Raw genomic sequence first — 56497 nt, forward strand, 5'->3', positions numbered from 1 at the left:
AAGAGGCCCTGCGCACGATCTTCACACTGCCCACCGACCACGCCGCCGACGCCCTCGACCGCTGGATCTCATGGGCGCGGCGCTGTCGCATCGAATCGTTCGTCCTACTGCAACAACGCGTTACCCGTCACCGCACCCAGATACTGGCCGCCATCGAACATGGTCTGTCCAACGGACTCATCGAATCGGTCAACACCAAGATCCGGCTCATCACCCGCGTCGCCTACGGCTTCGCCACACCCGAGCCCCTGATCGCCCTGGCCATGCTCACCCTCGGAGGACACCGACCAGCGCTCCCCGGCCGACAATGACCCACACATACGTCAACAGAGCCACTTTCCTTGACGGTCAAGGAAAGTTGACGCCTCCCAACCGAACATGCCAAGGGAGAGCCCCCACGGCCGCCGGATATTCTGGCCCCTCACCTGAGTTCGAGGAGATGTGTTGTTCAAGGTCAATGAGTACTTCGATGGCAAAGTCGCATCGATCGCGTTCGCGCCCGCCGAGGGCCCCGCGACCGTCGGCGTCATGGCCGTCGGCGAATACGAATTCGGCACCTCGAGCCTCGAGATCATGCACGTGGTGTCCGGCGCCCTGACCGTCAAACTGCCCGGCAGCGACGAATGGGAAACCTTCGCCGCCGGAACGCAATTCACCGTGCCCGCCGACAGCAAGTTCGGCGTCCGGGTCGAGGTCGAGACCGCCTACCTCTGCGAATACCGGTAACTTTCCGCCCACGTTGAACTTGGTCGCGACTTTTTTCGGAAAGTCGCGACCAAGTTCACTTTGTGCACCAAGATGAGGCCATGCCCTATGGACGCCTCGCTGACCTTGACTGCACCATCGGCACCGACCGGCGCTCTGACCCCCGCATGGTCAAGGCCCTCGCCGCGTTCGGCATGGACGGCGTACTGCCGGCACCGCCGCTGACGGTCGACGCGCCACTGGCGCAGCTCGTGGAGTTCTCCAACTTCGCCGAACAAGGGACCGGCGCCGTCCTGAAGATTTTGGGAGAGCAGGTCCCGGCGCCCGAGGGCGTCACCACCACGACGACGACCATCACCGGCGTCGACGGCAACGAGATCACCCTGTTCATCAGCCGGCCGACCGAGGCGACCGGCCCACTGCCTGCGCTCGTGCACCTGCACGGCGGCGGGATGGCGATCCTCAGCGCCGCGGACATCCAGTACGTCCGGTTGCGCGAAAGCCTCGCGGCGGCAGGCCTTGTCGTCATCGGCGTCGAGTTCCGCAACTCCGGCGGCGCCCTCGGCCCGTACCCCTTCCCGGCCGGCCTCAACGACTGCGCCGCGGCCGTGCGGTGGACGGCGGCCAACAAGGCCGAGCTCGGGATCAGCCACCTCATCGTGTCGGGAGAGTCCGGTGGCGGGAACCTGACGCTGACGGTCGCGCTGAAAGCCAAGCGGGAAGGCTGGATCGGCGAGATCGCCGGCGTCTACGCCCAGTGCCCGTACATCTCCAACCGGTGGCTCGAGGAGGCCGACGACCTGCCATCGCTGCGGGAGAACGACGGGTACTTCATCAGCTGCCTGCAACTGGCTCTGCTGGGTTCGATCTACGACCCGGACCAGGAGCACGCGCAGGACGGCACCTGCTGGGCCGGGGTGGCCACCGATGTGGAGCTGGAAGGCCTTCCGCCGCATGTCATTTCGGTCAACGAGCTCGACCCGCTGCGCGACGAGGGCCTGATCTACTACCGCAGGCTGGCCGCCGCCGGCGTCAGCGTCGTCGGGCGCATCGTCGCGGGCACCTGCCACGCCGGTGACATCCTGCTCGCCGGGGCCATGCCCGACGTCTTCGCCGCCACCGTCCGCGACATCGTCGGGTTCGCGCGGTCGGTCAGCTGAACGGCTTGCGCTGATCCAAGCGGCGCGAACCGCGCCCGGCGCGGCGCCAGAGGCGGGCAACCATGTCGGTGTCCTCCTCGGTCACCAGGTTGCCCATGGCCCGCACCGCGACCGTCATCAGGTACTGCGACCGCATCGCGACCGGCCCCGTCAGCGGCAGGAACTTCGGCACGGTCAGCAGGATCGCCAAGCGGCGGGCCACCGAGAACCCGGCGGCGTAGTGCTGCTGCAGCAGTGCGGGCCAGGCCGCGCTCAGGTCACCCGAGCCGAGTAGGTCGGCGGCCAGCCGGCCGGTCTCCAGGCCGTAGTCGATGCCCTCGCCGTTGAGCGGGTTGACGCATGCCGCCGCGTCACCGACGAGCATCCAGTTCGGTCCCGCGACCCCGGACACGGCGCCGCCCATCGGCAGCAGGGCCGACTTGGCCAGCCGCGGCTGGCCCTCGAAGCCCCATTCGTCACGGCGCAGGTTGGTGTAGTGGGCGAGCAGCGGGCGTAGCGCGGCGTCGGCCGGACGTTTCTCGGTCGCCAGCGCACCCACGCCGATGTTCACATCGCCGTTGCCCAGCGGGAAGATCCAGCCGTACCCGGGCAGCACCTCGCCTTCGGGGGAGCGCAGCTCAAGGTGCGACGTGATCCAGGGCTCGGCGTGCCGCGGCGTCTCGATGTAAGCGCGGATCGCCACCCCGTACACGGTTTCCTGATGCCACTCACGCCCCAGGACACGGCCCAGCGTCGAGCGGGCGCCGTCGGCGACGATGAGTTCGGTGCAGCTCACCTCTTGGCCGTCGTCGAGCGTCAGCGTGCGGACGCGGCCGGTGGCGTCGTGCGTCACGCCGACGGCCTTGACGCCCAACAGCATCTTCGCGCCGGAATCGGCCGCGACCTGACGGATCCGATCGTCGAGCTCGGTGCGCGGCACGGCGCTGCTGGTGGCGGGGAACGACGGCCCGGGCCAGCGCACCTCGCGCTGCGCACCGAACCCGGCCAGCCGCAGCCCGTGATGGCTGACGCGGCCCTCGAGCCACTCGCCGAGCCCCAGCTCACGCAGCTCCGCGATGGCCCGCGGTGTCAGCCCGTCACCGCAGGCCTTGTCCCGGGGAAACTGCGCGGAGTCGATCACCAGGACGTCGCGGCCCCGGCGCGCTGCCCAGGCGGCAGCGGCGGAACCTGCCGGCCCGGCTCCGACCACGACCACATCTGCGTGCACGACCATGCCGCCCAGTATGTTGGACCCATGAAGACACCAGCGACAGTGGTCGCGGGCGTGGACTTTGGTGACGCCGCCTTCGCCGCGCAGGTTCGTGACGCGGTCGCGCGTATCGAAGACCTGATGTCGACCGAGCTGGGCAAAGCCGACGAGCTGATGGCCGAGGCGGTCCAGCACCTGTTCCAGGCCGGTGGCAAGCGGTTCCGCCCGCTGTTCACCGTGCTGTCGGCGTCGCTGGGGCCGGACCCCGACAACAACGACGTCGCGATCGCCGGCGCCGTGATCGAGCTGGTGCACCTGGCGACGCTGTATCACGACGACGTCATGGACGAGGCCCAGGTGCGGCGCGGCGCGGACAGCGCCAATGCCCGCTGGGGCAACAACATCGCGATCCTGGCCGGCGACTACCTGTTCGCCACTGCGTCGCGGCTGGTGTCCCGGCTGGGGCCGGACGCGGTGCGCGTCATCGCCGACACCTTCGCCCAGTTGGTGACGGGCCAGATGCGCGAGACCCGCGGCGCCCTCGAAGGTGCCGACCCCGTCGAGCACTACCTGAAGGTCGTGTACGAGAAGACGTCATGCCTGATCGAGGCGTCCGGCCGGTTCGGTGCGACCTTCTCGGGCTCCGACGAAGAGCAGATCGAGCGGCTGAGCCGGCTCGGCGGCATCGTCGGCACCATCTTCCAGATCTCGGACGACATCATCGACATCGACAGCGATCCCGATGAGTCGGGCAAGGTGCCGGGCACCGACCTGCGCGAAGGCGTGCACACCCTGCCGGTGCTGTACGCGCTGCAGGAGACCGGGCCCGACGCCGACCGGCTGCGGGTGTTGCTGGCCAAGCCCATCGACAACGACGACGATCTCGCCGAGGCGCTGGCGTTGCTGCGCGCGTCGCAGGGCATGGTCGAGGCCAAGCGCACCGTGCAGCGCTTCGCTGCGGACGCGCGCGCCGAACTGGACAATCTGCCGGATCTGCCCGGCCGGGTGGCGCTGCTCAACCTGGTCGAGTACACCGCTGACCGCCACGGCTGACCTCCCGCCGGGACACCCTGGAACCAGGCACCAGTTGCCGAGCGTTCAATTCAGTGAGTTTGACTGCGCTGGAGGAGGTAGCCGATGACGTGGAATTCCCATGCGAACACCGCGAAGACGTTCGCGCTGCTCGTGGGCTTCTCGACGCTCATCGTGCTGATCGGCTCGCTGTTCGGCAAGAACATCATGTACCTGGCGGTGTTGTTCGCCATCGGCATGAACGCCTACGTCTACTTCAACAGCGCCAAGATGGCGCTGCGGGCCATGCACGCGCAGCCCGTCAGCGAGATGCAGGCGCCGGCCATGTACCGCATCGTCCGCGAGCTGGCCACGACGGCGCGGCAGCCCATGCCGCAGCTGTACATCAGCGACACCGCCGCCCCCAACGCCTTCGCCACGGGGCGTAATCCCCGCAACGCCGCGGTGTGCTGCACCACGGGCATTCTGAACCTGCTCACCGAGCGCGAGCTGCGCGCCGTGCTGGGCCATGAGCTCTCGCATGTCTACAACCGCGACATTCTGATCTCCTGCGTGGCGGGCGCCATGGCGTCGGTGGTTACGGCGTTGGTCAACGTCGCCTATTTCATCGGCATGTTCGGTGGCGACCGCGACGACCGGCCCAATCCTTTTGTCCTGCTGGTGCTTTCGATCGTCGGACCGCTGGCCGCGACGATCATCCGGCTGGCGGTGTCGCGGTCGCGCGAGTACCAGGCCGACCAGTCGGGCGCCGAGCTGACGGGCGACCCGCTGGCGCTGGCGAGCGCGCTGCGCAAGATCAGCGCCGGCGTCCAGCAGGCCCCGCTGCCCCCTGAGCCGCAGCTGGCCGACCAGGCCCACCTGATGATCGCCAACCCGTTCCGGGCCGGCGAGAAGATCGGCAAGCTGTTCTCGACCCATCCGCCCATCGAGGACCGCATCGCGCGCCTGGAGCGCATGGCGGGGCGGTAGTTCCGCGGAGTTGCCCGCGCTTCTGCGTTGACCCTGCGTTGAGGGTCTCGGCTACTCGCACTTTTGCGCCCTGGTTGCAGGCTCAACGGCATCCGCGGCTGATTCCCCATTGACCCTGCGGTGAGGGTCTTGGTTACTCGCACTTTCGCGCCCTGGCCGGAGGGTCGACGCAGGAGCGCCGGGGCAGGCTCGCGAAACTCATAGAAATATACCCCCCAGGGGTACTTGACGGACGCTCGCTGGGCTGCGTAACGTCGTCCACGTCAGGTACCCCCAGGGGGTATGCAAAAGAGAAGGGATTCAGCGATGACGGTGGCGGCAACTCCGAAGGTCGATTGGCATCTACGCGGCGAGTGGTTCGATGTGTGCAGCTGCAAACTGCCCTGCCCGTGCAGCTTCGCGCAGGAGCCCACGCACGGCGACTGCCTGTTCACCCTCGTCTGGCAGGTGCACGAAGGGCATTACGGCACAACCGATCTCAGTGGCCTCGGGGTCGTGGCCCTGGGCGAGTTCGCCGGCAACATGTGGATCGGCGACCCGGACGCCACCATGAAGCTGATGTTCTACATCGACGAGAAGGCCGACGCCGATCAGCGCGCGGCGCTCGAGCGGATTTTCCGCGGCGACGAGGGTGGTTGGCCGGGGGAGTTCGGCAGCCTGATCAGCGAGCTGCGTGGCATCGAGTACGCGCCGATCAACTTCGCCGCGGCTGACGACCTCGCCTACTGGCGGGCGGAGATTCCGGGCAAGGTCGACGTTCGCGTCGACGCGCTGACGGGGCCGACGGCCGATCCGAACCGTCGCGTCACGACCGTCAACGCCCCGGGTGCGGAAGTCGGGCCGGGGCAGGTGGCGACGTGGGGCGTGGTCAAGCAGGCCGACGCCGTGGGCTTCGACTTCTCGCACGAGTACCTCGGCGCCTCCAGCAAGCACTTCCCGTTCGACTGGCGGCCCGACGGCGAACTGCCGAACGTCGAGCTCCCCTCCGGCGCGCAGGCGTCGGGCGGATGCTGCTGCAACTGACCGCGACGGCCCGGGTGTGCGCTGCACACCCGGGCCGTCATCGGCAAGGCTACTCAGCCCACCCCTTCGAGGGTCTCCACCTCGCTGGTGCCGATGGCCGAGATCACCTCGGGTGAGCGGCGGCTCAGAAACCAGTACCACGCCAACGCGGCGGCCACCGTCGCGATGAACAGCCACGGGATGACGTTGAGCGGGTACGCCGGAACCGGATACACGTTGGCGTAGAACACATATGCCATCGACACGATGGCCACGGCAGCAGCCGGCCACACCAGCGGAACCCGGGCACCGATCCTGCGCAGGAACACCACGGCGGCGAGCGCTGCCGCCGCGTACGCGACCATGTAGCCATAGGTCCCATAGGTGTCGACCCATGTCACGACGTTCATCGGGTCCACGCCGACCAGATACATCACCACCGGCACGGCGATCACGAGCGGACCGACCGAGATCAGTGCTCGGTGTGGCGTCAGGTGCGTGGGATGGGTCCGCCCGATCGCCGAGCCGACGACGCCCTCCTTGCCCATCACGTACAGGATTCGGCCGACGACGTTCATGGGTGCGACCACGACGGCGAAAAACGATGCGGCGACGCCGAAGTTGAGGATCGGATTGAACCACGTCGGCATGCCGACCAGGGTGGCGATGTCGTCGAGCGGCTGTGCGGATTTGCCCAGCGCCGGTCCGAGGGCCGCCACCTGCGTGTAGGCCGCGAACACGTACAGCACGCCGACGCCGGCCGCGCTCCACATGATCGCGCGCGGCACCGCGCGGTAGGGGTCCTTGGCCTCGCGGGCCAGGGCGTCCGAGCTGGAGAAGCCGACGAAACCGAGGATCGCCAGCACCATGCCCACCACGATGCCCGACGGCTGCACGCCGGTGAGCTCGAACTGAGCGGCGTCAAAGGCGCGGCCGCCCAGGTGCACCAGGGTGACGACCAGCAGCAACGTGATGATGGATACCGAAACCAGTTCCAGCACAAGGGAAACCCGCGCCGATAGGCGAATGCCGCGAATGGTGAACAGGGTCGCCAGCGCGCCGAGCACCACTGCCAGCACGATCTGTGCCGCAGTGCCGTGTACCGGGATACCGATCTGGTTGAGCAGAGTCGCGGTGTAGGCGACCGACCCACTCAACGAGCCGGCGGCGATACCGAAGCAGCCGATCAGCAGGCTGACCCCGGTCACGTAGGCGCCGAACGGGCCCAGTGCCGTGGCCGCGTAGCTGTAGAGGGAGCCCGCCGACGAGCGGCGCTTGGCGAACTGCGAGATGCAGTAGCCGACCGACAGGATGACAACGGTCGCCAGCGCGAAGGAGGCCCAGGTGCCGTTGCCTGCCGTCGTGTAGATCGCGGCCGCGGTGAAGGCGATGACCGCACTCGGCGCGATATTCGCGATGGCCTGTGCGGCGAGTTCGCCGCCACCCATGACGCCGCGCCGCAGCCCCGCATCGCCGGTCGCGACGTCGGGGCCCGTCTGAATGTCTTCGGACACTGGGGTTCTCGTTTCTTGTCAGACGGACGGGATGAGGAGCTGGCGCAGTGCGTGGCCCGCGGCGAGATCGGCGAGGGCGGCCGCGGCTTCGTCGAGCGGGCGGCGGCCGGAGATCATCGAAGCGAGATCGAGATTGCCCGCCATCACCTCGTCGACCAGTGCGGGAATATCGCGCTCGGGTACCGCGGAACCGTAGTTGGAACCGAGGATGCGTTGATCGCCCTCGGCGAGGCTCAGCGGGTCGAAACTCGCGCGCTCGCCCTGCGGGGGCAGGCCGACGATGACGGCGGCGCCGCCGAGGCCGAGTGCGGCGATGGCCTGTTCGGTGGTGACGATCTTGCCGATCGCGTCGAACACGTAGTCGTATCCGTCCGCGACCACGTCTCGCAGCGCCGCCACCACATCGTCGGTGTTCGACGCGTCGACCACGTCGGTGGCGCCGAGTTTGCGTGCCAGATCGAGCTTTTCGGCGACGACGTCGACCGCGACGATGCGCGCGGCACCGGCCAGGCGGGCTCCCTGCACGCAGGCCAGGCCCACGCCGCCGCAGCCGATCACGGCGACCGTCGAACCGGGTTGCACTCCAGCGGTATTGCGCACTGCGCCGACGCCGGTGGCGATCGCGCAGCCCACGATCGCGATGTCTTCCAGTGGTGCGTCCTTGCGTACCTTGACCGCACCGCTGCGCGGGACCACGACCTCTTCGGCGTAGGACGAGACGCCCAAGTAGTGGTGAATCGTGCCGCGCTCGTTGGACAGTCGCGTCGTGCCGTCGTAAAGCGTTCCGCCGGCAGCCACGACCGACGCGACCAGCGCGCACTGTGCGGGCCGGTCCGCCTGGCAGGCGCGGCATTCGCCGCAGCCGGGCACCCAGCTCAGCACGACGTGGTCGCCGGGCTCGAGATCCGTGACGCCGGAGCCGACGGCGGTGACCACTCCGGAGCCTTCGTGGCCGAGCACCACGGGGGCGGGCACCTCCCAGGCGCGCGTGGTGACGTGCAGGTCGGAGTGGCAGACGCCGGCGGCGGCGATCTTGACGCGGACCTCGCCCGGGCCGGGCGCCGCCAGGTCGACGTCTTCGATGGAGATGGCGCCGTTGCCGTCGAACACCGCGGCCCGGATCCGTGTCTTGTCGTGCCGGCGGTCGGTTTCAGATGAGGACACCGCGTGCCTTTCTGTGCTTTGGGAGGCATCACCGCGTGTAGGGTTCAATCCCATAAAACGCTGAAGGTGTTTTACCCCACTAAACGAATGGCCGTCAATGGCACGGGAGGGATTGAGTGAGCGACGGCGAGGAGACCGGAATGGGCCGTGCCGGGGCGCGGCTTCGGGAGTTCCGCACCCAGCGCGGGTTGAGTCTCAGTGAGGCCGCGGCCAGGGCCGAGGTGACCAAAGGCTTTCTCAGCCTGGCCGAACGGGGCAGGACCAACGTCTCGGTCCCGGTGCTGATCCGGATCTGCGATGCCTTGGGCATCGGAATCGGCGATCTCTTCGAATACCCGGCCGCGCCGATCGTGCGCAGCGGCGCGGGAGCGCCCTTGGAGATGGGCGGCCACGACGTCCGCGAGGAACTGCTCACCCCCAAGGCCGAGCGGTACGTCCAGGTGATGCATACCGTGATGCGACCCGGTGGCGGGTCCGGCGGGGCCTATCGGCTCGAGGCCAGAACGATTTTCGTGTACGTGCTCAAGGGTGGGCTCAGCATCACCATCGATGGGCAGACCACGGTGCTGGACACCGGCGACAGCATGACCTTCGGGGCGACCCAACTCCACGATTGGTACAACCCGACCGACGGCGACGCCGAGGTGCTGTGGACGATCGCGCCGCCGGTCGGGGCCGAGGACTTCAGCGCCGCCGTCCGCGGCGGCTGAGGGGCTCGCCCGCAGGTTCAGCCAATGCCGTGACGCCCAGACATGGCTGAGAACTCCTGCGACCCGAGACAGACCTGGAAACGACACTGCGCCCAGGGCCTGCCGCTCTCGCGGGGTACGGCCCTGGGCGCAGGATCAATCAGGTACTACTCGGCAACCTCGACCAGCCGGTCCACGCTGACCGGCGTCACCCGGAGGGCGGCCGCGGTGCCGATGTCATAGAACAGCCCGATCACCTCGAGGCTGCCGGCACGGTGCCGGGCCCGCACCAGCGGGTGCGAGGCGAGGGTCTGCGCCTGCAGTGCGACGTTGACCATCGACAGCTGGTCGACGACGCCGAAACCTTCCTCGGCCGCCGCGACGGCCACGGGGTGCCGGCCTTGGTCGAAGGCGCGCAACGTCGCTTCGCCGTGCTCCAGCCAGGTGTGCAGGTGCTCGTCGTGACCCTGGTCGCCGCCCAGCAGCGCGGTCATGGCACCGCAGCTGGAGTGGCCGCACACCACGATCGACCGGACCTCCAGGACCTCGACGGCGAAGGCGATGGCCGCCTCGACCGAGGCGTCGGCGCGTCCCTCCGGGATCAGGTTGCCGACGTTGCGGACCGTCAGCAGGTCACCCGGACCACTGCTGGTGATGACGTTGGGCACGACCCGCGAGTCGACGCAGGTGATGAACAGCGTCTCCGGCTTCTGGGCGTGGGCCAGGTCCTCCATGTGCGGGCGCAGCACGGGTGCGGTGCGGCGGTGGTAGGTCTCCAGACCCTCCATCACGGAGGAGGTCTGCGGCTGCGACTTCCACGGGACGACACCCGAGCGCTTGTCGAACGGCGTGAACGTGCGGGTCGGCGGACCGGCGGTCGCGCTGTGCAGCTCGGCGGTGCCGTGCTCGTGGATTTCGACCGAGCCGCCGCCGGCGATGTGCTGGCGCTTCCACTCGTCGATGGTCTCGTGGGCGGCGTGGTCGATGAAGTCCACCGACAGCTCGACGGTGACGTTCGAACCGGTCGGCACCGCGGCCAGTGCCGAGGTCAGGCGCGGCAGCGACAGGAAGCTGACGGAGCCCTCGATCACGATGCGCCAGTCGTTGCCCGCGATGTGCTCGGTGACGATCTTGGCCCGGATCACGCGCCACACCGTCAGGGCCACCGCCAGGGCGAGGCCGATCAGCACGCCCTCGAGCAGGTTGAGGAAGACGACGCCGAGAACCGTGATCACGTAGACCGCGATATCGCCTGTGCGACGGGCGGTTTCGATGTGCGCCTTCTTGACCAGCTGGCAGCCGATGACGATCAGCAGACCGGCGAGCGCCGACGTCGGGATCAGCTGAGCCAGGCCGGCGAACGGCACCGCGAACAGCAGGATCCAGACACCGTGCAGGATGGCCGAGGCCCGGGTCTTGGCGCCGGCGGCGACGTTGGTCGAGCTGCGGACGATGACGCCGGTGACGGGCAGGCCGCCGACGGCGCCGGAGAGGGCGTTGGCCGCACCCTGGCCGATCAGCTCACGGTCGAAGTTGGTGCGCGGACCGTTCTGCATGCGGTCGACCGAGACGGCGGACAGCAGGCTCTCGACGCTGGCGATCAGTGCGACGGTCAGGACACCGGCGACGATGCCGCCCCAGTCACCCGTGGGCAGGGTCGGCAACGACAACGAGTCCAGCAGCGAGCCGTTGATCTGAATGCGCTTGACGTCGAACGGCAGCAGGACCGACAGCGCCGTCACACCGACGATGGCGACGAGCGGGCCGGGGATTCGGTTGATCGGTGCCGGCACCCAGCGCCACGCCACCAAGATGACGATGACGAGCATGCCGAGCAGGAACCCGGCGCCCTGGATGTTCATCAGCTGCGCCGGCAGCTCGTGGATGTTCTCCCACGCGGAGCTGTTGGACTTGCCGCCCAGCAGCACGTGCAGCTGCTGCAGTGCGATGGTGATGCCGATGCCCGCGAGCATGGCGTGCACGACGACCGGCGAAATGGCCAGCGCGGCCCGGGCCACGCGGCTCAGACCGAACAGAATCTGGAGGATGCCGGCGCCGACGGTGATGGCGCATGTCACGCCCCAGCCGAATTGGTCGATGAGTCCGGCGACGATGACGGTCAGGCCGGCGGCCGGTCCGCTCACCTGCAGCGGCGAGCCGCCGAGCGCACCGGCGACGATGCCGCCGACGATGGCGGCGATGATGCCGGCCAGGATGGGGGCGTTGGACGCGACGGCGATGCCGAGCGACAGTGGCAGTGCCACCAGGAATACGACGAGTGACGCGGGCAGGTCGTAGCGCAGTATCGCGCGTAAACCCTTTGCCGGCGGGGCGGTTTCCAGCATGCCTAGGTTTCCGTTCTCCGATTGTTGTCCGATGGACACATGTGCAGATGCGCTGCGCGAGTTTCGGTCCGCACACCCGCCGACACCGTTGTCGATTAAACATGTTGGTGCACAACATGTTTCAGAACTATTTGACGATCGCCGACGATAAGCGGCGTCAATTGCTAAGTGCGAGCGTATTTATCGCCAGACGGGGTCGCAAGGCGAGGAAGGGTTCCCATAGAGAACGCAAATCTTCTTCATGTGCCAGAGGGTTGATCGATTCGCCAACCTGGGATACCGGTTCGAATCGATTTGGTCGGTATGCTCGGGATTGGTGGTCCGACCGGTCAAATTGACTGTATTGCAACGACTCTCGTACATCACATCGGTCCACGTAAGTGACGTGAGTCATATGTAGGGACTAATATTTGAACTCGGTATGAACGCAGTGACAATTTTCTGTGTTCTCAACACAATGGAAGAATGACAACGATGTCGGTACCACCACGAGAGCGTCACCCCCGGGCCGCCGTGCTCGGCCAGCTGCCGCGCATGGAACGGGCCGACGGATCCCCCATCAGGGTGTTGCTGGTCGATGACGAGCCGGCGCTGACCAACCTGGTCAAGATGGCGCTGCACTACGAAGGCTGGGTTGTCGAGGTTGCGCACAACGGCCGCGATGCGGTCGCCAAGTTCGGCGAGATGGAACCGGACATCGTCGTGCTGGACATCATGCTGCCCGACACCGACGGCCTGCAGTTGCTGCAGCGCGTGCGTGCGGCCGAGGGCTACACCCCGACACTGTTCCTCACGGCGCGGGACTCCGTGATGGACCGCGTCACGGGGCTGACCGCCGGCGCCGACGACTACATGACCAAGCCGTTCAGCCTCGAAGAGCTGGTGGCCCGGCTGCGTGGGCTGCTGCGCCGGTCCAGCCAGCTCGCCCCGGAGTCCGACGAGGTGCTCAAGGTCGGCGACATGGTCCTCAACGGCGCCAGCCGCGAGGTGACCCGCGCCGGTGAGCCGATCGCCCTGACCGTCACCGAGTTCGAACTGCTCCGCTACCTGATGCGTAACCCGCGTCGGGCCATCGCCCGCGCGGAGATTCTCGACCGGGTGTGGAACTACGGATTCGGCGGCAAGTCGAGCATCGTCGACCTCTACATCTCGTATCTGCGCAAGAAGATCGACACCGATCGCGAGCCGATGATCCACACGGTGCGCGGCGTGGGCTACATGCTGCGCCCCGCCGACGCGGAGGACTAACCTGCCCGAGGTGACGCGTGTGACCCGGGTACCGACTCGAGTACCTGCCCGTACCCCGGTTCGGGCGCCGTGGTGGCGTCCGCGCACCCTGCGCCGACGCCTCGTGTTCGGCGTCACGTCCCTGGTCACCGTGGTGCTGCTGGCGGTCGGGGTGCTGTCGGTGTACAGCCTGCACAGCTACGTGTCCGCGATGAGCGATGCGGAACTCGAGCGCTCGCTCGATGCCCTCGGCCACTCCTATGACCGGTTGGAGATCAAGCGCGGCGATCCGGCCCACCCGATCGACGCCGGGGAAGACGGCCTGACGGCCTTCGGTGGCCAGGCGCCCGGAAATCTCATCGCGGTGCTGCACAAGGGCGTCGTCGTGCAGTCGGCGGTGTTCCCCGACGGCGAACCGAAGCCCGTCCAGCCCGACGTCGTCAAGGCCGTCAGTGGGCAGCAGTGGACCAACCTCGGGCCGCGGACGGTGAAGCTGCCGCGACTCGGCTGGTACCGCATGGCGGGACAGGACGCCGGTGGCGGTGACGTGCTGGTCTCGGGCGTGTCCATGGAAGACGCCAACAGTGTGGTGGCGCGCAAGACCGTCGCGGTCGCGGTCATGACGCTGCTGGCCATCGCGCTGACCGCGGTCGGCACCATCGCGGTGGTGAACTATGCGCTGCGGCCGCTGAGCCGCGTGGCCTCGACGGCGGCGAAGGTGGCGACGCGGCAGTTCGGCAGCGAGGACCACCGCATCACCGAACGGGTCCGGCCGGAGGACACCGACCCGCGCACCGAGGTCGGCATCGTGGGGGACACGCTCAACAAGCTGCTGGACAACGTCGACAGCGCGCTGGCCGAGCTCGCCGCGTCGCACCGGCGCACGCGGCAGTTCCTCACCGACGCCAGCCACGAGTTGCGGACACCGCTGGCCGCCATCCGCGGGTACGCCGAACTGACCCGCCAGGACAGCGCCGCACTGCCCGAGACCACCGAATACGCACTGGCCCGTATCGAGGCCGAGGCGCAGCGGATGTCCGGTCTCGTGGAGGACCTACTGCTGATCTCGCGTCTCGAGGAGCATCAGGACCTCGAGACCGACGACGTCGAGCTGTGCGACGTCGTGATCAATGCCGTCAACGACGCCGCGGTGTCGTCGCCCGCGCACCGCTGGCGCTCGCGCCTGCCCGATGTGCCGGTGTGGGTCCGCGGTGACCCGGCCCGGTTGCATCAGGTGATCGGCAACCTGTTGGCCAACGCGCGTGTCCACACGCCGGCCGGAGTATCGGTCACGACCAGCCTGACACCGGGTCCCGGATATGTGGAATTGACGGTCGCCGATGACGGTCCGGGAATTCCGGAAGAATTGTTGCCGAATTTGTTCGACAGATTTGTGGTCGCCGACAAATCGCGTTCTCGCGTGCTCGGCAGCACGGGGCTGGGCCTGGCGATCGTGTCGACGATCGTCAAAGCGCACGGTGGCCGCGTGAAGGTCGAATCAAACACTGCGGGAACGGTTTTCCGGGTGCGGCTGCCGATGGACCGGGAAGTCGGGGAGTACGTGACGGTGAGTGAGTCGCACAACCCGCACGTATCTGAGTCGACTGTTTGAATTTCGCCTGAATTCGACATGATTCATGCGGATATCCGTATGGGTTCGGCCTGAGAATTCGCTTCTCTCCCTTTTTCGCGACTACCGTCGAAGTTATTGATCCGGCGCTGTCGGCGCTGGATGCGGAAAGGGAAAAACATGAAGAGTTCCACCAAGATCTCGGCCGGAACCGGAGTCGTCCTGGCCCTGCTGATCGCCGGAGCGGCACCGGCCGCGGCGCAGCCCGTGGTGCCGCCGGCGCCCGGGGAGTCTGCCTCGCAGACGATTCACCGGCTGCAGTCCGAGGGCTTCCGCGTCATCGAGTCGCGCGTCGGCAGCGGATCCATCGACAACTGCACCGTCACCGCCGTCCGGCACGGGCGCGAGCTGTCGAGCCAGGAGGGCAAGCTGCGCGGTCAGAACACCACGGTCTACGTCGACCTCGGCTGCAAGTGATTTGCGGCTGACGCTGCGAGGCCTGGTCATTGGGTTCTACGCTGAACGGGTGTTGAGCAGAATCCTGATCGGTGCGGTCGTGGCCGCTGGGGCGATCTCGTTGGTTCCGGGTGTTGCCGCGGCAGCTCCGCCGCCGGAGCCGGTGCCCCCGCCACCGGGACCCGCCGCGCCGAACCTCAACGGATTCAAGCCTGTCACCCCGTCGACCTACGCCAGTAAGGACGGCACGTTCTACATGTTCCAGGCCCCCGGCGGTCTGACGTGCATCATGCGCCGCAACGAAGGCGAGTACGGCTGTAGCGGCCCGATGCCGGGCGCCCCGGAGGGCACCAACGTGGTCGTCGGCCAGCAGGTCGGCGCGCCGGCGTTCAACACCCTGAACGGGCCGAAGTACGTCGGCGAGATGCCGGGCGCGGTGCAGACACTCCCTGGCGGTTCCCGGATCACCTACCGCAACATCACATGCGGGACCGACGGCACCATGACGGCGTGCGTCAACAGCTTCGACCAGTCCGGTTTCGTGGTCAGCCCGTCGGGCAGCTTCATCGTCAACGAGTCGAATCCGTTGCTGGACAGGCCGAAAGACCGCAACCCGTACTTCAACTGACCACCGCGTGGTCGGAGGTCAGAACCCCGCGCCGTGGACTTCGTGCCCGGGCTTCTCGAGCATGAGGCCGGCGTAGGCGTCCTCGACCGTGCAGCCGTGGTTGATCACCCGGTCCACCTCGCGGGCGATCGGCATGCTCAGCCCGTGCGTCTCGGCGAACTCCATGATCACGCTGGCGGCCTTGACGCCCTCGGCGACCTGGTTCATCGAGGCGATGATCTCGTCGACGGTCTTGCCCTGGCCCAGCTGCTCGCCGACGTGCCGGTTGCGGCTGCGCTGGCTGGTGCAGGTGACGATCAGGTCGCCCATGCCGGCCAGGCCCGCGAACGTGTCACGGTTGCCGCCCATGGCCACGCCGAGCTTGGACATCTCGGCCACGGCGCGCGCCATGACCATTGCGCGGGTGTTCTCGCCGATGCCCAGGGAGTAGCCCATGCCGACGGAGATGGCGTACACGTTCTTGAGCGCGCCGGCCATCTCGACACCGATCACGTCGTCGGTCGTGTAGGTACGAAAGCGCCGGGTGCGGAACAGGCCCGCGAGATTCGCGGCGAGGTGCTGGTCCGGCATCGCGAGGACCGCGGCGGCGGCGTAACCCTCGGCGACCTCGCGGGCGATGTTGGGACCGGCGAGGATACCGGCCGGGTGCCCGGGCAGTACCTCGTCGACGATCTGGCTCATGCGCATATTGGTGCCCTGCTCCAGGCCCTTGACCAACGACACCACCGGGACCCACGGTCGCAGTTCCTTGGCCAGCTCGCCCAGCACGTTGCGGAACCCGTGCGACGGCACCCCCATCACGATGACGTCGGCGCTGTTGGCGGCCTCGGAGAAGTCGGTGGTCGCCCGCAGTGATTCGGGAAGTGCCACCGCGTCGCCCAGATAGCGGCTGTTGCAATGCTTTTCGTTGATGTCGGCCGCGGTCTCCGCGGACCGCACCCACTGCAGTGTCGGGCCCCGGCGCGCGCAGATCGAGGCCACCGTGGTGCCCCAGGACCCGCCACCGAGAACGACGACGGTCGGTACGCGCTGCGCTGATGCCATGGCGACAGGTTATGTCGCCCGGGCGAGCGGAGTGACGGGATTGGTGGAGTGTCCGGTCGGTGGTGCGAATTGAAGGTTGTGTCGGTTGGTGCCCGCGAGCTGTGCGACGATCGAAGGAGCGATCGCCGAGGGGGTGCGGCAGTAGTGACGGTGACGGTGTCACGCGTGCGGGCGGCCAAGCCCGCGACGATGCTCGACGCCGCCGATGACGTACGGACCACGTCTGCCGCGTTGGAGATCGTCATCGGCGTCGAACGCGGCCAGCTGGCCAACTTGAAAGCGAACTGGCACGGTGCGGCGGCAGATGCCGCGGCCGCCAAGGCGCAACAGCTGATCGACGACCAGGAGGCCTACCGCTCCCGGTTGGACAAGCTGGCGAAGGCACTGACCGAAGGGGGTCAGCAGCTCGGCGCGGTGCGCACGACGCTACTCGAATTGGTCGACACCGCAATGAAATTCGGTTTCGGTGTGTCCGACGACGGCGTCGTGACGCCGCGGCAGTGGCTGATCGGGCAGCTGTCGCAGCTCAAGGAATGGGCCGCGGGGATGACCACGGCGACCCAGGGCCTGCTGCAGACCTTCGACGTCGCCGATGCGGCGGCGGCCGCGGCGATCGATGCGGCGGCCACCGGCCCCAAGCCCGGCCCGCAGGTCACCGTCGACGGGCAGCCGATCCAGATTCCGTCCCCGGACACCAAGCCCGAGGACGTCGCCAAGTGGTGGAGCTCGCTGACCCCCGAACAGCGCCAGGCGTTGATCGCCCGTCATCCGCCGGAGTTGGGCAATCTCAACGGCATCGGTGCGACGGTCCGCGACCAGGTCAACCAGCAGGTCATGAATGACGACCTCAACCGCGTTCGCGATGTCGCGAACCGCAACCACGTCTCCGAGGACGACGTGCTCAAGGACCCGGCGCGCTACGGCCTCACCCAGACCGATGCCACGCGGTTCTACAACGCCAGGCGGACCAGCGAGGGGCTGGCACACCAGCGGGGCGACGACCCGAAGACGCCGCGGCCGGTCATGCTGTGGGGCTACCAGCCCGAGGCGGACAACGGCCAGGGGCGGGCGGCGATCTGCATCGGCAATCCCGACACCGCCACCAACACGACGGTGATCGTCCCCGGCACCGGCAGCAGTGTGCGCGACGGCTGGCTCGCCGACGGCCACGACGACGCGATCAAGATGTACGAGCAGGCCGCGCGGGCCGATCCCGGTCGCTCGACCGCGGTGATGATGTGGATGGGTTACGACGCGCCCGACGCCTTCTCCGACCCCCGCATCGCCAACCCCACACTGGCCCGGCAGGGCGGTGACCTGTTGGCCGCCGACGTAAACGGTTTGTCGGCAACGCATCTGGGCACGTCGCACGTGACGGTGATCGGCCACTCCTACGGATCGACCACCGTCGCCGACGCCTGTGCGGGCAGCGGGATGAGGGCCAACGACGTCGTCCTCATCGGTAGTCCGGGAACCGATCTCGCCAAGAGCGCGGCCGACTTTCACGTCAACGGCGGCCAGGTGTACGTGGGGGCGGCGTCGACCGACCCCGTCACCTGGCTGGGTTCGCCCGGGCCCGCCGCGGCGCAGTGGATCAATTCCGAACTCGGATATCCCGTCGGGCCCGTCGCCGGTCTGGGCTCCGACCCGGCGGCAGATGGTTTCGGCGCCACCAGATTCCGTGCCGAGGTCGCCGGGCAGGAGAGCTGGGCGTTCGGTGACCATTCGCGCTACTACGACATGGGTAGCGAGTCGCTGCGCGCGATGACCGACATCGCCAGTGGCCACTCGGAGAGACTGGCGACCGACGGGCTGCTGGCGGCCGAGCGCGACAAGCCCGTCATCTCGACCCCGGACCACATCGACCTGCCGTTCGGCATCGACCTACCGGTGCCGCACGTGGACATCCCGGTTCCCGGTGTGCCCGCGATCGACGACCCGGAGGCAGACCGTCCCGGCAACACAGTGACGAGGGACCATGATTACAAGTAGTCGATGCCGCACAGTCGTTGCGGCAGCCCTGTGTTCGGTGATGTTAGGAGGATGTGGCGTGATTCCCTTGCCGCACTTCGGTTCTGGTCACAGTGCCGACAAGCAGTCCAACTCGATGACGCCCGACCAGGCCATGGCGCAGGTCGTCGGCACCGGCCGGCAGCTCCGGAAAGTGGCCCGGCTGGAAGACGTCTCGGGCGGCGGTCACTTCCAGTCCTGTGACGACGTCGGGTCGCCGCCGTACCGGGGTTACCTGGAGATGAGTTCGGTGCTGCCGCCCGGCGTCACGGCGGACGCGTACGCCCGGCAGGTCGCCGACGCCATGATCGCCGCCGGGTGGAGCGAGGGTGCTCCACCCGGAAAGACGTTGTACGGCACGGTGATCCACCAGGGTGGCGTCATGGTGGTGATGGGCGGCGTGGCGCGTGCCCCCAGCCGCCTGGCCATCACGATCTACGGCGAGTGCCGCGACATGACCAACCACCGCGACGACGGTGGCACCGTCGGCCGCGACCTCACCGACCAGTTGAACAACGACTCGTGAGCGCTACCGGTAGTTGACGAACTGCAGCGCCACGTCCAGGTCGGCGCCCTTGAGCAGGGCGATGACGGCCTGCAGGTCGTCGCGCTTCTTGCTGGACACCCGGATCTCGTCGCCCTGAATCTGCGCCTTGACGCCCTTGGGGCCCTCGTCTCGGATGATCTTGGTGATCTTCTTGGCCTGCTCGCTGCTGATGCCCTGCTGCAGCGTGCCCGACACCCGGTAGGTCTTGCCGCTGGGCTGCGGATCGCCGGCGTCGAACGCCTTCATCGAGATGTCGCGGCGGACCAGCTTCTCCTTGAACACGTCGACCGCGGCCTTCACGCGCTCCTCGGTCGAGGAGACCAGTTCGATGACCTCATCGCCCTTCCAGGCGATGGTGGTGTCGGTGCCGCGGAAGTCGAAGCGGGTGGACAGTTCTTTGGCGGCCTGGTTGAGGGCGTTGTCGACCTCCTGTCGGTCGACCTTGCTGACGATGTCGAACGATGAATCCGCCATTGGATTGCCCTCCGTATCTGCGCCCCTGGTCGGGGTCCCGTTTTCGTGTTCGGTACATCTTCGTTGTACTCTGCTACTCGCGCCAAACCCGGTACCCCCGGACGGCGACAACCCGGCAGGTTGCCCGAGCGGCCAATGGGAGCGGACTGTAAATCCGTCGGCGGAAGCCTACACAGGTTCGAATCCTGTACCTGCCACACTGATCAGGCCCCCTTTCGAGGGGGCCTGACGTGTTTCTGCGGTCGATGCCGCACAGCGTCGGCAGCCCGATTCCGGGCGGTCGTTAGGATCTGACGCATGGTCGAGTCGTCTTCTGATCATGCCGTCGTCCTCGACGTCGAGGGCTCCGGCGTGCAACCACCGGTCGACCCGAAGATTCGCAAGCAGTTCGCCCTGCTCGAACGATTCGCCCCGCCCATCGGATCCCGGTGGGCCACCGAACTGTGGTGTACCCCGCCGATCATCGAGCAGAGCCTGCGCATGCCGCCCGGTGTCCAGCCCGGCACGCCGCTGGAAGCGCACTGGGACGGGCACCGCATCGCCGGGGAATCCTGGGGCGACGGGCCGCCGGTGTACCTCGTGCACGGCTGGGGCGGGCGCCGTCCGCACCTGGGCATGTTCATCAAACCGTTGGTGACCGCCGGCTACCGGGTGATCGCCTTCGACCTGCCCAGCCACAACGAGTCCGACCCGGGCGCGCTCGCGCCGGGACGCACCACCGCCATCGAATGTGCGGACGCCGTCGCGGCCGTCATCCGCGAGCACGGGCCGGCGCATGCGGTCGTCGCCCACTCGCTCGGCGCCAACGCGACCACCATGGCCGCCGCGGTGAACGGCGCCAAAGTCGGCCGGTTGGTGCTGCTCGCGCCGATGGGCGACTACCCGATGTACCTGGACCTGTTCGCCGCGCGCCACAACTTCGGCCCCCGGATCCGGGCGGGCCTGCAGCGCCGGCTGGTCCGCCGGATCGGGATGTCGCTGGAAGAGACCAACATGGTCAACCTCGCGGCCCGGGCAGGCCACCCGCCGCTGCTGCTCATCCACGACCCCGACGATCCCGACAGCCCGTACTCGTCGAGCGAGAAGCTCGCCGCGTCGTGGCCCGGCTCCGAGCTGCTCACCACCAAGGGCCTCGGAAAGCTGGCGCACTACCGGATGTTGCGGCATCGCCCGGCGATCAACGCCGGCATCGAGTTCATCGGCAGCCCGGCCTAGTTCGCGCAGGCCGAGCGTGGGGGATGACGCGGAGATCCGGCCGGATTTCCGCGCAAAGGCCCACGCTCGACGGTTCGGAACGCCGCTGACGGGTTAACGTCACCTGATGGACGCCGCGATCGCTGCGATCGGTCACGCACTGGCCCTGGCCGGTTCGATGACGTGGGAAATTCTCTGGGCGCTGATCCTCGGGTTCGCGCTGTCGGCGGTGGTGCAGGCCGTCGTCCGGAAATCGACGATCGTCCGCCTCCTCGGCGACGACAAGCCGAAGACCCTCGCGGTGGCCGCGGGGCTGGGCGCGGCATCGTCGTCGTGTTCGTACGCGGCAGTGGCCTTGGCGCGCTCGCTGTTTCGCAAAGGCGCCAACTTCACCGCCGCCATGGCCTTCGAGATCGGCTCCACCAACCTCGTCGTCGAACTCGGCATCATCCTGGCCCTGCTGATGGGCTGGCAGTTCACGGCCGCGGAATTCGTCGGCGGCCCGATCATGATCGTCGTCCTGGCGGTGCTGTTCCGGTTGTTCGTCCGCAGCCGCCTCATCGACGAGGCTCGCGTGCAGGCGGACCGGGGCATCGCGGGCTCGATGGAAGGCCATGCCGCCATGGACATGTCGGTGCAGGGCGAGGGTTCGTTCGCCAAGCGCCTGCTCTCGGGACCCGGCTTCACATCCGTCTCGCACGTTTTCGTCATGGAGTGGGCGGCGATCCTGCGTGACCTCATCATCGGTCTGCTCATCGCCGGCGCCATCGCCGCGTGGGTGCCGAATGCGTTCTGGGAGAACTTCTTCCTCGCCGACGACCCGACGTGGGCGGCGATCTGGGGGCCGATCGTCGGGCCGGTCGTGGCGATCGTGTCGTTCGTCTGCTCCATCGGGAACGTGCCCTTGGCAGCGGTGCTGTGGAACGGCGGCATCAGCTTCGGCGGCGTCGTCGCATTCATCTTCGCCGACCTGCTGATCCTGCCGATCCTCAACATCTACCGGAAGTACTACGGCACCCGGATGATGCTGACGCTGCTGGCCACCTTCTACGTCTCGATGGTCGCGGCGGGCTACCTCGTCGAATTGCTCTTCGGCGCAACGGGTCTCATCCCCACGCAGCGCAACGCCATGGTGATGGAGAGCGGTATCTCGTGGAACTACACCACGTGGCTCAACATCGTCTTCCTGCTGCTGGCCGCGGGGCTGGTGTTCCGCTTCGTCCGCACCGGCGGCATCCCGATGCTGCGCATGATGGGCGGCTCACCCGACACCGGACACGAGGGCAGCCACGAGCACCACGCCGGCCACGACCACCACTAGACGATCTTCAGCACCCGGGCCGTCGTCGTGTACGTGCGGGTCCAGATGTTGTAGGAGATCCCGGTGGTCAGCGCGCGGCTGCCGTCGGCCGTCAACAGCGGATTGCTGCCCACCCCGGTGAGGGCGCTGCCCACCTGTGTGCCGTTGGCGGTGTTGATGACCACGAGCTGGCTCCCGGTGCTGACGACGGCGCGCGTCCCGCCGCCACTGAGGACGAGGTAGCCGTTGTCGGGCTTGAGCGTGAGGGTGCTGCCCAGCTGGAAGCCGGTGGTCGTATCGATCACCGCGACCTGCGAGGTGGGTACGCCGGTGGTGTTGAAATTGCTGCTGATGGTCATCGCCACCGCACGCCCGGTGTCGGCGCTGTACTGCACCCCGCCGTTCAGGAAACCGGTGAGCGTCACGGTGTTGCCGATCTGCGCGCCGGTCGTCGTGTCGAGCACCGTCAACCGCTCGCTGTTGACGCTTGTGGCCCCGTTGTAGACGGACGTCGTGATCAGCGCCCGGCTGCCGTCGACGCTGATGAGGCGCGAGCCGAATTCCTCGCCCGCGAGGTTGAGGGTGGTGCCGGTCTGGGCGCCGGTGAGGGTGTTGATCACGGCGACGTGTGTCCCGGCGTTGTCACCGGCGATGGTCACGGCGCGACCGCCATCGGGCGTCATCAGCAGCGAGTGCCAGGTGCCGGGCAGCGTCACGTCGCCGATCTGGTTGCCGGTGGCGAGGTCGACGGTCGCGAGCTTGGTGGTCGTCACCTGGGTGACCGGGTCGGTCGACGTCGCGGTGATCACCATGCGGGTCCGGTCGGCGCTGAGTTCGCGCGCCCCGTCGCCGTCGACGACGACACCGGTGCCGACGGGCGCGCCGGTAGCGGCGTCGAGTACCGCCAGCCGGGTGGTGAACGTGTTGACCGGACCTTCGGTGCGGGCCAGGAAGACGACGCGGTTGCCCGCGGCGTTGAACACCGGTGCGCCGTACGAGATGCCCTCACCTTGGAGGCCCTGCGTGGTGCCGACCTGCGCGCCGGTCGCGACGTCGATCACCGTCGCCTGCGTGGTGTAGCCCGACGCGAAATCCCCGATCTGGTTGGTGATCGCGGCGCGGGTGCCGTCGGCGTTGAGGACCGGTGGGGCCAGCTCGTTGCCGGCGATCTCGACGGTGGTGCCGAGTTGCGTGCCCGTGGTGGTGTCGAGCACGGCCACCCGCGTGGTGTCCGGGGTCTCCCAGATCGGGCGGCTGGTGGTGATCAGGGCGCGAGTGCGATCGGCGGTCAGGACGGGTGCCTCCAGGCTGTTGCCGGTGACGGAGACCGTGGTGCCGGTCTGGGTGCCGGTGAGCGTGTCGATCACCGCGACCTGGGTGGTTCCCGAGCCATAGGTGGTGGTCAGGGCCCGGCTGCCGTCGGCGGCCAGCAGCTGCACGCCGACCGCGCCCGGGAGGGTGAGGGTCGTGCCGGTCTGCTTGCCGGTCGTGAGGTCGATGACCGCCAGCTGCGTGGCCGTGGTGCCCGCCGCGGTGATGACGGCCCGCGTGCCGTCGGCGCTGAATGTCGGTACGACGGGCTTGCCGGCGATGGACACCGTGCTGCCGACCTGCTTGCCGGTCGCGGTGTCGATCACCGCGACGCGGGTGGTGCTGGTCGTCGAGATGGGCGAGGGGCCGGTGACCACCAGCGCGCGGGTGCCGTCATTGTTCAACAGGGTCGAGCCGACGCCCGAGACGCCGACGCTCCCGATCTTCGTCACCGACGTGGCGATCAGCGACGGCTGCACGAGCACGCGCACGGTGCGGTCGGTCGCGTCGGTGACGTAGACGGCGCCGCTCGGGACGACGGCGACGGCGTGACCGCCGGCGGCATCGGTGTCGAACCGGACGGTGCTGACGACGGCCGAGGTGGCGGTGTTGATCACCGAGACGGTGTCGTTGCCGTTGGCGACGTAGGCGATGCTGCCGTCGGCGCTGACGGCCACCGAGCTGGGGGCGGGTCCCACGGCGATCGCGCCGGGCAGCACGGTGTCGGTGGCGGTGTCGATGGTGGACAGCGTGCCGTTCTGGCTCGCCACATAGAGCTCGCCGCCGGTGCCAATGGCCAGTGCGGTGGGTGCGGTGCCGAGCGCGATGCCGGTGACGCCGAGGGTGCTGGTGTCGATGACCGAGACGGTGTTGCTGCCCTGGTTGGCGACGTACACCTTGCCGACGCCGACCGCGAGCGCCGTGGGTTGGCTGCCGACGCCGACGGTGTCGGTGACGCTGTAGGTGGTGGGGTCGACGACGGACACCGTGCCGCTGCCCTTGTTGGCGACATAGAGGCGGCCGTCGCCGCCGACCGTCAGCGCGCTGGGCGCGGTACCCACCGTGATGTCCTTCGACGACGTGCTCGGGTCGGCGTCGATCCGCTTGTATCCGACGGTGTTGATGACCGACACTGTCCCGCTGCCGCTGTTCGCGACGTACAACCGGGTGCCGTCGGGGCTCAGCGCCAGCGCGGTCGGCGCGGTACCCACCGAGATGTCCTGCGAGAACCAGCTCGGGTTGGCGTCGATCCGTTTCCCCGTGGTGGTGTTGATGACCGACACCGTGTTGCTGCCGGTGTTGGCGACGTACAGCCGGCCGTCGCCGCCCACCACCTCCGCACCGGGATTGGTGCCCACCGAAATCGACTTCGAATAGTTCAGCCAGGGTGCCGGGACGTTCGTCGTCGCGGCCGTCGGGACCGGCTGCGCGGCGGTCGCGGCGGTTGCGACCACGGGCTGCGCGGCCGTGGCGGCCACGGGCTGACTCGTCGAGGTGACCGCGGCGGGTTTCGTCGGGGCCTCGATCCGGGTGCGGGTGCCCCAGGCCGCCAGCACGGCGGCCACCGGCGCGAAGCCCGGGGCGACGGGTCCACCGCTCGCCGACGAATCGAGCGTCGCCGCCGACATGACACTGACCGCGCCGCTCGTCCCCGTCGGGGTGGCCGTGACCGACGGCGTCACGGCCGATGTCGCGACGGCCGTTGCGGCCACCGCTCGCGGTGCCGGAGCCGACGTCGTTTCCACGTCGCCCTTGAGGGCGCGCGGTGTGGGCTTCTTCGTCGACCCGGTGACGGTCTTCGCGGTCGTCTGTGTCTTCGCGGGACTGTCCGCCGCCGTCGGTGCGGGTTTGGTGGCGCGCTGCTTCTCGCTGCTCGCCTTGCCCGGCGGGCGCTTGTTCTTGCCTGCCTTCGCGGCGGGTTTCGTGGTGCCGGCCGTCTCCGGCGCGGCGTTCTGTGCCGGCGCTGAGGTGGCTCCCGGATTCGCGGCATCGTCGGCCCACGCCGTGCCCGGTGTGCTCGCGATCGCGAAACCGACCCCGAGTGCCACTGCCAACCCCCCGACCCGTCCGACGTACGTGGCGTTGCTCATGGTCGGTCCTCTCGCGCGGCCCGAATGAGGGACATATGTCCCTCTAATGGGAATACCGCATGTGAGGCCGGTTGTCTGCAGTACGAACGGCTGATTTTTCCGCGGTGTGCGGTTACCGCAATCTCGCCGCGAGGATGGGCTGACCCGGGCCGCCCAGTTCATCGACGGCTGCCGGGCGCCCGGTCATCGCCATCAGCAATGCCTCGCCCGTGCCGAGCACCTCGGGTCCCGCGCCGTGCTGCCAGTCGACGTCGGTGGCCCGCAGCCGCAGCCCCCGGATCCGCCGGCCTGCGCCGAGCCGCGGATTGCCCGGGATCGCGGGCAAGATGCGTTCGAGGCGCTCGGCCGGGATGGTGCGCGGATGGCCGAGCGCCCGGCGGATGTCCTGGTGATGGACGGTCCCGTCCACCAGCCCGATCATCCCGCCGAATCCGGACGTGAGTCCCTGCGGATGTAGGTGGGCGTCGAGGAAGTCCATCAATTGCGCGGGGGTGTAGACCGCGAAGTCCCGCACGCCGACCTCGTTGGCGCGCACGATCCACCCGCGGGCGAAGCGCCGCAGCAGGCCCACGACGCTGAGCTCCTCGTAGCTCACGACATGTGCGACAACGTCTTTCACCGACCATTCGGTGCACAACGTGAAAGCCTGCCAATCGGCGTCGGACAGTGTCCGCAGATAGGCGGCGAGGTCGCGACGCTCCTCGTACGCGAGGTCCATCATGGAACGCTGCGACGACATGGTCACGCCTCCGCGGCGACGATGTCGTGGTACCGATTCAGGTACAGCGGCCAGCCGGCCTCGCCGTCGACCCCGTCTGCCACCGACCGCCAGCCGGCGCCGTGGCGTTCCAGATGCCGGTGCTCCAGATCGACGCGCGTCCGCCCGTCGGCTTCGGCGGTGAACCGCACTTCGACCTCGCTGGTCTTGCCGGGGTCTGATTCGACCTGCCATGTCGGCCCGATGTCCCACGAGAACACCACGCGGCTCGGCGGCTCGTAGGCCAGCACGCGTGCCCACCGGCACGTGCTGCCGTCCGTTCCCACGTCGTAGATGTGGCCGCCCACATGTGCTTCGAACACCGTCTCGGCGATCGGGACCGTCAGCAGGTTGTGGTCGCGGGGCTTGATGGCGTCGAAGCGGCCGACGAACAATGCGAACGCCCTGTCGATCGGTGCCGCCACGACGACGCTCTTGCGAATCGGTGCCACCTCGGTCGTCATGAACCTTTCCCTTCTTCGTCGGCGAGCTCCTTGAACGCCGTCAGTGTCGTGTCCCAGAACATGTCCAGCTCGGCCCGCAGGGCCTCGAGGCCACGAGGGTCTACCTGGTAGATGCGCCGGGTGCCGACCTGGCGGTCGGTCACCAGTCCCGCGCAGCGCAGCACCTTGAGGTGCTGGGACACGGCCGGGCGGCTGACCGGCAGTCCGTCGGCCAGCTCGCCGACCGCACGCGGCCCGGCGGCCAATCGTTTGAAGATCGTCCGCCGGGTGCGGTCGGCGAGCGCACCCCATGGATCGGCCATTTCGTAAGTAGTCACTAACGGTAAGTTTAAACTTACGGATGTCGATTGAAAAGGGTTGCGACGGCTTCGGCTGGTGTTGGCCGTCAGTCGTAGATGACGGCGAGGCCCCGGCGTTGCAGGTCGGCCAGGCCGTCGCGCATCGCCTGGAGCTGCTCGGGTGAATGCCCGACCCAGTCGGTGAGTTCGCCGACGACGCGGACCGGCTCCCGGGTCCGGAAGGAGTGGGTCGGGTTGCCCGGCAGTTTCTTGTCCGTCACGTTGGGGTCGTCCTCCAGTTCGCCGAGCGGCTCGACGAGGTAGATGCGGCACCGGCCATCACCGGCCGCGAGTTCGGCTCCCCATGCCGCGGCGTCCAGCGTCCGCGTGACGTAGACGTGGTTCGAGACCCGGCCCGCTTCGTAGTTCGACGCACGTCCCGGTACCAGCAGATCCCCGATCGCGAGATCGGCTCTGGTGCCATGCAGCAGCGCGCCCGACTCGTGCAGTTCGAAAGGCTTCGGCGTGTTCGTCATGACTTCCCCCATTCGTCGTACCGTCTGGCCGGACGATTGTGCGGCACCACCGGGGCCTTGCGGCAAGCCCCGGGGTGTGCCATAAATTGAGAGTGGGAGGAACGTTCACCTGATGTTCCCCGATCCGGTCGGCACGTGAATTGCGTTGCGCGACACGGCTTTCTCCTGACAATCACCCAGGCGGTGCATAGCCGCGATCCGCGACGAGTTCGTGCGTGAGCCGGACGAACGCGGCGGCGGCCGCGCTGTGGTAGCCGCCGTCGCGGCGCAGGATGGCGACGGTCCGGGTCGGAATGGGCGGGTCCAGCGGCACCGGCGTCAGGTGCGGGTGGTCGTGGGTGACGGCATCCGGCAGGACCGTCGCGAGCGGCGTGCGCTGCACGATCTCGGTGAGGGCCTGGACCGAGTTGGCTTCGACCATGATCCGCGGGTCCACATGGTGTGCCGCGAAATAGGTGTCGATGTGTGTCCGGGTCAGGAAGTCGCTGCTGAGCAGCGCCAGCTGGACGTCGTCCAGCGCGCGGACCGGCAAGGCGCCCGGCAGGCTGGCGGCCCGCGGGCCGCTGGTCACGAGCCCGAGGTGTTCGGTGAACAGCGCGGCGAACTCGATGCCGGGCACGGGAGCCCCCATGAACGCGATGCCGACGTCGAGATCGTCGGCGAGAAGACCCGCTTCGATGTTGTCCTGCGACATCTCGACCACGGTCAGGCTGACCCCGGGATGGCGGGCGTACAGCTCGGCGGTCAGCGGGCCGATCAGGTACGTGATGAACGTCGGGGTGATGCCCAGCCGCAAGTGCCCGCGGGAGAGGTCTTGGACGTCCTCGATGGCACGCTCGGCGGCGGCCAGTTCGCGGAGCGCGCTGCGGGCGCGCGCGGCGAACGCGGCGCCGGCATCGGTGAGCCGCACTGTCCGCCCGCTGCGGTCGAGCAGCTGCACGCCGAGCGTCGTTTCCAGCTGTTTGATCTGCTGGGAGAGCGTGGGTTGCGACACATATAGCTCCTCGGCGGCGCGGGAAAAGTTGCCGTGTTCGGCGACGGCGAGGAGATATCGCAGGTGACGGAGCTCGAGTCCAGCCATGACGCCAACAATAGACGCTGTCTATGGGAACGGTGAAAACTAGCTATTGGACGTTATACGTGCTGTTCGTACATGGTGAATGCAGCAAGAAAGGAAACACCATCATGAAGAAGAACAGCCTCGGCGCCATGACAACCGGGTTGGCCGTCGGCGCATTCGCCGCGCTCGCGATCGGACTGGCCGCTCCGGCATCGGCCGACAACGGCGGGACGGTGGCACTGCCCGGCCCGGTCCCCGTATACGCGCAGGACACCTTCATCGGCGGTGCCAACCCCTACGTCCCGTTCGGCACCAACCCGATGGTGCCGTACGGCACCTGGGCACAGCACTGACGCCCGTTCGACCCGCCACCGAAAGGAAATCCGTGATCCACGCACAGTTCGACCCGACCGCCCGTCAGCTCCTCGCCGCCGAGGCCGTCGAAGCCAAGACCCGCAAGGACCTGTCCTGGCAGCAGGTCGCCGACGCCGCCGGCCTGTCCGTGGCCTTCACGACGGCCGCCGTCCTCGGTCAGCACGCGCTTCCGGAGAAGTCGGCCAAGGCCGTCGGTGACCTGCTGGGTCTGGACGATGCCGCGGTGCGGTTGCTGCAGACCATCCCGACCCGTGGCTCCATCCCCGGTGGCGTGCCCACCGACCCGACCATCTACCGGTTCTACGAGATGCTGCAGGTCTACGGCACCACGCTCAAGGCGCTGGTCCACGAGCAGTTCGGCGACGGCATCATCTCCGCCATCAACTTCCGCCTGGATGTGAAGAAGGTTGCTGATCCCGATGGTGGCGAACGCGCGGTCATCACACTGGACGGTAAGTACCTGCCAACTGTGCCGTTCTGATTTCTGGCGCCGACTGCCCTAATATGGTGGTTGATGCCGCAATAATTTTCGCAATTGCAAATTCTCGTGGCAAACTGAACGTAGGCCGCTGACGGCCGGCTTCGAGAGGATGGATGCAGCGTGGCGACGCACCTGCGCATGGCGGCGGTGACCTGGTTGGTCGCCGCACCGGTGATCGGCGCCGGCGTGGCGGGCGCCGCACCGATCGATATGCCGCTTTCTCCGAGTGTTTCTGGTGATACAGGTGGGGCCAGTTCGGGTACGTCGCGCCCGGGCCTGCCCTCCGTCGGAGATCTGGGCAAGGCGTTCGGTGGGCTGACGACCGCCGCGACCACCGTCGGAACCGGCGCGCTCAGCGGCTTCGGTGTCACGCCGTCTCCGGGCCAGCAACTGACGCCGAAGTTTGGCGACGGCCGCAACGGCTCCAACATCTCGTCTGCGACGTCGTCCTCGAGCACGTCGGCCGGCCTGCCCTCGGGTGCGTTGAGCACAACGCAGAGCGCACCTGCCAGCGAACCCGTGAGCATTGCCGAAACTCCCGCCGCGGTGCCGTCGGTCCAGTCGGTCTCCGTCCCCTTGGCCGCGGCGAGTGCCGCGGCCGGCCAGACCGCCCTCGTCGTGGCCGATGCACCGCTGGCACCGGTGACGGCACTGACGGGGCCGCTGCCCGCAGCATTGGGTGAGCCGATCCGAACCGTGGCCGCGTTGCCCGGGTTTGCTGTCGCGCAAGCGCTGCCGGTGGTCCAGGGGTGGGCCTCCGCGGTGGCCGAGTTGTCGTCGGCCGTCACGCCGACGACCGGCGTGCCGCGGGTCGCGTCCGTCGGCCGGGAGTTCGGGGGCCGCGTCCAGCCCCCGGCATCCAGTGGGGCGCAGACGGATTCACGTTTCGCCGGCCACTCCGGCGGCAGCGGGCAGCTGCCGGTGCGCGGGCCCGAACCGGCTGACCGGGTCTTCGCGGCCGACAACGCCATCGTCGCGGCGGCGCCGTACCGGGCCGGGTACTCCGACGACCTCCGTGCGGCCGGCCTGGGTGAGGTCGCCGCCGTCGCAGTTCCGGGTTTCACCGGCCTGTTGGTGCTGACCGGCGCCGGTGGGCTCATCGGCTTCCGGCAGGCCCGTGCCGGGCGCGCGATGCATGGCGGCACCCTCAATCGATTCGCGGCTCAGTAGTCCGCAGTCCGTCACCGTTCACGGCGCAGCGCCCACGTTGCGTCGTGAATTGCTTTGCGCTGGAATGTATTCGGCCGTGCGGGCAGCGGTGTTACCCAAACCCGTTGACAGCCAACATCTTTGGCTGAATCGCCTGGTCGGCGTGGCGCCTCCCGATGGCGGTGAAATCGCCGCAAATAGGCGCCTATCACACATCGACGAACGTTTGCCAGCCGACACGCCGAAGTGGCGCTGTGGTGAAATCGAGACGAGCTCCATCCGACGTGCAAAGAGCCCGGCCGAACGCTTACTCTGATGCAGTACCTCGAGTACACCCCCACCCGACAATCCCTGGCCGACGCCGAACTTTGGAGCTGTGTTGACCTCATCCCGCCGTGTCCGTGGCGCCTGGCTGGCCGCTGCGCTGGCCGTCCTTGCCGTGCTCGGTGGGACCGTGGTGTCGTCGACGTCGCGCTGCCAGGAAGGTTGCAAGGTGGTCGCCGCATCGCGCGACCTGTCCGTGTCGCAGCCCGCCGCCCCCGAGCCCGCCGTCGTGCGCGTCTCGCCGGCCGGCGGGGCCAAGGACGTCAGCCCCGCGGCGCCCGTGAACGTCACCGCCGCGAGCGGCACCATCACGGCCGTGTCGATGGTCAACGGCGCCGGAAAAGAGATTCCCGGGACGCTCTCACCCGACGCCAAGACTTGGACGCCCGCCGAGCAGCTGGGCTACGGCCGCAAGTACACGATGACCATCGAGGCGCGCGGCCCCTCGGGTATGCCGTCGCGGCAGACGTCGAGCTTCACCACGCTCAGCCCCTCCTACCAGACCGCGGTGTACCTCAACACCGTCTCCGGTGCGCAGCTGCAGGAAGGCGGGACCTACGGCATCGGCGTCGTGGTCACCGCGCACTTCGACGAGAAGATCGAGGACAAGGCCGCCGCGGAGCGCAACCTCGTCGTCACCACCAACCCGCCGGTTCCCGGCTCGTGGCACTGGGTCGACGACGCCAACGCCCACTGGCGTCCGGAGAAGTACTACGCGCCGAACACGACGGTCACCGTTGCGGCCAAGATCTACGGCGTCCGGCTGGGCGAGGGCACCTACGGCCAGCAGGACGAGCGGGTCTCGTTCCGGATCGGCAATGCCCACGTCTCCGTCGCCGACGACCACACCCACCAGGTCAGCGTCTTCGACAACGGCCAGCTGGTGCGCACCATGCCGACCTCGATGGGCATGGGCGGCACCGAGACGATCGGCAACACCGTCATCTCGTTCTGGACCCCGCCCGGTATCTACACCGTGATGGACAAGGCCAACCCGGTGATCATGGACTCGTCGACGTTCGGATTGCCGACCAGTAGCCGCCTCGGCTACAAGGAGACCATCCCGTGGGCGACCCGGATCAGCCATGACGGCATCTACCTGCACCAGCTGAACTCCACCATCTGGGCGCAGGGCAAACAGAACACCTCGCACGGATGCCTGAACCTCAACAGCGAGAACGCCAAGTGGTTCTACGACTTCTCGGTGCCCGGCGACGTCGTCGAGATCAAGTACACCGGCGGTGAGCCGCAGAAGCTGAGCCAGAACGGCGACTGGAGCATGCCGTGGGACCAGTGGGTCCGCGGCTCCGCCCTGCCGCCGCCGCCCGTGCCCGCCGCGCCTGTCGCCGCGCCGCTGCCGCCGCGCTAGCAACCTCGCGAAGAGGGTCGCGGCCAAGTGTGAACTATCTCACAATGGCCCCGTTTCGGGCGTAGCCTGAAGGCATCTTCGGCAAGGAGGGAGATGCGAATGAAGGGCGCGCACCATGATCCGGTGGATCATTCCCGAACCACTCAGCCGCATGCCGGTGAATCCTTCATCGACACGTTGTGGCTGCCTGGCCTGGGCCTGATCGCACTCGGCATCGTCACGATCGCCGGCTTCGTCTTCGCAACCGCGTTCGGTCACACGGGGCTCGAGCTACCGCTCGGCCTCATCGCCGGCGCGCTGGTCACCGCGGGAGCGCTGATCATCACGTTCGAGCACCTGCGGGTCAAGCGAGTCGAGGAGCGGTGGCTGGCCGACCATCCCGAACGGCGCCTGCACGCAGGCTGACCGCCCGGGGTCTAACGCGGCAGCAGCCGCAGAATCTCCGGCGTCCGCGGGTCGAGGATGTCGTCGAAGTCGTGATGCTTCTCGACGTACGCCTTGACCATCGGGCAGATCGCCACGATGCGCTTGCCCTGCTGCCGCGTGGTCGCCAACGCCTGCGCGATCAGGACGCTGGCCAGTCCGCGTCCGCCGAACGCCGGATCGATCTCGGTGTGGTAGAAAACCCGCTGCTCGCCGTGCTCGATGAAAGCGGTGAGCCCCACGGGTTTTCCGTCGACCGCGATGCTGAAACGGTCGGCTTCCTGGGTCACCTCGACAGGTTCGCCGTTCTTGTCGGTGAGCATCACTCGGGCCTTTCCTCCAGTGGGTGGTTTCCGCGGGACCAGGCGGGTGGTCGGTAGCGGGGGAGCGGGCAACCGCGCCGGCTCACCCTGATAACCGAGGACTTCGCCGAACTGTTCCGACTCGGCCTGCCACTGATTGCGGTATTCGACGATCTCGTCGTGCGTGCGCCCGACGAAGTTCCACCACATCAGCAGTTCTTCGGTGAAGGGCGTACCCCCGAGGATGACGGCGCGCGCCGGCTCGCCACCGGTGTTGACGAGGGTCAGCCGCGTGGATCCGACGCCCTGATACGCCATTTCGTACGGCTGCACCGGCGTACCGGCGACGGTCAGCGCGCCCTGATCGAGCAGCACGGCGTGCTCGAAGGTGGGGTCGACGTCGAACTCGACGGTGGCGCCGGCCGGCAGATCGACCTGCGCACCGAGCAGCGGCGTGTGCGTGTGGACCGGCGACTGCTGCCCGGCCAGTGCGCCCAGGAACACCGACACCGTGGCGCCGCCGAACGAAACCGGCTGCGGCGCATAGTGGTCGAAATTGCGGGGACCATGGCGGGCGGCGTCGGGCAGCGCGACCCACAGCTGGACACCGTGCAGGATCGTCGTCGCCGGCGTGGAGACCTCGGAGTGGCAGATGCCGGCGCCGGCCGTCATCAGGTTGAGCTCACCGGGCCGCACCATCTCGTGAACGCCATGCGAATCGCGGTGCTCGATCTCGCCGCTGAACAACCAGCTGACCGTCTGCAGCCCCGTGTGCGGGTGCGGGGGAACGTCCATCCCGGCCTTGACGCGCACGTCTTCCGGACCGTAATGGTCGGCGAAACACCACGCGCCGACCAGCGAGCGGTCGCGCTGCGGCAACGTGCGACGGACCATCATCGCGCGCGGGCCGCCCAGCGGCACCTCACGCGGCTCCAGAATCTCGATGCGGTTGGGAGGCCCGGCGGCACAGTCGTATTCGACGGGGTCTGCCTCTAGATTGCTCACGATTCGCCTTCCCGGCTGCGTACCATCGTCGCGTTCGCTCAGACCATACCCGCGCCGTCCTGGCCACGATCTGAAAGTAGGCGATGGACACCACCGAACCGGGCCCCGCGCACGTGCACATCGACAAGCAGTCGCCCCACGCCTACCGGGCGCTGGTGGCGGTCGCGACCGCGGTCACCAAGACTGCCGCCGAGGCTGGGCTGCCGCCGGCGCTGGTGGAGCTGATCAACACCCGCGTCTCGCTGATCAATGGCTGCCCGTCGTGCCTGGAGATCCATCACCGCCGCGCGGTAAAGGCCGGCGTCACCGACAAACAGCTCGCGACGCTGCGCGCCTGGCGGGACACCGAGCTGTTCTCCGCGCAGGAACGCGCCGCGCTGCGGCTGGCCGAGATCACCACGACGCTGCCCGACCACGACACCGCCGAACGCGAATACGCAAGGGCACGAGCGGTACTGAACGACGACGAGATCTCCGCGGTGATCTGGGTCGCGACCGCGATCAACGCCTTCAACCGGGTGTCGATCCTGAGTCGGCACCCGGTGCGGCCCTAGGTACTGGCCCGTAGCCGGTCCCGCAGGCCCGACGCGCGCAGCGCCTGCCGCTGCACCGCGGCCCGCACCTCGTCGGCCGACCCGACGATGCGCACCTTCTTCTTCGCGCGCGTGACCGCGGTGTAGAACAGCTCGCGCGTCAGCAACCGGGAGTCGGCGGGCGGCAGGATCACCGTCACCTCGTCGGCCTGCGAGCCCTGGCTCTTGTGGATGGTCAGCGCATACATCGTCTCGACATCGGCGATCCGACTCGATGAGAACTGTTGCGTCGCAGTCGCACCCGCGATGTACACCTGAACACCGTCCGGCCCGGCGGCGACCAGGCCGGTGTCGCCGTTGTAGATGCCCAGCGCGTAGTCGTTGGCCGTCACCAGCAGCGGACGGCCGGGGTACCACGGCGACCACGTGGCCTGCCCCGTCTCGTCGGTGATCCAGCGCTCCACCTGACGATTCCAGTGCCGCACTCCGTAGGGGCCGTCGCGGTGCGCGCACAGCAGGCGGTGTTCGTCCATGGCCGCGAGACCGTCGGCCCCGGCACCCAGCAACGCGCAGGCGCGCACCTTCAGCGCGTGGCCCACCAGAACGGGGCGCAGCGCCGCGGCCGGCTCGGCATCCTCGATGAACTCGATCGCCGCATCGCCCACCCGCAGGAGGGCGAGCACCTGGTCGGCGTCACCGGACCGGATCGCTTCGGCCAGACCGCCGATCGACGCCCCGAACCGGTGCGTGGTGTGCAGTGCGGCGATCCGGATGGACGGGTGGTCGGTGAGGCCGTCGACCAGATCGGCCAGCACGGCACCCGCCTGCACCGAGGTCAACTGGTCGGGGTCGCCGACCAGCAGCAGCCGGGTGTCGGGCCGAACGGCTTCGAGCAACCTGGCCATCAGTGTCAGCGACACCATCGAGGTCTCGTCGACGACGACGACGTCGTGCGGCAACCGGTTGCCGCGATGGTGCTTGAACCGCGAGGCGCTGTCGGGACGCCCGCCGAGCAACCGGTGCAGCGTGACGGCCCGCAGCCCGCTGAGCCGTTCCCGGTCCGCGGTCTCGAGTTTGGCCACCTCGGCCGAGACGGCCTCCTGCAGCCGGGCGGCAGCTTTTCCGGTCGGCGCCGCGAGTGCGATCCGCAGCCGGCCCGGGTGCGCGGCCTGCGCCAGCAGCGCGAGTAGCCGCGCCACGGTCGTCGTCTTGCCCGTGCCGGGGCCACCGGTCAGCACCGTCACCGGCTGCGTCAGCGCCAGCTGTGCGGCGGCCCGCTGCTCGGCGAAACCCGGTGGTGGGAAAAGCCGTTCAAGGGCGGCGTCGCTGACCGGCTGCGACGGTTGCGCCGACAGCGCCAGCAGGTCGGTGCACACCTGCTGTTCTTCGCGCCAGTAGCGGTCCAGGTACAGCAACCGCTCGTGGTCCAGCCGGATGGCCGTGCCCGTCAACGGACTATCCGCGACGGCGGCCACCAGTTCGGCGGGCGCCGGCCACGGCAGGTCACCGCCGATGTCGTCGGCGACGGTCGTGAGGTCGACGCACACCGAGCCTTCCCGCAGCGCCCGGACCGCCAGCCCGACGGCGAGGGCGACGACGTCGCCCGTCTCCTCGGCCAGCGCGCAACACCGCTGGGCCACATGCACATCGGCGGCGTTCAGCACGCCTGCGGCGTTGAACGTCGCGAGCAGTCCGGTGGCCGCGGGCACCTGCCGCCAGTCCATGGGGTCGGGCAGTCGGTCCGGTGTTGCCTCCAGCGGTGCCGTCATGCTGCCGTCCCCCGGTCCAACAGGTCGGACAGCCGGCTCACCAGCTCGACCGGGGGCTGCCAGCTGAACACACCGCACGGGTGACCGTCGACGACGGGCGTCGCCGCGCCGCACATGCCCCGGACGAACAGATAGGCCACGCCGCCCAGATGCCGGGCCGGCTCGTAGTCGGGTAATCGCCACCGCAGGAACCGATGCAGCACAACCGAATACAGCAACGCCTGCAACGGGTAGTCGGAATGCATCATGGCCTCGGCTAGCCGGGGCGCCGTGTAGTCCGCGGCGGTGTTCTCTGTGCCGAAGTCGCCCAGCCGGTTGGTCTTGTAGTCCACCACCACGTACTTGTGTCCGCTTTCATCTGGGATGCGCAGCACCGCGTCGATGGAACCCGACAGGTAGCCGTGCAACCGCTGGTGCCCGAGCGGTTCGGCCTGCAGCCGCGCGCCGTAGGCCGACAACGGATCCGAGGCCGGCAGCAGCTCGCTCACCAGTAAGCCGACATCGCCGAGCCGGATGTCCCGCGCGGCGTCGGCCCGGTCCTGGCCGCCGCCCAGCGGCATCTCGAAATCCAGTTCCCGCAACCGGTCTCGCAGCCCGATCTGCCGCAACGTCAGGCCCGGCGCCAACGGGCCGAGCGGCGTGTCGTGCATCGGCACCAGGGCCGACGCCAGTTCCGCCGTGGGCACCTCGACGTTCCACAAACCCGCCTGCTCATCGATGCGGGCCGCCAGTTCGGCCGTCAGATCTCCGGACAGCGGGTCGGCGCGTTCCAGCACGGCATGCACCAACGAGCCGAAGGCGGCGCCGGCGGGCAGGTGTGCCATCGGTGACGGCAGGTCGCCGGCCAATGGCGGCGGCGCCTCGGGGACGACGTCGGCCGACTCGTCGTCGCGCAGCGCGGTGTCCGGCTCGCTGGTCACCGCCTGCCCGTCGTCGTGCACGACGCGTACCAGCGCCGAGTATGACGTCCGCCGCCAATGGGTGTCGATGCTGCGGTGGAAGTGCCGTACGTCCAGGTCCACCGGGGCCTCCGGCGCCGGCGGAGCCATCGGCGCGACGGGCTCGGCCGCCTCGACCACCGGACCGCCCGCGTGCTCCCACGCGGTGAAGCACGCCATCGCGTCGTCGTCGGAAAGTGTCTGCGGGACAACGCAGTCCGGTACCGCGGTGGCACCGGGCCGACGGCCCCGCAGCAGCCGCGACAGGCCACCGTTCTGTTCGTCCCGCGACGGCGCCCACCACGCCACCACCTGTGACTGGGCCCGGGTGAGCGCGACGTACGTCAGCCGGACGTTGTCGCCGGCGATCTCGGCCAGGCCCGCCTGCTCGGCCGCGGCCCGATCCGTGGCGCCGGCACCACCCACGTGCAGGCACCGCGTGCCGTCGGCGTCGTGGAACCGCAGCACCGTGTCGGCCTTGACGAACCGGTTGAAACCGAACGGCAGATACACCACGGGGAACTGCAGCCCCTTGCTGCGCCACACCGTCATGATCTGCACCGCCGCGGCGTCGCTGTCCAGCCGGCGGTTGCGTTCGGCCGGGCCGCCGCGGTCCTTGATCTGCCGTCGCAGCCAATCCCGCAGGGCGGGCAGGTGATGACGCTCGCGATGGGCGGTTTCGTGCAGGAGCTGGCTGACGTGCGCCAGGTCGGTCATGTGGCGTTCGCCGCCGCGGTGTCCGAGTACCCGCTCGGGCAGGCCCAGCGACACCGCCGCCTCGAACACCGCCGCGATGCCCCGGTCCCGGGCCAGGCCGGCCCACTGCCGGATGGTGGTGGTGATCTGGTCGGTCAGCTCGTCGCCGCCGGCGGCCAGATCGGCCGCGCGGTGACCGAAGAACATGGTGGTCGCGGCGGCCCGCACCACGCCACTGCGGTTGGGGGTGTCGAAGGCATCGAGCAGTCGCAGCCACTCCGCCGCCGCGGTCGAGGCGAACACGTCGGTGTCGCCCGAGTACACCACCGGAATGCCCAAGTTCAGCAACGCATCTCGGCACGGGACGGCGTCCAGGCCGCTGTCGACGATCACCGCGATGTCGCCGGCGGTGAGCGGCCGGCCGTCGAACTGCGCGCCGCTGGCCAGCAGCACGGAGATGTCGGCGGCGAGATCCTTGGCGATATACGGCCGCAACGCCCCGATCGGGACCATGCGGCGCTGCGGCGTCCCGAACTCCGTACGCGCGACGACCCGCAGCCGGAACGGGTCGTTGCGTGGCGCTCCCGTGAGCCGGTGGCGGTCGGTACGCGCCTCGACGGGGTGCACGACGATGTCGTCGTCGCCGAGCGCCGCGCCCTTGAGCACGGTCTGCAGCCGGTCCACCAGAACCTTGTCGCTGCGCCAGTTCTCGGCCAGTGTCAGCCGCTGGTCGGCACTGCGCGCGGCATCCAGGTAGGTGACGATGTCGCCGCCGCGGAACGCGTAGATGGCCTGCTTCGGGTCGCCGATCAGCACGACGGCGCTGTGCCCGACGAAGGCCCGCGAGATCACCTGCCACTGCACCGGATCGGTGTCCTGGAACTCGTCGACCATGACGATCGGCCAGCGCCGCCGCATCCGGTCGCGGGCCGGCGCGTCGGGCTCCTCCAGAGCGGCGGCGAGCCGGCTCAGCAGGTCGTCGAAGCTCAGCACCCCCAGCCGGCGCTTGCGGCGTTCGAGTTCCTCGAGCACCGCCAGCGCGAACGACAGGCGTTGCGCCGTAACGCTGTCGGGATCGGCGGTCTCGGGCCGCAACTGCGCGCCCGGATCGCCGACAACCCGTTTGGCCAGATCGAGCGCATCGTTGAAGCTCAGCGCGGGCTCGTCGCGCTGGTCACCGTAGGTCGTCAGGTACAGGTCCGAGACGATCTCGCCCACCAGATCGTCGAGGCTCTCCACCAGCTGGGCGCCCGAATCGGTGTCGCCGGCGATGCCGAGCGAACGCAGCACCAGCCCGCAGAACTCGTGCGTGGTAGCGATGGTCGCGGCGTCGAAATCCGACAGCGCGTCACGCAGGCGGGCGCGGCGCAGCACCAGTTCGTCGGGCGGCGCGGCCGCGAGGTGACGGATCAGGTCGTCGTCATCCTCCGACGGGTCGTCCAGCGCGGCAACGGTCTTCACCAACTGCGCCCGCACCCGTTCGCGCAGTTCCCGGGTGGCCGCCCGGCTGAAGGTGATCAGCAGCATCTGGTCCAGGGTCGCCGCGCCCTCGGCGATGTACCGCGTCACCAGGCCGGCGAGGGCATAGGTCTTGCCGGTGCCGGCGCTGGCCTCCAGCACCGTCGTCGTCTTCGGTTCCGGCAGCGGGCCGAGCAGATCGAACGCGTCCATCAGATCCGCCGTTCCGCGTCGAGCAGCGGCTGCCACAACCGGGACGCGTAGGCGCCGAGGCGCGTGGTCTCGCCGCGGACGGCAACATCGTCGGGCCGCGGCGGGTCGAGCAACACGTGCAATGGCGCGCCCGGCCCCCAGACCTCCACATATTCGGCGCCGTCCTTCTCGAACCGCCATTCCGACTCGGCGCCCCGCTCCGGCACCGGGTCGTCGAACAGGCGCGCCCGCGCCCATTCCAGCGACGTCTTCAAGGGCAGGGGCAGTGGTTCGCGGCGGCCCGCGTCGTAGATCGCGACGAGGTCCCGCAGCACCGAAAGTGGTTGCTCCGGAGGGCGATATCCCATGGCCTCCACGCCGCTCCGCCGGCCGCGCCCGATGCAGTACGCCTCCCACTCGCGCTCCGGTGCACCCGCCGCCAGCGCCACCAGGGTGACCCAGGCCTGCAGCCGATGCTTGGCGCCCAGCTTCGAATAGGTGACCGTGACGGTGCGGTCCTGCCAGAGCGGCGCGACGGTGCCGGTGAGTCTGCGGCCCTGACCGAGGTCGACGTCGATGTCCAGCGCGCTCGCCTCGCCCCGCTGCAGCGATCGGGCCGCGGTCGCCAGTTCGAGTGCCTCACCGCGGATTTCGTTGGCCTGACGCCAGCCGAGCCGGCCCGGCGGCAGCGTGCCGCGCCGCCACTCCGCGCCGATGACGAAGTCCGGATCCCGGCCGATCTTCAGGTCGTCGAGCATACGTTCCCCGACCGCCCACTTGCCGAGGCCGTCGATGGCGACCGGGATGGCATCGGACAATTCGTCGGCGTCCCACGGCAGTGTGTAGTCCAGCGCCCGGAAGAACCCCTTCACCGGGTTCGCGAAGAACCTCAGCAGTTCGGCGAGTTCGACATCACCGCACGGCGATTCATCCAGCGGACCGTCGATGAGCCGCGGCTTCGGCCGGCGCTCGCCGAGGACGGCCCTCGCCCCGCGCAGCGCCGCCGGGTCGTAGGTGAACGGTCGGTCGGGCACCAGCCGATCACGCGCGACGGTGCGGATGTCGAAGGGCTGCAACGGGTGGTCGCACACGATGCGGTCCCGGACAGGCTCGGTCGTGGTCCGGTCCAGCGCGTCGAGCAGCTCCTGCACCGGAACTGCGGGTGGCCGGTGCTCACCGGAGTGTTCGTCGGTGCCGGTGTAGGTGATGACCAACGTGTCGGTGGCCGAGCAGATGGCATCGAGCAGCAACTGCCGGTCCTCCGAACGGATGTCGCGTTCACCGGTGAGCGGGCGACGGGCCAGGACGTCGTCACCGTCGGCGATGTTGGTGCGCGGGAAGACGCCGTCATCGAGCCCGACCAGGCACACCACCCGATGCGGCACCGAGCGCATCGGGACCATGGTGCACACCGTCAGCGTGCCGGTGCGGAAGTTGGCGCGCGTCGGGCGGCCGGCCAGCTGCCGGCGCAGCAGGGACCGGACATCGGGCAACCGCAGCGTCGTGCCGGACCGAGAACCCGCGTGGGTCAACACTTTCGCCAGTTCGCGGTCGAGTTGCGCCTGCTGCCACTGCTCGTCGGGGCCGACGCGCGTGAGCTGCGCGATGCCGTCGCGCAGGATCTCGACCCAGCTGTCCAGCGGTTGCGCGCCGGTGAGCCGGTCGACGACACCGCACAGCCGCTGCACGTATTCCGCCAATCGGCCGGCCAATTCCACGCGGTTCGAGTCGACGTCGTCGAGCGGCAACGCGGTGCCCAGCCAGCCCTGCGAATCGTCGGACATCGCGGCGCCGACGAGCAGCCGGTCGACCCCGAACTGCCAGGTGTTCTGCGGGTACCGCTGCAGCGCGTACGGGGTGCGGTGCCCCGCGTCGAAACCCCACCGAATGCCCGCTGCGCCAACCCATTCGGTGAGGTCCACGAGGTCGTCGTCGCCCCACGCGAAGCGCCGGCGCACCGGCTCGCTGTGCGCCAGGCTCAGCACCGCACTGGCGGTGGCCCGGCCGTCGGCGATGTCGAGCAGCTCGGCCAGCACCCCGAGCAGGGGATTGGTCTGGGTCAGCGCACGGTCGGCCAACCGGACCCGCAGGCTCTGGGCCGGGTGACCGAGGTCGGCATGCTCGCCCGCCCCGAACGCCGCGGTGATCAGTGGTGCGTAAGTCTCGATGTCGGGGCACATCACCAGGATGTCGCGCGGCTGCAGGGTCTCGTCGTCGTCGAGCAGGCCCAGCAGCACATCACGCAGCACATCGATCTGCCGGGCCGCACCGTGACAGCGATGGATCTGCACGGACCGGTCGTCCTTCGCGAGCTGCCGCTGCGGGCCGGGCCGTACCTCGTCGGCCGAGATGTCGGACTGCAGCCGGCCCAGCAGCGTGTCCGCGAATCCGGTGCGGGGGTGGAACTGATCGGACTGTGCGGTGGGCAGGCCGCGTTGCAGCTCCCGTAGATCGCGGCCGAGGGTCTGCAGCAGCGGGTGGCCCACCCGCAACCGGCTGGTGTCCTGGCGCCGGAGCTCCTGGCCGCGCAGATCGGACAGCGCCTGCCACAACGGGTCGCTGGGATGCGGCAGCCACAGGTGCAGATCGTGGTGGGTGGCCAATGCTCCGAGCAGTTCGAGATCTGCCGCCGGCAACCGGGTGTGCCCGAACAGGGACAGCCGCGGCGGTAGTTCCGATGGTGAATCGATCAGCCGGGCAATGGTTTTCGCTTGCCGTATCGGAGGTGGATCGGCGGCGATGCGCTCCGCGGTCGCCCGCCACAGGTGCGGCTGCCACAGCAGATCGTCGTCCAGCCGGCCGCCCGCGCCGTCGGAGCTGCCGCCCGCCAGCCAGTCGGTGAGCATCGCCGGCCGGGCTTTGGCGTAGGTGTCGAACAGGCCCGCCAGCCGCCGGGCCACCGCGTAGCGACGACCCTGCCGCAGCTGGGTCTCCTCGGGATTGCCCAGTTCGGTGTAGCCGAGGTGCGCGGCGAGGGTGCCCGCCCAGGGCTGGGCGACGCCCAGATCGTCGAGCACTTCCAGCAGCGGCCACACCAGGGCGTCGGGCTCCCACGGGTTGTCGTCCGCCGTGCCGGTGATCTCGGCGAGAAGCGATGTGGGGGAGCGGAATTCGATGCCCGCGCACACACCGTCGCTCGCCGTGCCGCGGCCGAGCGCATGTGACAGCTGCTGGCTGAGCCAGCGCTCCATGCCGCGGGCGGACACCAGGACCAGCTCGGCCGCGAACGGATCCGCCGGCGGTTCGGCGAGCAGCGCACCCAGCCCGGCGGCCAGCGCGCCGGTGTCTTCGGCTCGGTGCAGATGTAGCGCCATCGGACCACCCTAGGTCGGCGTACCGACAGCCTTGTCGATGTGTGGCGTTACCCGCCGAACTCGGCGGCCAGGCCGTCGATGCCGGCCTGGATCGCGGCCAGTCCACCGGCGCGGGCCTTGAGCTTGCTGGCCAGGTGATGCTGGGTGTGAAGCGTCGCGGCGAATCCCGCGGCCACCTCCTGGGCGCGACTCAGCACGTGCTCCTGGTCGACGATCTCGTCCACCCAGCCGGCCGCCCGCGCTTCCTCGCCGGTGAACGTCGCGGCCAGACCGACCGCCCGCTGGAAGGCCGAATTGGTCAGGCGCAGCCGGAGGATTTCGATGCACGACTGCGGCACCGTCATGCCGATGGCCACCTCGTTGGCCTGGCACCGCATCGTGGGCGAGCCGACCCGATGGTCACCCGAGCACAGCAGGAACGAGCCGCCCGCGATCGCGTGTCCGGTCGCGGCGACCACCACGGGGACCGGGAAGCGCAGCAGCCGGAGGTTGAGTTCGATGCCGCCGCGCAGCATGGCGAACCCGGCCGCCGCATCTCCCGAACCGAAGATGGCGAGGTCGAACCCGGCACTGAGGACCCGGTTGTTGCCGGCGATGACGACGGCCTTCACGCCGTCGGACTGCTCGGCCTGGTCCAGCGCGGCGTTGATGTTCTCCTGCATCGTCGGGCTCAGGACGTTGACCTTGCCGTCGTCCAGCGTGATCGTGGCAACCGCATCGGTCACGGCGTAGGTGACGGTGCTCATCGGCTCTCCCTCGGTCGGTTCCCGGGCCGGGAACGGGTGTGAGCCGATGCTAGACGTGCCGTCGGTGGCGTCCTGTCAGTGGACGGCGTTGCGGTGCCGCCCCTTCGGGCCGTCGTCGAACCACTGGATTTCCAGCTCGGTGGTCTCGTCGGCCGCGCGGCTGCGCCACCGGTCCTGCGTCTCCCGGACCGCCCGGTTCATGCGGTCGATCTCGGCGCGGAAGACGTCGGGCTGCGTCTCCTTCGAGGCGTAGTGGAAGTACGTCAGCACGCTGCGCAGCAGCTCGAGCTTCTGCTTCTCGCGCTTGGCGAGGTCGTGCGTCGTCATCAGTTCCAGCCGCTGCACCGGCTGCAGCGCGGCCCAGTCGAGCACCGCCTTCGACTCGAACTCGCGGGGCTTGCGCCCGAACCGCGACTTCTTGCCGGCCGCCGGGGCGGGCATGTCGTAGTAGGTGAGCGTCCCCTCGAACCGCGACCGGATGGACCCACCCAGCTCCTCACGGCTGATCGCCGAGTCCCAGATGGTTCGCCACTCCTGCCCCGGAGCCAGGATCGAGAGTTCGCTGGGCAGTCGCAGCTCGGTGACATCGAGCTCGCCGTCGTGGTCGGAATCCTCATAGATGGCGACCGTCGGGTGATTCGTGAACTCGAACGAGATGTTGTGCGCCGCGGTCTGCCCGAAGTTGCGGACCACCAGCTCGATCAGATGCCAGTCCGACGCGTGCGGCTCCATGAACATGGTCACCTGCGGGCGCACCTGATCCTGCTTGAGCTGGCGATTCTTCGACAGCTGACGGTTCACCGCGATCAGTACGACGACGCCGAACGCCAGTGCGGCCCACGCCGCGATGGCCAGCCAGCTGCCTGATCCCAGGCCTGTCAGGTCGTCCCAGCGTTGAGATATCCAGTCCACCGCGCCATCCAGTCGTCAAGTCTCATCGGTTTTATCCGACACTGAGACTAATATTCGCTGGTTGACTTGTACAACGGAGAGCGAAAGGTAGCTACGCCGCTAGCCGCCCATGAGCATGCGCCACTGGTCCAGGTCGCGCGCCCGGTAGACGTAATTGGTGCGACGGACGTCGTCGAGCGGCGCGCTGGGTTCGGCCGAATACCAGTGCCCCGGGAAGACCGTCGGATCGCCGGGCAGGGCGGCCAGCGCCTGCAGGCTGCGGAACATGTCGTCGACGTTCCCGCCCGGGAAATCGGTGCGGCCGCAGCCCTCCAGGAACAGCGTGTCGCCGGCCACCAACCGGCCGTCGAGCAGGAAGCACTGGCTGCCGGGGGTGTGTCCGGGGGTGTGCAGCAGCTCGATCGGCACGGCCCCGACCTGCACGACGTCGCCGTGCTGGTGGGACGTCAGCTCCGACGGCGCGATGCCGGTGACCCGGGACACCCAGTCCGCCTCGTGGGCGTTGACGTGCACCGGCACGCTGACCCGCTCCAGCAGCTCGGCCAGGCCTTTGAGCTCGAAGCCCATCATCGAGCCGCCGACGTGATCGGGGTGGTGGTGGGTGACGAGCACGCCCGACAGGTGCATGCCGTCGCCCTCGAGGACGTCGACCAGATCGCCCGCGGCGTAGGCCGGGTCGACCACCACGCAGTCGCCGGTCTCCCGGTCGCCGATGAGGTAGGCGAAGTTGCGCATCTGCGCCGCGATGGGATCGGTCGCCGCGAAGTCGCGGCCGGCGAGCAACTGGCGGAAATACAGGCGGTCATCAGGCATGCCGACAGCCTAGGAGGGTGGCCTCGGCGTTGACTCTGCGACCAGGTGCCGACCTACTCGGCCTTGTGCGCCCAGGATGCAGTGTCAACCGTGGTGTGGTCGCCGTTTGTGTTGAGTCTGTAACCACGCGCCGACCTACTCGGCCTTTTGCGCCCAGGACGCAGGGTGAACGGGGTTTGGGGGAACAACCGGGCCGACCGGGGCCCACGGCAGCCTCCGAACGGGCTGAAATAGCGTGGTTGAGCTGCCGTTTTGGCAGGTGAAACTGCGAGACGGTAACCTCTTTAAGGCCCACGGGGCAGACGGTCGTAACCGACAGTTCGAAACCGAGGGTCAGGCCCCCTTAGCTCAGTCGGCAGAGCGTTTCCATGGTAAGGAAAAGGTCAACGGTTCGATTCCGTTAGGGGGCTCGGTGGACATATGGCGAGCGGAGCGACGGAAGTAATAATCCGCCGCTGCGCCGCCTGTGTCTGTCGGGGCGGTGTAGCTCAGCTGGTTAGAGCGCACGACTCATAATCGTGAGGTCGGGAGATCGAGCCTCCCCACCGCTACCAGCACAACAGAGATTCGAAGCGAAAGAGGCGAAGACGTGGCGTCGAGTACCGACGTACGGCCGAAGATCACCTTGGCCTGCGAGGTGTGCAAGCACCGTAACTACATCACCAAGAAGAACCGTCGCAACGACCCGGATCGTCTTGAGATCAAGAAGTTCTGCCCGAACTGCGGTACGCACCAGCCGCACAAAGAGTCGCGTTAGCCACTCACCGTGGGTCTGGCGGACATTGTCGGTTTCCACTACCGGCATCCCGAGAGCTATGAGGTCGGGCGCGAGAAGATCCGTGAGCACGCGATTGCCGTTCAGAACGTCGACGCGTCCTTTCACACGGAGTCGGCCGCGGCCGAGCTCGGTCACGACGCGCTGCTGGCACCGCTGACGTTCATCAGCATCTTCGGTTACCAGGCGCAGCTCGCGATGTTCGGCGCCGCTGGCATCTCCGTCTCGGACGCCCAGATTGTCCATGTGGATCAGTCGCTGAAGTTTCTGCAACCCATCAAGGCCGGCGACACGCTGTACTGCGACGTGTACGTCGACTCCTTCCGGCGGGCGCACGGCACCGACATTGTCGTGAACAAGAACATCATCACGAACGACCGTGGTGAGGTCGTGCAGGTGGCCTACACGACCTTGGCTGGTCGCTCGGGTGACGAGGACGGACAGGGAGGATTCTCAGATGGCACTTCGTGAGTTCAGTTCGGTAAAGGTCGGCGACGAGCTGCCCGAGACGACCATCAAGCTGACCCGTCAGGACCTGGTCAACTACGCCGGTGTCTCCGGCGATCTGAACCCCATCCACTGGGACGACGAGATCGCCAAGCAGGTCGGTCTGGACACCGCCATCGCCCACGGCATGCTGACCATGGGTCTCGGCGGCGGCTTCATCACCAACTGGGTCGGTGACCCGGGTGCCGTCACTGAGTACAACGTCCGCTTCACCTCGGTGGTCCCGGTTCCCAACGACGGCATCGGCGCCGAGCTGGTCTTCACCGGCCGCGTGAAGTCGGTCGACGAGGAATCCAAGTCGGTCACCATCGCGCTTTCTGCCACCACCGGCGGCAAGAAGATCTTCGGCCGCGCCGTCGCAACCGCGAAGTTGGCGTAGTCATGCCCTTGAACCCCGACATCCTCGGGATGGTCCACAAGTACCCCCAGGTGTTCACCGTGGGGCGCGAGCAGGTCCGGCAGTACGCCAAGGCCGTCAAGTCGGATCACCCCGTTTCGATGGACGAAGCCGCCGCGGCCGAGTTGGGCCACGACGCCCTGGTCGCGGGCCCGACGTTCGTGTCGATCGTCGCGCTGCTGGTCCAGCAGGACTTCTTCCGTGTCGTCGATGTCGGCATGGAGACCATGCAGATCATCCAGGTCGACCAGAAATTCGTGTACCACCGCCCGATCAAGGTCGGTGACCGGTTGCACGCGACCGTCGAGATCGTCTCCGTCGAGCACCGGTTCGGCGCCGACATCGTGATGACCCGCAACACCCTCACCGATGACGACGGTGGCGTCATCATGGAGGCCTTCACCACGCTGATGGGTCACGAGGGCGACAACTCGGTGTCGGTGCGCTACGACCGCGAAACGGGCCAGGTTTTGCGCTCGGCCGCCGGAGCGGATTAGTAACTCAGACTGGGGCCGTTGTACACTCGGTCCTCGGGGATCCACCCTTTTCAGCGCGCTGTCCGTCGGTTACACATCGACCGATCGGGGAGCGCGCGAATTGTGTGAGGACCCAACCGGACGTGCCGACCGTGTCGGTGCTGAAGGGGCGTAGCTCAATTGGCAGAGCAGCGGTCTCCAAAACCGCAGGTTGCAGGTTCAAGTCCTGTCGCCCCTGCTCAACTGAATACCGATGTGGACACTGGAACTGTGACCACCTGGAACAGACGAAAGGCATGCGGTGAGCGACGAGCGCGATAGTGCCGGCTCCGCAGGCGCCGGTACTGATGCGGGCACCGACGCGGGCGAAAGCGAGTCGCAGGGCCAGACCGCAGTTGTGACGCGCCCCGCGCGTCCGACCGGAAAGCGGGCCCGGCGGGCCGTCGAGGTCGACGAGTCCGAATCGGACGTCGAGACCGGCGATACGGACTCCGACGCCGAGGACAGCGCGGCCGACGCCGGCAAGAAGTCCAAGCCGAAGAAGGCTGAAAAGTCCAAGAAGACGGGCCCCACTCGGAACCCGTTCGTGTTCGTCTGGAACTACCTCAAGCAGGTCGTCGCCGAGCTGCGCAAGGTCATCTGGCCGAACCGCAAGCAGATGGTCGCCTACACGACCGTCGTGCTGGTGTTCCTGGTCTTCATGGTGGCGCTGATCGGTGGGGTCGATTTCGGTCTCGCCAAGCTCGTCATGTGGGTGTTCGGCTGACGCCGAGCGCCCGCCGGGACGAGCTCAAGAACGTAAGAGAGGACTGACTACCGTGACTTTCGATGGCGAGACACCTTCGGACGAGTCCGACGTGACCGCCGAGGCAGTCGAGTCGGTGGAGACCTTCGAAGAAGCTGCCGAGACCGTGGACGCTTCCGATTCTTCGGACAACGACACTGCCGACGCCGCTGACGCACCCGAGGCGACCGACGTGGTCGTCGACGAGACCGTGGAAGCCGCCGCCGAGGAGCCCGAGGACGAGGATCCCGCGGTCGCGCTGAAGAAGCAGCTGCGCCGTCAGGCAGGCGAGTGGTACGTCATCCACTCGTACGCCGGTTACGAGAACAAGGTGAAGGCCAACCTCGAGACCCGCGTGCAGAACCTGGACGTCGGCGACTACATCTTCCAGGTCGAGGTACCGACCGAAGAGGTCACCGAGATCAAGAACGGCCAGCGCAAGCAGGTCAACCGCAAGGTCCTGCCGGGCTACATCCTGGTCCGCATGGACCTGAACGACGAGTCGTGGGGCGCCGTGCGCAACACCCCGGGTGTGACCGGGTTCGTCGGCGCGACCTCGAAGCCGTCGGCGCTGTCGCTCGACGACGTCGTGAAGTTCCTGCTGCCGCAGGGCGCCGCGAAGAAGCCCGCCAAGGCGACCGCGGCCGCCGCCGCGTCGGGTGCCGACAGCGAAGCCACCCTGGCGCGTCCGGAAATCCTGGTCGACTTCGAGGTCGGCGAGTCGGTCACCGTCATGGACGGCCCGTTCGCCACGCTGCCCGCGTCGATCAGCGAGGTCAACGCCGAACAGCAGAAGCTCAAGGTGCTGGTGTCCATCTTCGGACGCGAGACACCGGTCGAATTGACCTTCACGCAGGTCAGCAAGATTTAATCGCGAGCCTCGGCTCTCGGTTAGCAGGAACGTAGTCGCGCCGCGACTACCTAGAAAGGAACACCACACCAATGGCCCCGAAGAAGAAGAAGGTCGTCGGGCTGATCAAGCTTCAGATCCAGGCCGGCGCGGCCAACCCCGCCCCGCCCGTGGGTCCGGCGCTCGGCCAGCACGGCGTCAACATCATGGAGTTCTGCAAGGCGTACAACGCCGCGACAGAAAGCCAGCGCGGAAACGTCATCCCCGTCGAGATCAGCGTCTACGAGGACCGTACGTTCACGTTCGTCCTGAAGACCCCGCCGGCCGCCCGGCTGCTGCTCAAGGCTGCGGGTATCCAGAAGGGTTCGTCCGAGCCGCACAAGACCAAGGTCGCCAAGATCAGCTGGGACCAGGTCCGCGAGATCGCCGAGACCAAGAAGGAAGATCTCAACGCGAACGACATCGACGCCGCTGCCAAGATCATCGCCGGCACCGCGCGCTCGATGGGCATCACCGTCGAGTAGTTCGACCCGTACACGTCGAATACTCGACCTAAGCAATACGTGGAAGAGCCCGCTTCGGCTCGCTAACCACAACCTCTGAACTGGAGATTCACATGAGCAAGAACAGCAAGGCATACCGCGAAGCTGCCGAGAAGGTGGACCGCGACAACCTGTACACCCCGCTCCAGGCCGTCAAGCTGGCCAAGGAGACGTCCTCGAAGAAGCAGGATGCGACCGTCGAGGTTGCGATCCGGCTGGGTGTCGATCCTCGTAAGGCAGACCAGATGGTGCGTGGCACCGTCAACCTGCCGCACGGCACCGGTAAGACCGCCCGCGTAGTGGTGTTCGCGGTTGGTGAGAAGGCCGAGGCCGCTGCGGCCGCCGGCGCCGATGCCGTCGGTAGCGATGACCTGATCGAGCGTATCCAGGGTGGGTGGACCGACTTCGACGCCGCGATCGCGACGCCGGACCAGATGGCCAAGGTCGGTAAGATCGCCCGCGTCCTCGGCCCGCGTGGTCTGATGCCGAACCCGAAGACCGGCACGGTCACCCCTGACGTGGCCAAGGCCGTGTCCGACATCAAGGGCGGCAAGATCAACTTCCGCGTCGACAAGCAGGCCAACCTGCACCTGATCATCGGCAAGGCGTCGTTCGACGAGGTCAAGCTGGCTGAGAACTACGGTGCCGCGCTGGACGAGGTGCTGCGTGCCAAGCCGTCGTCGTCGAAGGGCCGTTACCTGAAGAAGGTCACCGTCTCGACGACCACCGGCCCGGGCATCCCGGTCGACCCGGCCGTCACCCGGAACTTCACCGAAGAGGCCTAGGCCGAATCCGCTTTCACAACGGACCCCCGCACGACTTCGGTCGTGCGGGGGTCCGTTTGTCTCAGACGTACCAGTGGATGGTGTGCAGGCCGCGGTACACGCGCCCGAAGAACTGCGTGTGCCGTCGGCGGAAGGTGTCGATGGCCGATGACGGCACACCGACGCCGGCGGCCGCCCGCAGCACGATCTGATCCCGAACTCCCATGTGCGCCTTCTCGATCAGCCGGATCACCGCATCCGCGGTGAAGTGGATACGGTCCACTGCGCGCCAGAGCCCGGGAAGCGGGGCCGGGCGTTGTTGCATCCAGCCGGTGATGCGTTGGCGAAAGACCGGTTGGGGCATGGAGATTCCGTTCTGTTCAGTCGGTTGCGGAGCGGGTATCGCCGCGGTCATGCCGCCGTGCTGTGGTCGGTCGGCAGCGACGCGGCAGCGGCGTCGACGAATGCGCGGAGTGCGCGTCCCATGTCGGTTATCGCGGCCCGGGCATCGGGCAGGATGTCGGCCCCGGCGTGGAAGACGTGCAACGCGCGATCCCAGATCTGCACGGTGCAGGGCACGGTCGCCTCTCGGCAGCACTGGGCCAGTTGTTCGGCGTCGGCCAGGAGGACCTCGGTCGAGCCCACCTGGATGAAAACCGGTGGTAGCCCGGTGAAGTCGTGATTCACCGGCGACCATCGCGGATCCAGATCGCCGCCGGCCGCGAAACCGATCAACGCCGGGACCGACAGCGCGAAGGCCGACAGCACGGCGTCCGTCCGATCGTTGGCGTGGGCCAGCCTGCGGGCCGGGTCGAGATCGGCCCACGGCGCGATGGCGCCGATACCGCCGGGCATCGGCAGTCCGCGCTCACGTGCGGCCAGCGCGGCGGCGAAGGTCAGGCCGCCGCCCGCGGAATCGCCTGCGAACACGATCTTTTCGGGTGCAAAGCCCCGTTCGAGCAGGTACTCGTAGGCGTGGAGCGCGTCGGCGACGGTGTCCGTGATGGGGGCTGCCGGCAGCTGCCGGTAGTCGACGTTGAGCAGCGGGATGCCCGCGGCGCGGGTGACGCGGCCGGCGATCCGGCGATGACTGTGCAGTCCACCAGCCACAAAACCACCGCCGTGGAAGTAGAGGACCGCACCGCCGGTGACCTCATCGGGGCCCGCGATCGTCTTGTGCCACAGCCATTCCGCGCGGAATCCGGCGAAGCGCAGCGCGCGGCGGCGGGTGCCGCGCGGCGCCCGCAGCGGGACGGTGACCAGCTCGGCGAGGTTGGCGATGCGGAACGCGGGAGTGCCGCGCAAGGGACCGCGGTAACCCAACATCGCAATCGCGTCGAGCGCAGGGCGAATTGTTCTGCGGCCCAACGCATCGGCGATCCGCAACGCCACGCTCGCTCGGCTGGGCAATTCGATGGTGACGGAGTCGACGACGCTCATGCCCGGACTTCCTCGATCGTGGCCGGGATTTCGTAGCGGTAGTCGTCGAGCGGGAATTTGCGGTTGCCGCGGCTCGCCTCGAAAAACCCGGAGGGCCGGATGTAGGTGGTGTCGCCCTGCGAATTGCGGTAGTAGGTCGGCACATGCCCGTTGAGGTCGGCCAGGTAATAGCGCAACAGCTCGGCACGTTGGTAGGTCGCGCGGTGGTAGGCGTCGGCTGCTTCGCGGCGGACTTCGCAGACCTGCGCCGCGCGCCGGCGCGTCTCGGTGATCGCTCGGATCGCATGATCTGCGGTCATCTCCACGAAGGCGTGCCAGCCCGACCCGGTCCACGAGTACGGGCCGCACAGCGTCCACCGGTTGGGCAACCCGGGCACCGAGACGCTCTCGTACGCCTGCAGCCCTTCCTCGTTGTAGAACTTGGCGAGGTCGAAACCGCCCCGGCCCACGACGGTTCCCGGGCGATACGTCTCCGGGTCGGAGAACACCTCGTAGCCGGTGGCCAGGATCAGCACATCCAGCTTGTGGAGCACTCCGTCGCGGGTCCGGACGCCGGTCGGCGTGATCTTCTCGATGGGATCGGTCACCAGCGATACGTTGGCGCGGTTGTAGGCCTGCAGGTATCCGTTGGACATCGTCGGCCGTTTGGCGAGCAGACCGAAGTTCGGCGTCAGCTTCGCACTGGTCTCCGGGTCGTGCACCGTTCTGGCCACGAATCTGCGGTAGCCGCGGATACACAGTGCGTCGGCTCTGTCCAGCGTCGAATGCGAGGTCCGCAGTGCGCCACGGAGAATCAGGTCGACCACGACCAGCACGCCGCCGTGGATCGTGGCCTGCACACCGGGGATCGCCAGCAGCTTCTTCATCGCCGCGGGTACGCGGAAGTCCGGCTTGGGAATGGACCAGACCGGCGTGCGCTGGAACACCGTCAGATGGCCGACCTCCGGTGCGATCGCCGGAATGATCTGCACCGCACTGGCTCCCGTGCCGATGATGCCGACGGCCTTACCGGTCATGTCGTAGTCGTGGTCCCAGTCCGTCGGCCGCTGTACCTTGCCTTTGAAGGATTTCGCACCGGCGATCCCGACGTCCTCCTTGGGCCGGACGAACGCGCCCACCGCGCTGATCAGGAACCGCGCGGTGACGACGGAGCCGTCGGCGGCATGCAGCTTCCAGAAGCAGCCCGCGTCGTCCCACTCCTCCCGCTCGATGTCGGTGTTGAACCGGATACGGTCGTACAGCCCGTATTTTCGGGCGACATCGACGTGGTACTGCTTGACCTCCGCGCCTTTGGCGAAGAAACGCTCCCAGTTGGCGTTGCGGGCGAACGAGTACTGATACGCGATGGTCGGGATGTCCACGCCGAGACCGGGGTAGTGGTTCTCGTGCCAGCTGCCGCCGACATCGTCGGCGCGCTCGAGGATGACGAAGTCGTCGATGCCGGCCGTGCGGAGCTTGACCCCCGCGGCAATGCCGCCGGGCCCGGCGCCGATGACGGCAACCTCGAACTGTGGCGTCGTACTCATGCGCTCACACCCTCGGGCACGTGCACCGTGTTGCGGGTGAACCGGTAGTCCGACAGCGGGAAATGTTTGTTCGCCCACCGCATCTCCAGAACGGTGGTCGGGCGGAACGCCGCGGCGTCACCGTGATGATTGAGGTAGTAGGTGTTGGAACCGCCGCACGCCGAGGTCATCAGCGGAGTCCCCGCGACGCGCTTCTGCATGTCCGCGAAGAAGCGGTCGTGCGGCTCCTGCTTGACCTCCACACGGGTGGCTCCACGCTGCCGCGCCTCGGTGATCACGCGCACGGCGTGGTCCCCGGTCGACTCGATCAACACCAGATACGACCCCGGTGCATAGGCGTACGGCCCGATGACGAGGAAGGCGTTGGGGAACTTCGGCGCCGAGACGCCCTGGTACGCCTGGTAGCGGTTGGCTTCCCAGAACTCGTTGAGATCGATGCCGCCGCGGCCCAGGGTCGGGAACGGCGGCGTGCTGCCCTTGGCCATGACCTTGAATCCGGTGGCGCACACCAACACATCGATGTCGTGCGCGGCGCCGCCCTCGGTCACCACCGCGTCGGGGATGACCTTTTCGATGGGGTCGGTCACCAGATCGACGTGCGGCAGGTTGTAGGTCTTGAAGTACTCGTTGTGCATCGACGGCCGCTTGCAGCCCAGCAGGTACTTCGGGGTGAGCTTCTCCCGCGTCACCGGATCCTTGACCTGCGTGCGCATCCAGAGTTTCAGCGCGGCTTCCGCACCGCGGATGAGCGGCTTCATACGCCGCCCGTGCAGCATGCCGGCGCCGACACCGACTTCGACACCCACCATGCCGATCGCGCGCAACGGCGCGCGCAGTATCGGGGTGCCCAGCACCGCCCTGGTGACCGGGCCGGTGTGCCAATCCGGCTTGGGCGCGACCCAGATCGGGGTGCGCTGGAACACCGTGAGGTGGGCGGCGACTTTGGCGACCTCCGGAATCAGTTGCAACGCACTGGCACCCGTGCCGATGACGCCGACCCGCTTACCGCGCAGATCGACGCTGTGATCCCAGGCGGCGGTGTGCAGCACCGTCCCGCCGAAGCTGTCGATGCCCGCGATATCCGGGAGGTTCGGCACCTCGAGGCCGCCGATGCCCGCGATGATGAACCGGGCCGTCACCTCGCCGGTGTCGGTACTGACGTGCCACATGTCGTTCGCCTCGTCGAACCGGCAGCCGGTCACCGTGGTGTTCAGGCGCAGCTTGGGCCGCAGCCCGTGGGCGTCCACGACCTCCTCGGCGTACGCCTGAATTTCGTGGCCCGGTGCGAAAAGCCGCGACCAGTCGCCTTTTTGGTGGTAGCTGAACTGATAGATGAACGACGGAATGTCGACCGCGACGCCGGGGTAGTGGTTGGCGTTCCACGTCCCGCCGACCTTGTCCCATTTGTCGAGGATGACGAAGTTCTCGATGCCGGCCTGCCGGAGTCGGACGCCGGCGTTGATGCCGCCGAAGCCCGCACCGATGACGACGACCTCGAATTCGGGGCTGGATGTCATTGTCATATCTCCTATTTCCCGGTCAGCCGGGCGAGTGCCTTACCGGCGACCGGGATCACGGATTCGATGCGGTCGAACGACGCGCGCGCGAGAATTTCGCGCGTGAGGCTGGGGGAGAGCCGGAACAGCCCGTACAGCAGCCAGGCTTCCGGTGCGACCGGCACGATGGCCGAATTCCACCGCACGGCCCGTTCGATCGCCCGGGCCACCTTCTGCGGTGAGGTGTAGGCGTATCGCTGCATACCGCCCGCACTCTCACGCCACGCCGCCTGCTGCGCCGCGGTGAGCCCGGCCCGTTCACCGTTGGCGAGCAGGTTGGTGCGGATCGCGCCCGGGCAGATCGCGGTGACGCCGATCCCTTTGCCGCGCAACTCCACCCGGAGCGACTGAGAGGCCATCAGGACCGCCGACTTCGCGACGCCGTATGCCGGCTCGAGCCTGGACGGGAAGTACGCGGCCGCCGACGACAGATTCACGATGTGGCCGCGAATCCCGTCGTCGATCATCTGTTGCGCGAAGACCCGCGATCCGTAGATGACGCTCATCAGGTTGATGTCGATCTCGCGCTGCCATTGCGCGGCGCTCATCTCGACGAACCCGCCGAGGTCCATGACGCCCGCGTTGTTGATCAGCATGTGGGGCGCGCCGAAGTGGGCAAACATCCACTCGCCGAAGGCCTCCCACTCGTCTTCGGCGGCCACGTCCAGCCGGTAGGCGACGGCTTGGCCGCCCGCGCCGACGATCTGCTCGACCGTTTCCTTCGCGGCCGGCATGTCGATGTCGGCGACGACCACCCGACCGCCCTTGGCGGCGAACAGCTTTGCCGTCTCGCGACCGATGCCGGCCCCCGCGCCGGTGACGATGACGTTCTTCATCGCTTACCTCCGAAGATCTTGCCGGACAGGGCGACCGCTTTGTCGGCGATCGACATCGTGAACAGTCCCAAGAATCCGCGCGCCGCACTCGGTGACAGCCGGTACAGATACCAGCCGGCCCAGGCCTCGATGCCGACAGGGACGGTCGAGAGGTTCCAGCGCACGGCGCGTTCGATCGCGCCGGCCACTCGGTCGGGGGACCGGCCGATGTAACGGTGGCCGGCGGCGAGCTTCGCCGCCCAGTCCGAACTGTCGCTGTCGTCGACTCCGCCGCGAGTCCCGTTGGCGGCCAGGCTGGTTCGGATCAACCCAGGACAGATCGCGCTGACGCCGATGCCCTTGTCGCCGAACTCCGCGCGCAGCGCCTGGGTGCCGAACCACGCACCGGCCTTGGCGACGACGTACGAGGGGGCGATGGGCGTCGGCATGAAGGCGCCGACCGAACACACGTTGACGATGTGGCCGCGCACGCCCGCGTCGGTCATGCGCTGCACGAACAACCGCGATCCCACCAGCGGGCTCATCATGTT

Annotated in this window: 54 protein-coding genes, 4 tRNA genes and 1 pseudogene (1 of these 59 cut by a window edge); 33 read left to right on the forward strand and 26 right to left on the reverse strand. The window is 68.1% G+C overall.

Going from position 1 to position 56497, the window contains the following annotated elements:
• The 3 genes from BR47_RS30355 to BR47_RS0112055 form a co-directional block, all read left to right on the forward strand.
• The coding region (locus tag BR47_RS30355; protein ID WP_029121094.1) for an ISL3 family transposase at positions 1–311 on the forward strand (311 nt) is incomplete at its 5' end.
• Between the two features lie 130 nt (positions 312–441).
• Entirely contained in the window at positions 442–726 is a 285-nt protein-coding gene (gene ppnP / locus BR47_RS0112050; RefSeq protein WP_020101275.1) for a pyrimidine/purine nucleoside phosphorylase, read from the forward strand.
• Positions 727–806: 80 nt separating this feature from the next.
• On the forward strand, positions 807–1865 hold the full coding sequence (locus BR47_RS0112055) for an alpha/beta hydrolase (protein ID WP_029119675.1): 1059 nt from the start codon (positions 807–809) through the stop codon (positions 1863–1865).
• On the opposite strand, the gene menJ is transcribed toward BR47_RS0112055, so the two are convergent.
• Entirely contained in the window at positions 1858–3078 is a 1221-nt protein-coding gene (gene menJ, locus BR47_RS0112060) for a menaquinone reductase MenJ (RefSeq protein ID WP_020101277.1), read from the reverse strand. The two genes, BR47_RS0112055 and menJ, sit on opposite strands and share 8 nt — an antisense overlap.
• Before the next feature lie 21 nt (positions 3079–3099).
• Between menJ and grcC1 the strand changes: the two genes are divergently transcribed.
• The 3 genes from grcC1 (at position 3100) to BR47_RS0112075 (ending at position 6078) form a co-directional block, all read left to right on the forward strand.
• A complete protein-coding gene (gene grcC1 / locus BR47_RS0112065; protein ID WP_029105181.1) occupies positions 3100–4107 on the forward strand; it encodes a nonaprenyl/(2E,6E)-farnesyl/geranylgeranyl diphosphat synthase in 1008 nt (335 codons plus the stop codon).
• Between the two features lie 84 nt (positions 4108–4191).
• Positions 4192–5055 (forward strand): zinc metalloprotease HtpX, encoded by an 864-nt coding sequence (gene htpX, locus BR47_RS0112070; protein ID WP_020101279.1) that lies wholly within the window; start codon positions 4192–4194, stop codon positions 5053–5055.
• 306 nt (positions 5056–5361) lie between these two features.
• On the forward strand, positions 5362–6078 hold the full coding sequence (locus tag BR47_RS0112075; RefSeq protein WP_036427195.1) for a DUF1326 domain-containing protein: 717 nt from the start codon (positions 5362–5364) through the stop codon (positions 6076–6078).
• 53 nt (positions 6079–6131) lie between these two features.
• Here the strand turns inward: BR47_RS0112075 and BR47_RS0112080 are convergent, their stop codons facing one another.
• The gene (locus tag BR47_RS0112080) at positions 6132–7571 is read right to left on the reverse strand and encodes an APC family permease (protein ID WP_029119677.1); all 1440 of its coding nucleotides are present in this window, start codon (positions 7569–7571) and stop codon (positions 6132–6134) included.
• An 18-nt stretch (positions 7572–7589) separates the two neighbouring features.
• Positions 7590–8735 (reverse strand): Zn-dependent alcohol dehydrogenase, encoded by a 1146-nt coding sequence (locus BR47_RS0112085; protein ID WP_081831277.1) that lies wholly within the window; start codon positions 8733–8735, stop codon positions 7590–7592.
• Positions 8736–8851: 116 nt separating this feature from the next.
• Between BR47_RS0112085 and BR47_RS0112090 the strand changes: the two genes are divergently transcribed.
• Positions 8852–9445 carry a helix-turn-helix domain-containing protein gene (locus tag BR47_RS0112090; RefSeq protein WP_020101283.1) on the forward strand — a complete coding sequence of 198 codons (594 nt, stop codon included), beginning with the start codon at positions 8852–8854 and terminating at the stop codon, positions 9443–9445.
• Between the two features lie 146 nt (positions 9446–9591).
• On the opposite strand, the gene BR47_RS0112095 is transcribed toward BR47_RS0112090, so the two are convergent.
• On the reverse strand, positions 9592–11769 hold the full coding sequence (locus tag BR47_RS0112095; protein WP_051634762.1) for a SulP family inorganic anion transporter: 2178 nt from the start codon (positions 11767–11769) through the stop codon (positions 9592–9594).
• A gap of 465 nt (positions 11770–12234) precedes the next feature.
• On the opposite strand from BR47_RS0112095, the gene BR47_RS0112100 reads away from it, so the two are divergent.
• The 4 genes from BR47_RS0112100 to BR47_RS0112115 all read left to right on the forward strand — a co-directional run bounded on the left by BR47_RS0112100 (position 12235) and on the right by BR47_RS0112115 (position 15650).
• Entirely contained in the window at positions 12235–13017 is a 783-nt protein-coding gene (locus BR47_RS0112100; protein WP_029119679.1) for a response regulator transcription factor, read from the forward strand.
• Between the two features lie 19 nt (positions 13018–13036).
• Positions 13037–14608: a sensor histidine kinase gene (locus BR47_RS30360; RefSeq protein ID WP_051128479.1), complete on the forward strand. Its 1572-nt coding sequence runs from the start codon at positions 13037–13039 to the stop codon at positions 14606–14608.
• 138 nt (positions 14609–14746) lie between these two features.
• A complete protein-coding gene (locus tag BR47_RS30365) occupies positions 14747–15043 on the forward strand; it encodes a hypothetical protein (RefSeq protein WP_051634763.1) in 297 nt (98 codons plus the stop codon).
• A gap of 49 nt (positions 15044–15092) precedes the next feature.
• Positions 15093–15650 (forward strand): hypothetical protein, encoded by a 558-nt coding sequence (locus BR47_RS0112115; RefSeq protein ID WP_155944126.1) that lies wholly within the window; start codon positions 15093–15095, stop codon positions 15648–15650.
• An 18-nt stretch (positions 15651–15668) separates the two neighbouring features.
• On the opposite strand, the gene BR47_RS0112120 is transcribed toward BR47_RS0112115, so the two are convergent.
• A complete protein-coding gene (locus tag BR47_RS0112120; protein WP_020101289.1) occupies positions 15669–16694 on the reverse strand; it encodes an NAD(P)H-dependent glycerol-3-phosphate dehydrogenase in 1026 nt (341 codons plus the stop codon).
• A 144-nt stretch (positions 16695–16838) separates the two neighbouring features.
• On the opposite strand from BR47_RS0112120, the gene BR47_RS0112125 reads away from it, so the two are divergent.
• The gene (locus BR47_RS0112125) at positions 16839–18686 is read left to right on the forward strand and encodes an alpha/beta hydrolase (protein ID WP_029119681.1); all 1848 of its coding nucleotides are present in this window, start codon (positions 16839–16841) and stop codon (positions 18684–18686) included.
• 58 nt (positions 18687–18744) lie between these two features.
• Positions 18745–19230, forward strand: coding sequence for a lipoprotein LppJ family protein (locus BR47_RS0112130; RefSeq protein WP_020101291.1), 486 nt, complete (start codon positions 18745–18747; stop codon positions 19228–19230).
• 3 nt (positions 19231–19233) lie between these two features.
• On the opposite strand, the gene BR47_RS0112135 is transcribed toward BR47_RS0112130, so the two are convergent.
• A complete protein-coding gene (locus BR47_RS0112135) occupies positions 19234–19725 on the reverse strand; it encodes a YajQ family cyclic di-GMP-binding protein (protein WP_020101292.1) in 492 nt (163 codons plus the stop codon).
• Between the two features lie 114 nt (positions 19726–19839).
• On the opposite strand from BR47_RS0112135, the gene BR47_RS0112140 reads away from it, so the two are divergent.
• The 3 genes from BR47_RS0112140 (at position 19840) to BR47_RS0112150 (ending at position 22240) form a co-directional block, all read left to right on the forward strand.
• A tRNA-Tyr gene (locus BR47_RS0112140) sits at positions 19840–19922 on the forward strand.
• Between the two features lie 100 nt (positions 19923–20022).
• On the forward strand, positions 20023–20940 hold the full coding sequence (locus BR47_RS0112145) for an alpha/beta fold hydrolase (protein WP_029119682.1): 918 nt from the start codon (positions 20023–20025) through the stop codon (positions 20938–20940).
• 106 nt (positions 20941–21046) lie between these two features.
• Positions 21047–22240, forward strand: a complete 1194-nt coding sequence (locus tag BR47_RS0112150; protein ID WP_020101296.1) for a permease — start codon at positions 21047–21049, stop codon at positions 22238–22240.
• Here the strand turns inward: BR47_RS0112150 and BR47_RS32075 are convergent.
• From BR47_RS32075 to cynR, 6 genes are all read right to left on the reverse strand, one after another.
• Positions 22237–25620, reverse strand: a complete 3384-nt coding sequence (locus BR47_RS32075) for an SMP-30/gluconolactonase/LRE family protein (protein ID WP_141772223.1) — start codon at positions 25618–25620, stop codon at positions 22237–22239. The two genes, BR47_RS0112150 and BR47_RS32075, sit on opposite strands and share 4 nt — an antisense overlap.
• 112 nt (positions 25621–25732) lie before the next feature.
• The gene (locus BR47_RS0112165; RefSeq protein ID WP_029119684.1) at positions 25733–26359 is read right to left on the reverse strand and encodes a maleylpyruvate isomerase family mycothiol-dependent enzyme; all 627 of its coding nucleotides are present in this window, start codon (positions 26357–26359) and stop codon (positions 25733–25735) included.
• A gap of 2 nt (positions 26360–26361) precedes the next feature.
• On the reverse strand, positions 26362–26841 hold the full coding sequence (locus tag BR47_RS0112170; RefSeq protein WP_029119685.1) for an SRPBCC family protein: 480 nt from the start codon (positions 26839–26841) through the stop codon (positions 26362–26364).
• Positions 26838–27158 (reverse strand): ArsR/SmtB family transcription factor, encoded by a 321-nt coding sequence (locus BR47_RS0112175; RefSeq protein WP_029119686.1) that lies wholly within the window; start codon positions 27156–27158, stop codon positions 26838–26840. The genes BR47_RS0112170 and BR47_RS0112175 overlap by 4 nt, the downstream gene beginning before the upstream one ends.
• 68 nt (positions 27159–27226) lie before the next feature.
• Complete coding sequence (gene arr, locus BR47_RS0112180; protein WP_029119687.1) at positions 27227–27655, reverse strand: NAD(+)--rifampin ADP-ribosyltransferase; 429 nt, start codon at positions 27653–27655, stop codon at positions 27227–27229.
• Positions 27656–27827: 172 nt separating this feature from the next.
• Entirely contained in the window at positions 27828–28736 is a 909-nt protein-coding gene (gene cynR, locus BR47_RS0112185) for a transcriptional regulator CynR (protein WP_029119688.1), read from the reverse strand.
• 104 nt (positions 28737–28840) lie between these two features.
• Here cynR and BR47_RS0112190 point away from each other — a divergent pair, with 104 nt between their 5' ends.
• The 5 genes from BR47_RS0112190 (at position 28841) to usfY (ending at position 32818) form a co-directional block, all read left to right on the forward strand.
• On the forward strand, positions 28841–29068 hold the full coding sequence (locus tag BR47_RS0112190) for a hypothetical protein (RefSeq protein WP_225433721.1): 228 nt from the start codon (positions 28841–28843) through the stop codon (positions 29066–29068).
• 32 nt (positions 29069–29100) lie between these two features.
• The gene (cynS, locus tag BR47_RS0112195; RefSeq protein ID WP_029119689.1) at positions 29101–29571 is read left to right on the forward strand and encodes a cyanase; all 471 of its coding nucleotides are present in this window, start codon (positions 29101–29103) and stop codon (positions 29569–29571) included.
• Positions 29572–29691: 120 nt separating this feature from the next.
• The gene (locus BR47_RS30375) at positions 29692–30741 is read left to right on the forward strand and encodes a hypothetical protein (RefSeq protein ID WP_036427197.1); all 1050 of its coding nucleotides are present in this window, start codon (positions 29692–29694) and stop codon (positions 30739–30741) included.
• Between the two features lie 355 nt (positions 30742–31096).
• Positions 31097–32413, forward strand: coding sequence for a L,D-transpeptidase (locus tag BR47_RS0112205; RefSeq protein WP_029119690.1), 1317 nt, complete (start codon positions 31097–31099; stop codon positions 32411–32413).
• 123 nt (positions 32414–32536) lie between these two features.
• A complete protein-coding gene (gene usfY, locus BR47_RS0112210) occupies positions 32537–32818 on the forward strand; it encodes a protein UsfY (protein ID WP_231506701.1) in 282 nt (93 codons plus the stop codon).
• An 11-nt stretch (positions 32819–32829) separates the two neighbouring features.
• Here usfY and BR47_RS33750 read toward each other — a convergent pair whose 3' ends face one another.
• Together BR47_RS33750 and BR47_RS0112215 are read right to left on the reverse strand one after the other, a co-directional pair.
• A complete protein-coding gene (locus BR47_RS33750) occupies positions 32830–33159 on the reverse strand; it encodes a GNAT family N-acetyltransferase (protein WP_225433725.1) in 330 nt (109 codons plus the stop codon).
• Between the two features lie 18 nt (positions 33160–33177).
• A pseudogene (locus tag BR47_RS0112215) lies at positions 33178–34143 on the reverse strand (pirin family protein); the annotation flags it as partial.
• Between the two features lie 83 nt (positions 34144–34226).
• Here BR47_RS0112215 and BR47_RS0112220 point away from each other — a divergent pair.
• Positions 34227–34697, forward strand: a complete 471-nt coding sequence (locus BR47_RS0112220) for a carboxymuconolactone decarboxylase family protein (RefSeq protein ID WP_020101310.1) — start codon at positions 34227–34229, stop codon at positions 34695–34697.
• Here BR47_RS0112220 and recD read toward each other — a convergent pair.
• The 6 genes from recD to BR47_RS0112250 form a co-directional block, all read right to left on the reverse strand.
• Positions 34694–36400: an exodeoxyribonuclease V subunit alpha gene (gene recD / locus BR47_RS0112225; protein WP_036427244.1), complete on the reverse strand. Its 1707-nt coding sequence runs from the start codon at positions 36398–36400 to the stop codon at positions 34694–34696. The two genes, BR47_RS0112220 and recD, sit on opposite strands and share 4 nt — an antisense overlap.
• Positions 36401–36441: 41 nt before the next feature.
• Positions 36442–39750: a UvrD-helicase domain-containing protein gene (locus BR47_RS0112230; protein WP_029119693.1), complete on the reverse strand. Its 3309-nt coding sequence runs from the start codon at positions 39748–39750 to the stop codon at positions 36442–36444.
• Positions 39750–43043 (reverse strand): exodeoxyribonuclease V subunit gamma, encoded by a 3294-nt coding sequence (gene recC / locus BR47_RS0112235; RefSeq protein WP_029119694.1) that lies wholly within the window; start codon positions 43041–43043, stop codon positions 39750–39752. The genes BR47_RS0112230 and recC overlap by 1 nt, the downstream gene beginning before the upstream one ends.
• A 47-nt stretch (positions 43044–43090) precedes the next feature.
• Entirely contained in the window at positions 43091–43789 is a 699-nt protein-coding gene (locus BR47_RS0112240) for a crotonase/enoyl-CoA hydratase family protein (RefSeq protein ID WP_020101314.1), read from the reverse strand.
• Positions 43790–43864: 75 nt separating this feature from the next.
• Positions 43865–44701 (reverse strand): DUF8453 domain-containing protein, encoded by an 837-nt coding sequence (locus BR47_RS0112245; protein WP_020101315.1) that lies wholly within the window; start codon positions 44699–44701, stop codon positions 43865–43867.
• A 99-nt stretch (positions 44702–44800) separates the two neighbouring features.
• Entirely contained in the window at positions 44801–45514 is a 714-nt protein-coding gene (locus BR47_RS0112250) for an MBL fold metallo-hydrolase (RefSeq protein WP_020101316.1), read from the reverse strand.
• 337 nt (positions 45515–45851) lie between these two features.
• Here BR47_RS0112250 and BR47_RS0112255 point away from each other — a divergent pair.
• The 11 genes from BR47_RS0112255 (at position 45852) to rplA (ending at position 50630) form a co-directional block, all read left to right on the forward strand.
• A tRNA-Thr gene (locus BR47_RS0112255) sits at positions 45852–45924 on the forward strand.
• Positions 45925–45991: 67 nt separating this feature from the next.
• Positions 45992–46068 (forward strand) — tRNA-Met (locus tag BR47_RS0112260).
• Positions 46069–46103: 35 nt separating this feature from the next.
• Entirely contained in the window at positions 46104–46271 is a 168-nt protein-coding gene (rpmG, locus tag BR47_RS0112265) for a 50S ribosomal protein L33 (protein WP_003881823.1), read from the forward strand.
• Positions 46272–46280: 9 nt separating this feature from the next.
• Complete coding sequence (hadA, locus tag BR47_RS0112270; RefSeq protein ID WP_020101317.1) at positions 46281–46760, forward strand: (3R)-hydroxyacyl-ACP dehydratase subunit HadA; 480 nt, start codon at positions 46281–46283, stop codon at positions 46758–46760.
• Positions 46747–47175 (forward strand): (3R)-hydroxyacyl-ACP dehydratase subunit HadB, encoded by a 429-nt coding sequence (gene hadB / locus BR47_RS0112275; protein WP_020101318.1) that lies wholly within the window; start codon positions 46747–46749, stop codon positions 47173–47175. The genes hadA and hadB overlap by 14 nt, the downstream gene beginning before the upstream one ends.
• Before the next feature lie 2 nt (positions 47176–47177).
• Entirely contained in the window at positions 47178–47690 is a 513-nt protein-coding gene (gene hadC / locus BR47_RS0112280; protein WP_020101319.1) for a (3R)-hydroxyacyl-ACP dehydratase subunit HadC, read from the forward strand.
• A gap of 144 nt (positions 47691–47834) precedes the next feature.
• Positions 47835–47907, forward strand: a tRNA-Trp gene (locus BR47_RS0112285).
• Between the two features lie 63 nt (positions 47908–47970).
• Positions 47971–48435 (forward strand): preprotein translocase subunit SecE, encoded by a 465-nt coding sequence (secE, locus tag BR47_RS0112290; RefSeq protein ID WP_029119695.1) that lies wholly within the window; start codon positions 47971–47973, stop codon positions 48433–48435.
• A 145-nt stretch (positions 48436–48580) separates the two neighbouring features.
• A complete protein-coding gene (gene nusG / locus BR47_RS0112295; protein ID WP_502685704.1) occupies positions 48581–49324 on the forward strand; it encodes a transcription termination/antitermination protein NusG in 744 nt (247 codons plus the stop codon).
• A gap of 71 nt (positions 49325–49395) precedes the next feature.
• Entirely contained in the window at positions 49396–49827 is a 432-nt protein-coding gene (gene rplK / locus BR47_RS0112300; protein WP_020101322.1) for a 50S ribosomal protein L11, read from the forward strand.
• A 92-nt stretch (positions 49828–49919) separates the two neighbouring features.
• Positions 49920–50630, forward strand: coding sequence for a 50S ribosomal protein L1 (gene rplA, locus BR47_RS0112305; protein ID WP_020101323.1), 711 nt, complete (start codon positions 49920–49922; stop codon positions 50628–50630).
• Between the two features lie 61 nt (positions 50631–50691).
• On the opposite strand, the gene BR47_RS0112310 is transcribed toward rplA, so the two are convergent.
• The 6 genes in view from BR47_RS0112310 to BR47_RS0112335 are tightly spaced (at most 47 nt apart) and all read right to left on the reverse strand, a layout consistent with a single transcriptional unit that may run on beyond the window.
• On the reverse strand, positions 50692–50973 hold the full coding sequence (locus tag BR47_RS0112310) for a hypothetical protein (RefSeq protein ID WP_138158528.1): 282 nt from the start codon (positions 50971–50973) through the stop codon (positions 50692–50694).
• Positions 50974–51020: 47 nt separating this feature from the next.
• Positions 51021–52049 carry an alpha/beta hydrolase gene (locus BR47_RS0112315; protein ID WP_029119696.1) on the reverse strand — a complete coding sequence of 343 codons (1029 nt, stop codon included), beginning with the start codon at positions 52047–52049 and terminating at the stop codon, positions 51021–51023.
• Positions 52046–53575 (reverse strand): flavin-containing monooxygenase, encoded by a 1530-nt coding sequence (locus BR47_RS0112320; protein WP_029119697.1) that lies wholly within the window; start codon positions 53573–53575, stop codon positions 52046–52048. The genes BR47_RS0112315 and BR47_RS0112320 overlap by 4 nt, the downstream gene beginning before the upstream one ends.
• Positions 53572–55098 carry a flavin-containing monooxygenase gene (locus BR47_RS0112325; RefSeq protein WP_029119698.1) on the reverse strand — a complete coding sequence of 509 codons (1527 nt, stop codon included), beginning with the start codon at positions 55096–55098 and terminating at the stop codon, positions 53572–53574. The genes BR47_RS0112320 and BR47_RS0112325 overlap by 4 nt, the downstream gene beginning before the upstream one ends.
• Before the next feature lie 5 nt (positions 55099–55103).
• Positions 55104–55967, reverse strand: coding sequence for an SDR family NAD(P)-dependent oxidoreductase (locus BR47_RS0112330; protein WP_029119699.1), 864 nt, complete (start codon positions 55965–55967; stop codon positions 55104–55106).
• Positions 55964–56497, reverse strand: partial view of an SDR family NAD(P)-dependent oxidoreductase gene (locus BR47_RS0112335; protein WP_029119700.1) — the 3' portion only. Its footprint extends 324 nt past the window's final position; only the last 534 of its 858 coding nucleotides appear in the window; the start codon falls outside the window, past its right edge; the stop codon is at positions 55964–55966. The genes BR47_RS0112330 and BR47_RS0112335 overlap by 4 nt, the downstream gene beginning before the upstream one ends.

It is taken from the genome of Mycobacterium sp. UNC410CL29Cvi84 (genome assembly GCF_000686745.1).
In the GTDB taxonomy this organism is placed as follows: domain Bacteria; phylum Actinomycetota; class Actinomycetes; order Mycobacteriales; family Mycobacteriaceae; genus Mycobacterium; species Mycobacterium mucogenicum_B.

Bases quoted from the DNA above. Each gene is read 5' to 3' on its own strand.
- BR47_RS0112310 (WP_138158528.1), bottom strand. From the start codon at position 50,973: ATGCCCCAACCGGTCTTTCGCCAACGCATCACCGGCTGGATGCAACAA.
- BR47_RS33750 (WP_225433725.1), bottom strand. From the start codon at position 33,159: ATGCTCACCGACAAGAACGGCGAACCTGTCGAGGTGACCCAGGAAGCC.
- BR47_RS0112095 (WP_051634762.1), bottom strand. From the start codon at position 11,769: ATGCTGGAAACCGCCCCGCCGGCAAAGGGTTTACGCGCGATACTGCGC.
- BR47_RS0112120 (WP_020101289.1), bottom strand. From the start codon at position 16,694: ATGGCATCAGCGCAGCGCGTACCGACCGTCGTCGTTCTCGGTGGCGGG.
- BR47_RS0112075 (WP_036427195.1), top strand. From the start codon at position 5,362: ATGACGGTGGCGGCAACTCCGAAGGTCGATTGGCATCTACGCGGCGAG.
- BR47_RS0112240 (WP_020101314.1), bottom strand. From the start codon at position 43,789: ATGAGCACCGTCACCTACGCCGTGACCGATGCGGTTGCCACGATCACG.
- hadB (WP_020101318.1), top strand. From the start codon at position 46,747: ATGGCACTTCGTGAGTTCAGTTCGGTAAAGGTCGGCGACGAGCTGCCC.
- BR47_RS30365 (WP_051634763.1), top strand. From the start codon at position 14,747: ATGAAGAGTTCCACCAAGATCTCGGCCGGAACCGGAGTCGTCCTGGCC.
- cynR (WP_029119688.1), bottom strand. From the start codon at position 28,736: ATGGCTGGACTCGAGCTCCGTCACCTGCGATATCTCCTCGCCGTCGCC.
- hadC (WP_020101319.1), top strand. From the start codon at position 47,178: ATGCCCTTGAACCCCGACATCCTCGGGATGGTCCACAAGTACCCCCAG.
- BR47_RS0112250 (WP_020101316.1), bottom strand. From the start codon at position 45,514: ATGCCTGATGACCGCCTGTATTTCCGCCAGTTGCTCGCCGGCCGCGAC.
- BR47_RS0112055 (WP_029119675.1), top strand. From the start codon at position 807: ATGCCCTATGGACGCCTCGCTGACCTTGACTGCACCATCGGCACCGAC.
- BR47_RS0112315 (WP_029119696.1), bottom strand. From the start codon at position 52,049: ATGAGCGTCGTCGACTCCGTCACCATCGAATTGCCCAGCCGAGCGAGC.
- BR47_RS0112190 (WP_225433721.1), top strand. From the start codon at position 28,841: ATGAAGAAGAACAGCCTCGGCGCCATGACAACCGGGTTGGCCGTCGGC.
- grcC1 (WP_029105181.1), top strand. From the start codon at position 3,100: ATGAAGACACCAGCGACAGTGGTCGCGGGCGTGGACTTTGGTGACGCC.
- BR47_RS0112150 (WP_020101296.1), top strand. From the start codon at position 21,047: ATGGACGCCGCGATCGCTGCGATCGGTCACGCACTGGCCCTGGCCGGT.
- BR47_RS0112165 (WP_029119684.1), bottom strand. From the start codon at position 26,359: ATGTCGTCGCAGCGTTCCATGATGGACCTCGCGTACGAGGAGCGTCGC.
- recD (WP_036427244.1), bottom strand. From the start codon at position 36,400: ATGGACTGGCGGCAGGTGCCCGCGGCCACCGGACTGCTCGCGACGTTC.
- BR47_RS0112330 (WP_029119699.1), bottom strand. From the start codon at position 55,967: ATGAAGAACGTCATCGTCACCGGCGCGGGGGCCGGCATCGGTCGCGAG.
- BR47_RS0112320 (WP_029119697.1), bottom strand. From the start codon at position 53,575: ATGAGTACGACGCCACAGTTCGAGGTTGCCGTCATCGGCGCCGGGCCC.
- BR47_RS0112135 (WP_020101292.1), bottom strand. From the start codon at position 19,725: ATGGCGGATTCATCGTTCGACATCGTCAGCAAGGTCGACCGACAGGAG.
- BR47_RS0112230 (WP_029119693.1), bottom strand. From the start codon at position 39,750: ATGGACGCGTTCGATCTGCTCGGCCCGCTGCCGGAACCGAAGACGACG.
- htpX (WP_020101279.1), top strand. From the start codon at position 4,192: ATGACGTGGAATTCCCATGCGAACACCGCGAAGACGTTCGCGCTGCTC.
- menJ (WP_020101277.1), bottom strand. From the start codon at position 3,078: ATGGTCGTGCACGCAGATGTGGTCGTGGTCGGAGCCGGGCCGGCAGGT.
- BR47_RS0112170 (WP_029119685.1), bottom strand. From the start codon at position 26,841: ATGACGACCGAGGTGGCACCGATTCGCAAGAGCGTCGTCGTGGCGGCA.
- BR47_RS0112220 (WP_020101310.1), top strand. From the start codon at position 34,227: ATGGACACCACCGAACCGGGCCCCGCGCACGTGCACATCGACAAGCAG.
- arr (WP_029119687.1), bottom strand. From the start codon at position 27,655: ATGACGAACACGCCGAAGCCTTTCGAACTGCACGAGTCGGGCGCGCTG.
- BR47_RS0112325 (WP_029119698.1), bottom strand. From the start codon at position 55,098: ATGACAATGACATCCAGCCCCGAATTCGAGGTCGTCGTCATCGGTGCG.
- BR47_RS0112100 (WP_029119679.1), top strand. From the start codon at position 12,235: ATGACAACGATGTCGGTACCACCACGAGAGCGTCACCCCCGGGCCGCC.
- recC (WP_029119694.1), bottom strand. From the start codon at position 43,043: ATGGCGCTACATCTGCACCGAGCCGAAGACACCGGCGCGCTGGCCGCC.
- BR47_RS32075 (WP_141772223.1), bottom strand. From the start codon at position 25,620: ATGAGCAACGCCACGTACGTCGGACGGGTCGGGGGGTTGGCAGTGGCA.
- BR47_RS0112145 (WP_029119682.1), top strand. From the start codon at position 20,023: ATGGTCGAGTCGTCTTCTGATCATGCCGTCGTCCTCGACGTCGAGGGC.
- rplA (WP_020101323.1), top strand. From the start codon at position 49,920: ATGAGCAAGAACAGCAAGGCATACCGCGAAGCTGCCGAGAAGGTGGAC.
- rplK (WP_020101322.1), top strand. From the start codon at position 49,396: ATGGCCCCGAAGAAGAAGAAGGTCGTCGGGCTGATCAAGCTTCAGATC.